This window comes from Thalassobaculum litoreum DSM 18839, assembly GCF_900102465.1.
Lineage (GTDB): Bacteria > Pseudomonadota > Alphaproteobacteria > Thalassobaculales > Thalassobaculaceae > Thalassobaculum > Thalassobaculum litoreum.
The window spans coordinates 110009-164526 of the sequence record NZ_FNBW01000006.1; the positions used below are offsets into that span (position 1 = coordinate 110009).

Sequence of the window (54518 nt, forward strand, 5' to 3'; positions counted from 1 at the left end):
AGCCGATCGAGGTTCTGGGCCTGCAGGGCACGCCGACCGCCGGCGACGATTTCGTCGTCGTAGAGAACGAAAGCCGGGCCCGCGAGATCGCCGACTATCGCCAGCGTCTGCTGCGCGAGAAGAGTGCGACGGCCGGTGCCCGCGGCACGGTCGAGCAGATGCTCTCGGCGATTCAGTCGGGCGAGGCGGACGAGCTGCCGCTGGTCATCAAGACCGACGTGCACGGGTCGCTGGAAGCGATCCGGGCGACCCTGGAGAAGCTGGAGACCAGCGTGGTAAAGCCGCGCATCCTGCACTCCGCGGTCGGCGGCATCAGCGAGTCCGACGTGTCCCTGGCCGGGGCCTCGGGCGGCATCATCGTCGGCTTCAACGTCCGCGCCAACCCGCAGGCCCGCGAGATGGCGCGCCGCGACGGAATGGAGATCCGCTACTACTCGATCATCTACGACCTGATCGACGATGTGAAAGCCCTGCTGACCGGCATGCTGGCGCCGGAACTCAAGGAAGAGTTCCTGGGCTACGCGCAGATCCGCCAGGTGTTCAACATCACCAAGGTCGGCAAGGTGGCGGGCTGCATGGTCACCGACGGCGTCATCAAGCGGGGCTGCAAGGTCCGTCTGCTGCGCGACAACGTGGTGATCCACGAGGGCTCCCTGAAGACGCTGAAGCGCTTCAAGGACGAGGTCCGCGAGGTCCGCGAGGGTTACGAGTGCGGTATGGCGTTCGAGAATTACGACGACATCCGCGAGGGCGATCAGATCGAGTGCTTCGAGCTGAAGGAAGTCGCCCGGACGCTCGAGCAGGTTCAGCAGGAGGCGTCCGCCGGCTAACGCGGCGGCGCCTCGCCGAACGGGATTACGACCATGGCGAAGCGTGACGAGGCCCGCGAGGGCCCGAGCCAGCGGCAATTGCGTGTCGGGGAAGAGATCCGCCGCGTGCTTGCCCGTGTCTTCGAGCGCGGCGAGCTGCACGAGCCGGCCCTGTCCGGCGTGCGCATCACCCTGTCGGAGGTCAGCGTCTCGCCGGACCTGCGCAATGCCACGGTCTGGGTGATCCCGCCGATCGACGGCGAGATCGCCGACATCCTGCCGATCCTGAGCCGCGTCGCCGGCCGGCTCTCCGGCCAGGTCGCCCGCGAGGTGCGGATGAAGTTCGCCCCCCGCCTGACCTTCAAGCGCGATACCGCCTTCGACGCCTCCCAGCGGATGAGCGCGATCCTGAACGATCCGGTGATCCGCCAGGACGTGGCGAACACCTCCGAAAACCCCACCGAAGACGGCGAGCCGGACGACAATGGCGCGTAGGAAGCGGGGCAATCCGGTCCATGGCTGGGTGATCCTCGACAAGCCCGTCGACATCACCTCCACCCAGGCGGTGGCGACCGTCCGCCGGGTGTTCGACGCCGCCAAGGCGGGCCATGCCGGCACTCTCGACCCGCTGGCCACCGGCGTGCTGCCGATCGCCCTGGGCGAGGCGACCAAGACCGTTCCCTATGTCATGGACGCCACCAAGGACTACGCCTTCACCGTGCGCTGGGGCGAGGCGACGTCGACGGACGACGCCGAGGGCGAGGTGGTGGCGAGCAGTGAGGGTCGGCCGGATGAGGCCGCAATCCTTGGCGTGCTCGACCGTTTCGTTGGCGAAATAGAGCAGGTTCCCCCGAAGTTCTCCGCCATCAAGGTCGACGGCGAGCGCGCCTATGACTTGGCCCGCTCCGGCGAGCAGGTCGAGCTCGACTCCCGGCGCATCGAGATCCTGGATCTGCGCCTGGTGGACATGCCGAGCCGGGACGAGGCGCGGTTCAGCGTGACCTCGGGCAAGGGCGCCTATATGCGCTCGCTGGCCCGCGATCTGGCGTTGGCGCTCGGCACGGTCGGCCATATCCGCGATCTGCGGCGGCTTCGGGTCGGACCGTTCTCGGCCGAGCGCGCGATTTCGCTGGATTCCCTGGCGGAGCTGATGCATAACCCCGCCTCTTTAGAGCACCTGCGGCCCGTTGAGACCGCGCTGGACGGCATCCCGGCGCTGGCCTTGAAGGGCCCCGAGGCGACGACGCTGCGCAACGGACAGGGTGTTCCGGTCTATCGCTCGATGGATCGGGACCGGTTCGGTGATCTGCAGGAAGGCGATCTGGTCTATGCCACCGACGGCACGGTCCCGGTCGCCATCGCGCGGATCGAAAGCGGCGCCATTCGTCCGGTCAGGGTGCTGAACCTCTAGATAAGGAGAGGACGATGTCGATTACTGCAGAGCGCAAGGCAGAGCTCATCAAACAATATGCCCAGAAGGAAGGCGACACCGGGTCGCCCGAGGTGCAGGTCTCGATCCTGAGCGAGCGCATCGTCAACCTGACCGAGCACATGAAGACCCACAAGCACGACTTCCACTCGCGCCGGGGTCTGCTGATGATGGTCGGCCAGCGCCGCCGTCTGCTGGACTATCTGAAGAAGAAGTCCAACGACCGCTATTCCGCGCTGATCGCCAGCCTGGGCCTGCGCCGCTAAGCGTGCGGGGATCGGTAAGCCGGTAGGCTCGCCGACGACACGACGAGACACGAACCCCGGATGGCCCCTGGCTTTCCGGGGTTTTGTCGTCTTCGGGTCTCGGGCACGTCCGCGTTGACCCACGGGGCGTTCCGTGTCAAAGAACGCGCGCGCAAAAAGAGACGAAATATGAGAACCGAAGGCCGCCATTGGGGCGCCATGACGCAAGGAGCGTCCATTTTTCCTTCATCGCACTTCTAGATCGCGAGTCACCATCGGCTGTGCGCTGCCGGTGGTTGGCCGTGTTGGTCCATCCGGTCGCGGGCATCCACCGCGGCACGGGCCGACCGGAGGGAAAAGGGGAACGCGGCGGGTCATGTTCGTCGGTTCGGAACTGAGGAATGACACGTAATGTTCGACGTCTACCGCAAGGAAATCGAATGGGGCGGGCGCACGCTCACCCTGGAGACCGGCAAGATGGCCCGCCAGGCCGACGGCGCGGTTCTCGCCCGCTACGGCGACACCGCCGTTCTCTGCACCGTGGTCGCCGCCAAGACGCCGCGCCCGGGCATCGACTTCTTCCCGCTCTCGGTCCACTACCAGGAGAAGACCTACGCCGCGGGCAAGATCCCCGGCGGCTTCTTCAAGCGTGAGGGCCGTCCGAGCGAGAAGGAGACCCTGACCTCGCGCCTGATCGACCGGCCGATCCGTCCGCTCTTCGTCAAGGGCTTCAAGAACGAGGTGCAGGTGATCTGCACGGTTCTCGCCCATGATCTGGAGAACGATCCCGACATCGTCGCCATGGTCGGCACCTCGGCCGCCCTGTGCCTGTCCGGCGCCCCGTTCCTGGGCCCGATCGGCGGTGCGCGCATCGGCTACAAGGACGGCGAGTACATCCTGAACCCGACCATGGACGTGACCCGCACCGAGAGCGAGCTCGACCTGGTCGTCGCCGGCACCGAAGAAGGTGTGCTGATGGTCGAGTCGATGGCCTCCGAGCTGTCGGAAGAGATCATGCTCGGCGCCGTCAACTTCGGTCACGACAGCTTCCAGCCGGTGATCAAGGCGATCATCGAGCTGGCCGAGGCCGCCGCGAAGGATCCGATGGATCTGCCGGAGAGCCCGCTGGACCTGGACGCCATCCGCGGCAAGCTCGAGGCGGCCTGCAAGGCCGACCTGGAAGCCGCCTATGACGAGCCGAACAAGTCCGAGCGCCAGAACAAGCTCGCGGCCGCCAAGGACAAGGCCCTCGCCGCGATCGAGGACGAGGCCGAGAAGGAAGCCGCCAAGGGTCTGATGAAGGGCCTGGAGGCCGACATCGTGCGCGGCCGCATCCTGGACACCGGCAAGCGCATCGACGAGCGCGACACCAAGACCGTGCGCCAGATCGTGGCCGAGGTCGGCCTGCTGCCCCGGACCCACGGCTCGGCGCTGTTCACCCGCGGCGAGACCCAGGCGATGGTCGTCGCCACCCTGGGCACCGGCCAGGACGAGCAGATCATCGACGCGCTCGAGGGCGAGTACCGCGAGCACTTCCTGCTGCACTACAACTTCCCGCCGTTCTCGGTGGGCGAGGCGGGCCGCGTCGGGTCCCCGGGCCGTCGCGAGATCGGCCATGGCAAGCTGGCCTGGCGGGCGGTGAAGCCGCTGCTGCCGAGCAAGGAAGCCTTCCCCTACACCCTGCGTGTGGTCTCCGAGATCACCGAGTCCAACGGCTCGTCGTCGATGGCGACGGTCTGCGGCACCTCGCTGTCGCTGATGGATGCCGGCGTGCCGCTGGCCCGTCCGGTGGCCGGCATCGCCATGGGCCTGATCAAGGAAGGCGACAAGTTCGCCGTCCTGTCCGACATCCTGGGCGACGAGGATCACCTGGGCGACATGGACTTCAAGGTCGCCGGCACCGACAAGGGTGTCACCGCCCTGCAGATGGACATCAAGATCACGTCCATCACCCGCGAGATCATGAAGGTCGCGCTGGAGCAGGCGAAGGACGGCCGGATGCACATCCTGGGCGAGATGGGCAAGGCGCTCACCTCGGCCCGCGACGGTGTGTCCGACACCGCGCCGAAGATGATCTCCATCAAGATCCCGGTCGACAAGATCCGCGACGTGATCGGCTCGGGCGGCAAGGTGATCCGCGAGATCTGCGAGGTCACCGGGGCGAAGATCGACATCGACGACGACGGCACCGTGAAGATCGCCGCCGTCGAGCAGGCCTCGCTCGACGCCGCGCATAACTGGGTCTACTCGCTGACCGCCGAGCCGGAAGTGGGCAAGATCTACGACGGCAAGGTCGTGAAGACCCTCGATTTCGGCGCCTTCGTGAACTTCCTCGGCCCGAAGGACGGTCTGGTGCATATCAGCCAGCTCACCTCGGCCAAGCGTCCGGAAGCGGTCACCGAGGTCGTCAAGGAAGGCGACAAGGTGAAGGTCAAGGTCATCGGCTTCGACGACCGCGGCAAGGTCAAGCTGTCGATGAAGGTCGTCGATCAGGAGACCGGCGAAGACCTGGAAGCCGCCGCCGAGTAACTCGGTCCGGCTTCGACGGAAATCAGCGGCGCGGCAGCCTCGGTTGCCGCGCCGTTTTTTTGCTTGCCGATCTTCTCCCTTCTCCGTCATCCGGAAACAAGTTCGGGATGACGGAGAAGGGAAGTGTGCGTAGTGGGCGGTGGGTACTGGGCAGCGTCTCAGCCTGTCATTTTCCCGCCACCCTCCCTGCGCTATTCTCCGCGGCCATCCCATCCGGAGACACCGATGCCCGCACGCCCCTTCACCCCGCCCCGCCTGATCGGCCATCGAGGGGCGAAAGCCCTGGCGCCGGAGAACACCCTGGGCTCGATCCGCGCGGCCAAGGCGGCCGGGGCGACCTGGGTCGAGATCGACGCCAAGCTCGCCGGCGACGGGGTGCCGGTGCTGATGCACGACGCCAGCCTGGACCGGACCACCGATGTGCAGGGACCCGTCGTCGCGCGCGGTTCCGCCGAGCTGGCGACGGTGGATGCCGGAAACGGCGAAGGCGTGCCGACCCTGGCCCAGTGCCTCGCCCTGTGCCGCGAGATCGGCCTCGGCCTGGATCTGGAGATCAAGCCGGATGCCGGCACCGGCTCGGCGACCGCCAGGGCGGTGCTCGCGGTGCTGGCGGCCGAGGGCTGGGGGCCGGAAGACCCGATCGTCATCACCTCGTTCAGCCGCAATGCGCTCCGTGTGGTGCGCGACGCGGCACCCGACTACATCCGCGGTCTGCTGCTGACCGGCCGGCCGGCCGACTGGCGCGAGGCGGCGCGCGACCTGGCCGTGGACGCGGTCATCCCCGGCACCAAGGACGTGCACGGCCCCGAGGACGTGACGGCGATCGTGGCGGGCGGCTGGATTCCGATGGTCTACACCGTTAACGATCCGCAACGGGCCAGGGAGCTCTACGACTGGGGCATGGTCTCCATCGTCACCGACGACCCGCCGGCGCTGCTCGGCCTTTAGAGCAAATTCACACGATCAGATGAAAACATCGGCTCGTGTGAATTTGCTCTATCTATAATGGGTTAGACCGCTCAGACGATCGGCCGGACCTCGGCGGGCGGCGCCGTGGTGATGGCGTCCAGGTTGGCGATCAGCACCAGGTCGACGGACTCGGCCGCCTTGGTCGCCGCGGTCGCCACCTCCAGCCCGGCCACGGTGCGGGCCAGCGCCGGGGCGGCGCTGCGATGCTCCAGCCAGTGCGACAGGAACAGCCCGGCGAACAGGTCGCCGGTGCCGAAGAACGGCCGGTCGTGCCAGGGCGAGCGGGCGACCCAGTTCTCGGTCGCCGTCACCGCCACCACGGCCAGACGGTCGCCGTCGGGCACGCCGGTGGCGACCACCACCTGCGGCCCCCATTCCAGGATCGTCACGGCCGCGTCATGGGCGTCGGCCACGCTTTCGACCCGATGGCCGGACAGCCGCGCCAGCTCGAAGGCGTTCGGCGTGATGATGGTGGCCCGCGGCACCAGCCGCTCGCGGAAGGCGTTCTCGATCCCGTCGCGCACGAAGACCCGGCCGTGGTCGCCGATCACCGGATCGCACAGATACACCGCTTCCGGGCTCGCCGCCTCGATCGCGTCCAGCACCCCGGCGAAGGCGCGGCCGGTCTCCGCCGTGCCGAGATAGCCGGAATAGATCCCCTCCACTCCATGCCAGCCGGTGTGGTTGGCGACGCCGCGCAGCAGCTCGGCGATCTCGTGTCCCTCGCGCACCGAGCCGGTGAACTTCTTGTGGCCGGGATGGTTGGAGAAGCTGACCGTGTCGACGCGCCAGACCTCGTGGCCCCGGCGTTCCAGGGCCGGAACCGCGGCGGCGTTGCCCACATGGCCGACGGCGACATGGGAGGAGAGGGCGAGGATCGGCATGACCCCGTCATAACCGGTTCGGCCGGCCTCGTCAGCGGGACAAATCCGGTGCGTTGTCGAGTGCCGCGCCGGCGGCTAGGCTCGCCGGCAGCAAATCGAACCCGAACCAGTGGAAACGCCCGCCCATGACCGCCGTCACCCGTCCCCGCCGCTCCGTCCTCTACATGCCGGGCTCCAACCCGCGCGCCCTCGACAAGGGCCGCAGCCTGCCCTGTGACGGCATCGTCATGGATCTGGAAGACGCGGTCGCCCCCGACGCCAAGCAGGCGGCGCGCGACGCCATCGCCGCGGCGCTGGCGGCCGGCGGTTACGGCAGCCGGGAGATCCTGATCCGGGTCAACGGGCTGGACACCCCCTGGGGCCATGACGATCTGGTCTTCGCCGCCGGCCAGCCGGCCCATGGCATCATCCTGTCCAAGGTCGAGAGCGGCGGCACGGTCCGCCAGGCGGAGTCGTTGCTGGAGCGAAACGGTGCGCCGGACGCGATGGGGGTCTGGTGCATGGTCGAGACCCCGCGCGGCGTGCTGGCGGCTCAGGAGATCGCCGCGTCGACGCCGCGCATGGCGGGGTTGATGCTCGGCACCAACGACCTGGCCAAGGACCTGCACTGCCTGCACACGCCGGACCGTATGCCGCTGATGACCTCCTTCGGGCTCTGCCTTCTGGCGGCCCGGGCCCATGGCATCGCGATCCTGGACGGGGTGCATGCGGATCTGAACGACGACGAGGGGTTTGCCGCGGTCTGCCGCCAGGGGCGGGAACTGGGTTTCGACGGCAAGACGCTGATCCATCCCAAGACCATCGCCGCCGCGAACGCCGCCTTCTCGCCGCGCGCGGAGGACATCGCCTGGGCCCGCAGGATCGCCGAGGCCCATGCCGCCGCCATGGCCGAGGGCAAGGGCGTGCTGCAGGTCGACGGCAAACTGGTGGAGGGCCTGCACGTTGCCGAGGCGCAACGGCTGGTCGCCATGGCGGACATGATCCGGGAACTGGAGGGCTCGACGACGTAGGCGCACCTCACACCGTCTCCTGACGCACGTCAGGATGACGGGTGGGGTGTGGGAAGCGGGCGCCGGCCGCCTAGACGGTCGTCTCCGCCATCTTCAGGATCAGCCGCCACTGGGCGTCGGTGACCGGCACCACGGACAGACGGGACTGGCGGACCAGGGCGAAGTCCTCCAGTTCCGGTGCGGCCTTGATGTCGGCCAGGGTCACCGGCTTCTCTACCGGCTGGATCGCCTTGATCGTTACCATGCCGAAACGCCCGGACTTGTCGGTCGGGTCCGGGTGGTATTCTTCGATCACCTCGACGATGCCGACGATCTGCTTCTCGTTGACCGAGTGGTAGAAGAAGCCGCGGTCGCCAACCTTCATTGCCTTCATGTTGTTGGCGGCCTGATAGTTCCGCACCCCGTCCCAGCCTTCGCCCACATCGCCCTTGCGAACCTGATCGTCCCAGGACCAGGTGCCCGGCTCGGATTTGAACAACCAGTACGCCATGGTGTCGGTGCCTCTCGCCTCGATGCTGCTCGGAGGATTTAGCCCGAGTTTGGGTGATCGATCCAACCCCTTCTCACTCCCCGGATTTATTCCGGGGCCTACCCGTCACCCCGCGCAGACTTCACCGATCGGGCGCTGGCCAGGGTGGGCTCTGGAATAAATCCGGGGAGTGGGAAGAGGGGTGGGTTCCTCTACGCCTTCACCCGCCCGGCGCCGATGGAGGGAGCCGCATCCGGGTCGAGCGGCCAGCGCGGGCGGGGGCGGAAGTCCATGCCGTCGATCAGACCGAGCGCCAGCCGCTCCTGCCCGGCCCAGGCGATCATCGCGCCGTTGTCGCCGCACAGCACCAGGGGCGGCGCGACGAACCGCATGCCCCGGTCCTGCGCCAAAGCGGCCAGGGCGGCGCGGATCGTCCCGTTCGCCGCCACGCCGCCGGCGACCACCAGCGGCCGGCCGGCCAGGCCCTCGGCCTCCAGCAGATCGACGGCGCGCCGGGTGCGGTCGACCAGGGACGCGGCGACCGCCTTCTGGAAGGCCGCGGCGATGTTCGCGATGCCGCCGGCGTCCAACCCGTCGCCGGCTTCCTCCACCCGCCGCCGCACGGCGGTCTTCAGGCCGGAGAAGGAGAAGTCGCAACCCGGCTTGCCGACCATGGGACGCGGCAGCTCCACCTTGGAGGCGTCGCCCGAGGCTGCTGCCCGCTCTACAGCCGGTCCGCCCGGATAGCCCAGGCCCAGCAGCTTCGCCGTCTTGTCGAAGGCCTCGCCCACCGCGTCGTCGATGGTGGTGCCGAGCCGCCGGTAGCGCCCCACCCCCTGGACCAGCAGCAACTGGCAGTGTCCGCCGGAGACCAGTAGCAGCAGATAGGGAAAATCGATCCCATCGGTCAGCCGCGCGGTCAGGGCGTGGCCTTCCAGGTGATTGACCGCCAGGAACGGCTTGCCATGGGCGCTGGCGATCGCCTTGGCCAGGGTGGCGCCGACCAGCACGCCGCCGATCAGGCCGGGTCCCGCCGTCGCCGCCACGCCGGCCAGATCGGCGAAACCGAGCCCGGCCTCCTGCATCGCCCGGGCGACGATGGCGTCGAGATGGTCGAGATGGGCGCGGGCGGCGATCTCCGGAACCACGCCGCCATAGACCCGGTGATCGTCGAGCTGACTCAGCACCACGTTCGACAGAATCCGCCGATCGCCGTCGACCACTGCCGCGGCGGTTTCGTCACAGCTGGTTTCTATGCCTAGAATAGCGTGCGGGCCGGAAGGCACGGCGCGGTCTCCCTTTCGATCGTGCCTCGGTCTACACGAAACCCGCGGTGATGACACTCCGCTAGACAGAGGCGAGACGAGACCTCCATGACCGCCAAGATCATCCTCGGCTCGCGCGGATCGGCGCTGGCCCTCGCCCAGACCCGAGAGACCCGCGAACGGCTGATGGCCGCCTGGCCGGAACTGCGGGGGGACGGCGCCATCGAGATCCGCACGGTGAAGACCACCGGCGACGTGGTCCGCGACCGGCCGCTGGCCGAGCTCGGCGGCAAGGGGCTGTTCATCAAGGAGGTGGAGGGCGAGCTGCTTTCCGGCGCCATCGACGCCGCCGTCCATTCCATGAAGGACATGGAGACCACCATCGCCGACGGCACGATCCTGGCGACGGTGCTGCCGCGCGAGGACCCGCGCGATGCCTTCATCTCGCCCCACGCGGACAGTTTCGAGGCCCTGCCCCAGGGCGCGCGGGTCGGCACCGCCTCGGTGCGGCGCGCGGCCCTGGTGCTGAACCGTCGTCCGGACCTGCAGGTAGTGATGTTCCGCGGCAACGTGGACACCCGCCTGCGCAAGCTGCACGACGGCGAGGCGGACGCCACCTTCCTGGCGGTCTGCGGCCTGAAGCGGCTGGAGATGGAGCACGCCATCACCCGGATCATGGAGCCGGACGCCTTTCCGCCGCCTGTCAGCCAGGGCGCCATCGGCGTGCAGTGCCGTGACGGCAACGCCTCGGCCCGCGACGCCGACATCGCCCGCTGGCTGAGCGCCCTGGACGATACGCCGAGCCGGGCGCGGGTGACGGCGGAACGGGCGATGCTCGCCGCCCTGGACGGGTCCTGCCGCACCCCGATCTCCGGCCATGCGGTGCTCGACGGCGACCGGCTGACCCTAAGCGGTCTGGTCCTGTCGCTGGACGGCACCCAGAGCCACGCCGGGATGGCAAGCGCCGCCGCCGGCGACGCCGAGGCGCTCGGGCGTGGGGTGGGCGAGGACATCCTGTCGCGCTGCGGGCGCGGTTTCCTCGCCTGACGTCGGATGGCGGCACGACGGGTCATCGTCACCCGGCCCGCGGAGGCCGCCGCCGATCTCCAGGCCGAGCTGGCCGCCCGGGGGATCGAGGCGCTGGCGGCGCCCATGCTGACGGTCGAGACGATAGAGCCGGAGGACGCGCTCCCCACGGCTCTCCAGGCGGTCCTGGTGACCAGCGGCAACGGGGCGCAGGGCGCGGCACGGCTGGGGCTGCGGCGGGATCTGCCGGTGTTGGCGGTCGGCGACGCCACTGCCCGGGCGGCGGCCGAGGCCGGCTTCACCGCGGTGACGAACGCGGCGGGGGACGCGGCCTCGCTGGTCGATCTGGTGGCACGCGCCTGCCGGCCCGAGGCCGGTCCGCTGGTCTGGGTCAGCGGCGAGGCGGTCAGCACCGATCTGGTGGCGGCGCTGGAGGCCGGGGGCTACACGGTGATCCGCCGGATCGCCTACCGCACGGCGATGGCCGCGACCCTGTCGTCCGAGGTTGTCGCCGGCCTGCGCGCGGGGGCGGTGGAGGGGGTCCTGTTTTTCTCTCCCCGCAGCGCGGAGGCCTTTGCTAGGCTCGCGCACGGGCTTGAGCTGGAGGCCGCCTGCGCGACCGTGTCGGCCTATTGTCTGAGCGACCCGATCGCGCGCATGGCCTCGAAACTGGCGTGGCGCACCATACATGTAGCTGAGACCCCGACGAAGGCGGCGCTGATCGCGGCGGTGGTTGAAGGCGGGTCCGATCGCAAGGTGGAGAAGGATTGATCCATGGCGGAGACGCCTAAGGCCGAGAACGAGACAGGCGGTACCGTGAGTGGCGCCGAGGGTGCCGACACGCTGAGCGCGACGTCGTCGACCGTGGCGCAGGATCGCGCCGCGGGTGCGGGCGACGATGCCCTGGCGGTCGGCCCCGACGGCGCGTCCGACAGCCTTTCCGGCATGGCGGCCTCCGGTACCGTGGATGGCGGCGCGGGCCAGGACTCGCTGGCCGGCATCCAGGGGACGGACACGGCAGGTACGACCCCCGCAGGCACGACCCCCGGCCCCTGGGCGGCGTCGAGCGATTCCATCTCCGGCGACGATACGCCCCTGTCCGATCCGGCGGAGACCCCGGAGCCGGCCCCGACACGCCCAAGCGCCGGTGGCGGCGGGAGTGGGGGCGGCGGGGCGACCCGCCTGGTCGTCTTCCTGCTCCTCATCGTTCTGATCGGCGGCGTCGGGTATGCCACCTATCCCGAGTGGCGCGACGAGGCGGTTCCCTATGCCGAGATGATCGGCGTGACCCTGCCCGAGGCACCGGCGGAGACCGACCCGGATGCGCCGACACCGGTTGCGTCGGGCGATACCGCCGCCCCTGCGGCGGACAGTACGCCTCCGGCTGCGTCCGACTCCGCCACATCCGCCCAGACCGACTCCGCCCAGACCGGGTCTGCCCAGACCGACTCCGCCCAGACCGAGCCCGCTGCCACGGAGTCTGGCCCGTCCACGTCTGACCCGGCCGCAGTCGCCACCGCGCCGCGGAGCGATCCGGCGGTATCGGCCGAGGCCTTCGAGGCGTTGAGCGACCGGGTGGCGACGCTGGAAGCCGAGATCGACCGGCTGTCCGAGGCTCCCTCCTCCGGAACCCCGACCGCCGGCACCGACGGCGCCGGCGAGGACCTGGGCGAGCGCATCGCCGCGCTGGAAAGCCGGTTCACCGCACTGGCCGACGAGATGGCGATCGTGCGCCAGGGACTGGGCATCGCGGACGAGACCGACGGCGTCTCCGCCGTTGCCTCGGACCTGTCGGGCCGCCTGTCCGAGCTGAACAGCCGGATTTCGACCCTGGAGACCCAGGACTCCGGCCCACCGCCGGTCACGTCCGAGGACCTCGCCGCCCTGCGCGAGCGGGTCAGCGGGCTGCAGACGGCGTCGGAAGGCGGCGATGAAGACTTGGTGTCGCGGATCGACGCCCTGGCGGCCACGCAGAAGGAACTGGCCGACAAGGTCGCCCAGGGCCGCAACCAGCAGGAGCAGGCCGGCGCCTTCCTGCTGGCCACCAATCTTCTGGCCGCCGCCAGCAACGACAGCGGTGCCTTTTCCGCCGAACTGGATGCGGTGGAGTCGGCCGCCCTCGATCAGCCGGAGATCGATACGGCGATCGGCACCCTGCGGACTCATGCCGGCGGCGTGCCGTCGGAGGCCGACCTGCGGTCGCGCTTCCCGAGGGTCGCGGCCTCGATCATCGACGCCTCCCTCGTCGGCGCCGGCGACGACGTGGTCGGCACCGCGCTCACCCGCATCGCCGCGCTGGTCACCCTGCGGCGCACCGAGACCGCGGACGGCGACGACATCGACGCCATCGTCAACCGGGCCGAGGCGGCCGCCAATGCCGGCGACCTGCCGGGGGCCGTCGCGGCCCTCGGTGCACTGGATGGCGACCCGGCCAAGGTGGCGCAACCCTGGATCGCGGAGGCGCAGGCGCGCATCGCCGTCGATCGGGCCGTGCGCAGCCTGCAGTCGCGGGCCCTGGCCACGCTGTCGGGGGGCTGATCCATGCGCCGTTCCCTGATCTACCTCGTTCAGCTCGCCGTCTTCGTCGCCGTCGCCGTCTGGCTGGTGCAGAACCCCGGCGGCGTCCGGGTCGACTGGCTCGGCTGGCGGCTGGAGACCCCGTTCGCCCTGTTCCTGCTGGTGATCGGCATCGCCCTGTGGATCGCCGCCGTCGGCTGGCGGGCGGCTCTGGCGACCATGCGCGCGCCGTTCTCCTTCTGGCGCCACCGCAGCGCCCACCGTCACGAGGAAGGCTACAAGGCCCTGGTCCAGGGCATGGCCGCGGTGGCCGTCGGGGATGGCGAGGAGGCCAAGCGGCTGGCGCGCGAGGCAGACCGGCTGTTGCGCGAGCCCAGCCTGACCCGGCTGCTGTCGGCCCAGGCCGCTGCGCTGAGCGGCGATGCCGCCGCCGCCGCCCGCTATTTCGCCGCCCTGCGCGACGATCAGGAGACCGCCTTCATCGGGCTGGTCGGGCTGATGCGGCTGGCCGATGCCCGGGGCGACGACGCCCATGTGCTGGAACTGGCGGAGGAGGCGCACAAGCTGCGGCCGACCTCCGTGCAGGTGGCCACGACCAGGATCTTCGGTCTGGCCCGCGCGGGCCGCTGGGCCGAGGCGCAGGCGGCCCTGTACGACGCGGTGAAGCGCGGCCTGATCCCGCGTCCCAAAGGCCGCCGGCATCGCGCGGCCCTGCTGATCGAGCGCTCGCGGCTGGCCGAGACCCAGACGGAATCCCTGGACCTCGCCGCCAAGGCCCGCGAGAGCCAGCCCGACTTCGTGCCGGCCATCGTCGCCGAAGCGACCCTGCTGGGTGCCACCGGGCGCAAGGACAAGGCCCGCAAGCTGGTCGGCGACCAGTGGAAGCAGGCGCCGCACCCGGACCTGGCCGAGACGATGCGGAACCTCTGGGACGGCGAATCCGTGTCGATGCTGCTGCGTAAGATCCAGTCCATGGTGGAGAAGCTTCCGGATCATCCCGAAAGCCGTCTGGCGGTTGCCGAGACGGCGCTCGACGGCGATTTCTGGGGCGAGGCCCGGGCCCAGCTCTCCGCGCTGGATCCCGAGGATGTCGGGCCCCGGGCCTGCGCGCTCTGGGCGCGGCTGGAGGAAGGCGAGCACGGCAACGTCACCGCGGCGCGCCAGTGGTTGGAGCGGGCGGCCTACGCGCCGAGCGATCCTGCCTGGACCTGCGATTCCTGCGGGGCGGTCGCCGCGCAATGGATGGCGACCTGCGGCAATTGCGGCGCCTTCGATACGGTCGGCTGGACCCGTCCGCCGCGCGTTGCGGTGGTGCCCCCGGCCCTGGTCACCCAGGACGGCGACGCGGTCGGCCCGATCGTGGACCTGACCGCCGACGTCGAGGAAACGCCGAGACCCTCGTCTTCCGGTGCCGCCAGCGCCGCCTAGATCCAATCACGATCCGATGGAAACATCCGCTCGTGGGAATGTGCTCCATGCTTAATGGGATAGAGGGCGATTCACGGTACAGATCTTTTCGATCTGAACCGATCGCGCTCTAGCGGAGACCAGGCCGAGCGGCTTGACCGCGGGGCCAGGCTGGAGGCCCTGGCTTGGGGGCGGGGCGCCGGCAAGGTGCGCGAATCGGCGAAATGCTTGACGTCAGGCTTAAGGGAATACTAATAGGGTGTTGGCAGTTTGCCGCGAATTGGGTAGAATTCGTTTTATCTGGCGAGAATGCCAGGTGGCTAAGACCGCGCAGGCGTTGATGGCAACACGTCTGAGCCGTCCAGAAAGGACACTGTCATGGTCGCGACGATCGATAGCGCGACCGGCGGCACCAACACTGTCGCCGTATCGTCATCATCCGGGTCGCTGACGGCAACCGCGCGTCAGCAACAGACCTCGAGTCGCTCCGCCGAGAAGAGCGAGCCGCCGAAGTTCCGCCCGTTCCTGCCCAATGATCCCGGCTATATCACCGTCGAGCCCGACGGCCGCGACGATGTGAGCTTCCGTGACCGCCTGCGTCAGGCGATCGAAGCCGTCGCCAGCGCCTTCGCGTCCGGCGAGGGGGTCACCGCGATCGTCGACCGGGTGTTCGGCGAGATTTCCAAGACCCTGGACGAGGCCGAGGCCAAGGGCGAAGAGGTCGCGGTGCAGCTGCGGATCGCGTCCCTCGACGTCTCCGTGGCGGATGGGGCCGGGGGCAGTACCTTCGCCTCGATCCGGCAATTCGCCCTGGAGGTCGGCGTGGCCCGCAACGGCAAGGTCGCCGCCGAGGACACGCGGGTGCTCGCCACCGACGGCAGCAGCCTGGGTCTCAGCCAGCAGCAGATCCGTACCGGTCTGACCAGCGGCAACTACGCCCGGGTCGATACCGGCAGTTCCGACGGCAAGCTCAGCGACGCCGCACGCGAGCGGCTGGCCGCGGCGCGCAGCGGGCTGGAGCGGGTCAAGGCCGTGCAGGATGCGCTCGCCGCCTTCCGCCTCGGCAACGAGGTGCCGCTGCGGGATCTGTTCGACGGCAAGGGGAGCGGCTCCTCGGAAAAGAGCGGTTCCCTGGGGCAGGTCTTTCCCGGGATCGGCGCCCTCTCCTTCCGCTGATCGCACGCCAGAAATCGGGCGGGCGGTGACGCGACGCTTGCATCGCCGCCACTTCCTCCGTATCTAGTGCGCCGAACTCGATTGGTGTCCCGGCACCTGCGGGGCCGCAATAGCTCAGATGGTAGAGCAACGCATTCGTAATGCGTGGGTCGGGGGTTCAAGTCCCTCTTGCGGCACCATCTCCTCCGAAAAACGATCGCCGGCCAAACCCAGTTCTTCCGGGTTGCAGCGGGCTGCGTTTACGATCCTCGCGCGCTTCAACCGCCGCGGGCCGGATCAGTATGATGAATGACGCCGCTGCCGAACCGGGGTCCCGTGCCCGTTCTCGCCGTCCCGATATGCCCGGGGCCCGTTCCGTCCGGACGCTTCTGCCGATCCTGGTGATCCTGCCGGCAGTGCTGGCGGTGATCTATCTGCGCGGCCCGGATGCTTTCCTTCATCCCAATTTCTGGGCGGAGGACGGCAACATCTTCTTTGCGGACTGGCAGTCACTCGGGCTCGCCAGCCTGCTGCATCCCTATAACGGCTATCTTCACCTGGCGCCCCGGCTGGTGGCGGCCCTGGCGGGTGCCTTCCCGTTGGAGCAGACTCCCTTGGTCTACCTGATCGCGAGCCAGGCGATCGCCTTGTGGTGCGCCGTCACGATCTACCTGGCGATGCCGGAGCGGGGCCTGTTGCCGCCGCTGTTCCTCGCCCCGTTCCTCGCCATCGGCGCCACCGAGGTGCTGTCGTCGCCGACCAACCTGCAATGGATTCTGGCGCTCGGCCTGATCGCCGTGCTGCTCGCCCCGGCGCCGCGCACGACCGTCGGACGGGCGAACCATCTGGCCTTCGCGGTGCTGGCCGGCCTGTCTGGACCCTTCTCGCTGTTCGCTGTCGTGGCGGCGGTGCTGGCCCGGGTCGGTCTGCGGCTGCCGACCGACCGCGGCCAGTATCTGCTCGTCGCCGTGGTCGCCGCCGCGACGGCGGCGCAGGCCCTGACCCTGTCCGGCACATACGGTTCCGAGGCCGGGTCCGTGACCGCCGCCAAGCTCTACGCGGCCTTCTTCGCCGTCCTGCGCAAGTCGATGGGCGGCAGCGTTCAGGCAATCGTCGTCTCTGCCGTGGTGCTGATCGGCGTGGCGGTGGGGCGCGACCGGGCGTGGCGGGCCGGCCTGGCGCTGTTCGCCCTGATCCTCACCCTGTCGATCTCCCTGCGCTTCGGCTCGGAGCCGGAGGTGTTTCCCCACGGGGTGAGCCAGCGGTACTTCTATGTCCAGTCGGCGGTCTGGCTGGCGGTCCTGATGTCGATGCTCTGGGATCCCGGCCTGCGGGTGGTGCGTCTGCTGGCGGCGGTCGGTCTCGTCCTGTACGGCATTTCCCTGTTCGACGGGAAGCTCGTGCGGCACCCCCGGAATCCCATCGACGACTGGCAAGCCGTCGTCGACCGGGCCGTCGAGGCGCCGATGCAGTACCGCTATCCGCCCGGTTGGAGCGTGATCGTCAAGCCGCGCTGAAGAGCGGCCTGGCGCGCTCAGCTTCCGGCGTTGCCGGGCAGCGGCAGGATCATGGCGTAGTCGCCGCCGTCGCGCAGGGCCTCGCGGATCCGCAGGAGTCCCTGCTGGTCGCGGCCGACGCCGGCGAACAGCCGCACATACTCGCCGGCCACCGTGCGGACTTCCACGAGGGTCGGGGTCTCGTCGCCCAGGATGTCGCGGTAGCGGCTCAGCAGCACTTCCCAACCCGCCAGGGCGGCCTCGTGGGAGCGGTAGCTGGCGAGATGCACCGCCCGCACCGCGCTGCTGGGCGGCGGCCAGGCGATGCGGCTGGTCCGCAGTTCCAGCCGTTCCAGCCGGGCCCGCAGGACGGCCTCGCCGTCGGTGTCGCCCCCGGAGATCCGGGAGACCGCCGCCGCCAGGGCCGTCACGTCATGCTGCAGGGAATCGACCTCCGCCTGCCGGGCGGGCTCGTCGGCATCGGGATACGCCGATGCACCGGGGCCGGACCGCTCAAGGGCCTGGAGCCGGTCGGCGATGGCAGCGGTCATCCGCTCCAGGCCGTCCAGCCGCTCGTCCCGGGTCCGCTGGGAGTCGAGCACCGGTTCGATGCGACGGTCGACGAGATGCGTCTGCCGGCCGCGTTCGCGCTCAAGCGCCTGCTGGACCGCGGCCTCGATCCGGGCCTGGCGCTGCTGCTCCGTCTCGAACACGGCAAACGAGCCGCATCCGGTCAGGGCGACCAGACAGCCGATCACGATTGCATGCCGCATGAGGTCCATCGGCGCCCTCCCGTTTCCGGCAGTGTATCAAAGGCCGGACATTGCGGCGACGATCCGTCTGAAAATCCTCTTTTTATATAGGGCCTTGTCCTATTTCGACCCGCTCCCGACACCGGCACGGAACGCCTCCACATCGGCCTGCATGCCGGCGCGGATCAGGTAGGCGTCGGCCAGGCCGGCGACGAAGGAGTACCCCTCCGCCACCAGGTCGGTCAGGCTGTGGCCGGGGCGCGGGATCGTGCCCATCGGCTTGCCCGCCTTGCGGATGGCGGCCTCTGCGGCATTGATCTGCGCCGTCACCTTCGCCTCGCCCGGCTGTTCCAGCAGGCCGAGGGAGCCGGACAGGTCGGCGACGCCGATGAAGACCAGATCGACACCGTCCACCGCGGCGATCGCTTCGGCCTCCGCCACGGCGGTGTGGGATTCGAGCTGGAGGCAGATCAGCAGGTTCTCGTTCGCCCGCTTGGCGTAGTCCGGGGCGGCACCGTAGCCGGAGGCGCGCACGGTCGGCGCCGAATAGCCGCGACGGCCCTGGGGCGGGTAGCGGCAGGCGTCGACGATCGCCCGGGCCTCTTCCGCGCTCTCGACCATCGGGATCATCAGCGCCTCGGCGCCGGCGTCGAGCACCCGCTTCATGTAGTCGCCGTCGGAGCCCGGGCAGCGCACCATGCAGGTGGCGTTGCCGGCCTGGGCGGCGCGCATCATGTGCACCGTCGTATCGAGCGAGGCGAAGCCGTGCTCGTTGTCCAGGATCAGGCAGTCGTAGCCGACCAGGCTGGCGATCTCGGCGATCGACGGCTCCGACATCTGCAGCCACACGCCCAGGGTCGGCTCACCACGGGCAATCTTCGCCTTCAAGGCATTGTCACGGAACATGCGGTCTCTTCCTCCCATGGATCCTTGTTCGCGGGGATCCTGGGCGCAGCGAAGCACGCGCGCGACCGCCCCGCAACGCAGAGAATGGCGAATTCCGCTATTCGGTCGCGGGGCGGAAACCGTCACAGGATCCGGCTATACAGGGGCCATGCGCATCCTGACCTGGAACACCTGGAAGAACAGCCCGCCCTATCGTGCCCGTCTCGCGGTTCTGGCCCGGGCGGCGGCCGAGGTCCGTCCGGACATCGTCCTGCTGCAGGAGGCGTTCATCGGCGGCGGGCAGGACACCGCCGCCGTTCTCGCGGAGGCGTTGGGCCTGCGATGCCTCGCCGCTCCGGCGCGGGCCAAGCCGAGGCCGCAGGAGGACGGCTCCATGGCGGACAGCACCAACGGGCTGGCGATCCTGACGCGGCGAGAGGCGTCGGAGCATCGGGTGATCGCCCTGCCACCCCATCCCGAGGACCCGGACCGCATCGCCCAGGTGGCGCGGATCGACGGCATGACGGTCGTCAACCTGCACCTGACCCATCTGGCCGACGGAGACGCACTGCGCCGGAACCAGGTCCTTCACCTGCTGCGCCATCTGGACCCGGAGGCGCCGACGGTTCTGGGCGGCGACCTGAACGCCGGGCCGGGCGATCCCGCGCCGGAGGCGCTGGACGAGGCCGGTTTCCGGGATCTGGCGGCGGATCGGCCGGAGCCTACCGTGCCGGGTCGTCGCATCGATTTCCTGATGACCCGGGCCCTGCCCCTCGCGGGCGTGGAGACGCGGCTGGTCGGCGCGCTGCCGATCGGCGGCGTCGCCGGCAGCGACCATGCCGGGGTCCTGGCGGTGGTGGAGCCGGGCCGGGAATCGACCGTCACGGTTGCATGAGATCCGGGGATTGCGCTTGACCCGGCGGTCGCCCGCTTCTAGAGGCGGGGTCCGGTGCGCCGCCCGCGCGCCCATGGAGCAGTGCATGGTCTCCCCCGACCCCATCCTGTCAGCAAGCCGGGCGCCCAGCGCCTATGCGACGGAAGTCCGCGCCACACTGGCCCTGGGCATCCCGATCGCCGCGACCCAGCTCGCCCAGATGATGCTGCAGACGACCGACGTGCTGATGACGGGCCATCTCGGGCCCGAGGCATTGGCCGCCGCGCAACTCGGCCACAATCTCTACTTTCCGGTCTTCGTCACGATCCTGGGGACGCTGTTCGCCAGTTCGGCCATGTTCGCCCAGGAACTCGGCGGCCGGCGCTACAAGGGCGTGCGCCGGACCTTCCGGCAGGCGATGTGGCTGATCCTGGCGGTGACGCCGCTCGCCTGGCTGTATTTCGGCCATGCGGAGCAGATGCTGCTGGCCATGGGCCAGGACCCGGTGCTGGCGGCGCGCGCCCAGACCTATTGCGACGGGGTGATGTGGGGCCTGCCGTTCATGGCCGGCTTCGCCCTGCTGCGGAACTTCATCGCCGCCCATGGCCGCCCGCGCCCGGCCATGTGGCTGCTCGCCGTCGGCATTCCGGTGAACGCGGCCGCCGATTACGCGCTGATGTTCGGCGGATTCGGCCTGCCGCGTCTGGAACTCTACGGCCTCGGCATCGCCACCTCGCTGGTCCAGGGGGCGATGTTCTTCGTGCTGCTGGCCTATATCCTGCGCGACCGGCGGTACCGCCGGTACATGCTGCTGGTGCGGTTCTGGCGGTCGGACTGGCCGCGGTTCCGCGAGCTGTGGGTTCTCGGCCTGCCGATCGGCCTGACCAAGCTGGCCGAGGCCGGGCTGTTCGCCGCCACCGGGTTCCTGATCGGGCTGATCGGCGTGGCCGAGCTTGCGGGCCATGCCGTCGCCCTGCAGTTCGCCGCCATCGCCTTCATGATCCCCTTCGGCGTCGCCCAGGCGGCCACGGTGCGGGTCGGGCTGGCGGTCGGCCGCCGCGATCCCGACGGCGCGGTGCTGGCCGGCCGGGTGGCGACCCTGGTCGGCGTGCTGGTGATGGTGCCCTCGGCCCTGATCTACGTGTTCTGCGGCGAGCCGCTGGTGTCGCTGTTCCTCGACACCGGCGATCCGGCGGAATACGCCGCGGTCGGCCATGCGGTGACCTATCTGGCGATCGCCGGGCTGTTCCAGTTCGCCGATGGTGGCCAGTCGGTGGCGGCGGGCGCGCTGCGCGGCTTCAAGGACACCCGGGTGCCGATGATCATCGCCCTGATCGGCTACTGGCCGGTCGGGATCGGCGCGGCCGTGCTGTTCGCCTTTCCCATGGGATTTGGCGGCGAGGGCGTGTGGGCCGGACTGGCGCTCGGCCTGTTCGTGGTCTGGGTGATGCTGGCGCTGCGGCTGCGCCGGGTGGCGGGACGGCAGAGTCCCACGGCCGTCCCGGCCGCCGTCAGTGGCTGATCTTCTCGATCCGCCAGCGGGAATGGGCGTCGTCGACGCTCTCCCAGGCCTTCTGCGACCAGACCGACTTGGCCTCCTCGTAGTCGTCGAACGGGCCGAACTTCTGCTCCGGCGAGCCGTCGGCGGTTTCGGTGAAGTCGGTCGATTTGTAGACCCCGCCGACCACCCAGAACTCGGTCGCCTCCTCGTTCAGGATGCGGTAGCGCACATGGGCGTCGTCCACATGCTGCCAGGCGAGCTTGCCCCAGACCGACTTGGCGGTCTCGTAGTCGTCGAACGGGCCGATCTTCTTCTCGGCGTCGCCGCCGACGATGTTGGTGAAGCTGGTGTCGGTGTATTCGCCGCCGATAACCCAATAGACCATGGCACCCTCCGCCGTGAGTTCCGCCCCCTATACCGAAGCCGGCGGCGGGCTTCAATCGTGCGGTCCGTCGCGGGTCGCGGTCCTGCGGCGCCCGCGGCCATCGCAGCATCGGACGACGCCCCCATCTATGCAGTGGGATAAACCGGCCGACCTGAGTAGATTGCGCCCGCGATGACCGAGCCACTTGTCACAGATCCCGCTCCTTCCGACGCCGCGCCCGTCGCGTTCGGACGCCTGCGCCGCGGGCTGATCCTGGCGACGACGGTGCTCGGCTCCAGCCTCGCCTTCATCGACGGCTCGGTGGTGAATGTGGCGCTGGCCGACATGCAGCGCGATCTGGGGGCGACGGTCGGCGACCTGCAATGGATCGCCAACAGCTACATGCTGACCCTGGCCGCCCTGCTGCTGCTCGGCGGCGCCTTCGGCGACCGGATCGGCCGGCGGCGGATCTTCATCCTGGGCCTGGTGATCTTCGCCGCCACCAGCATCGCCTGCGCGATGGCGGAGAACGCGCCGGTCCTGATCGTCGCCCGGGCGTTCCAGGGGGTGGGGGCGGCCCTGCTGGTGCCCAACAGCCTGGCGATCCTGTCGGCCTCCTACCCGAGGGACAAGCGCGGTCGGGCGATCGGCGCCTGGTCGGCCTTCGCCGCGGTCACCTCCGCCGGTGGGCCGGTGCTGGGCGGCTGGCTGGTGGACAGCTTCGGCTGGGCCTCGGTGTTCTGGATCAACCCGCCGATCTGCGCCCTGGCCCTGGTGCTCGCGCTGGTGTCGGTGGAGGAGAACCGCAATCCGCAGGCCCGCGGCGACCCGGACTGGCTCGGCGGCCTGCTGGTGATGGCCGGACTGGGGCTGGTGTCCTACGCGTTGATCCAGGCGGGGGAGGCGACCTTCGACTCCCGGATCGGCACCGCCGCCGGCTTGCTCGGCATCCTGGCCCTGGTCCTGTTCGTGCGGGTCGAGTCGCGCTGCGCAATGCCGCTGATGCCGCTGCACCTGTTCGCCGACCGGGAGTTCGCCGCCGCCAACGTGCTGACCCTCCTGCTCTACGGCGCGTTGGGTGCGGCGGTGTTCCTGTTCCCCTTCGGCCTGATCCGGCTCTACGGCTATACCGCGACCCAGTCCGGGGCGGCGTTCCTGCCGTTCGCGCTGGTGCTGTTCCTGCTGGCCCGCTGGGGCGGGACGCTAATCGACCGTTACGGCGCGCGGCTGCCGCTGGTCGGCGGCACGCTGATCACGGCGGTCGGCCTCGGCATGCTGGCGATCCCGACCACGGGCACGCCCTACTGGTCCACCTTCCTGCCGGGGGTGATCGTGCTGGGGATCGGCATGGCGGTGTCGATCCCGCCGCTGACCACCGGCGTGATGAACGCGGTGGACGACCGGCATGCAGGCATCGCGTCGGCGGTCAACAACGCCGCCAGCCGGGTCGCCTTTCTCATCGCGGTGGCGGCGATCGGGCCGTTGCTGCTGATCGCCTTCAACTGGCTGCAGGCGCCGCTGATGGCCGAGATCGAAATGCCGGAGCCGGTGCGCGAGGCGATCCGCCGCGATCCGGGCAGCCTGGCCAGTCTGACCGCGCCGGAGGGGTCGGGCGCGGCGGGGCCGCTGATCGTCGCCGCCGCCCGCAACGCGCTGATCGACGCCTTCCGCATCGCCATCGTCGGCCTGGCGATCCTGGCGACGGTGTCGGGGTTGGTGGCGGCGGTGATGTATCCCAAGAGACCCCGTCGCAAGGGGTAAGCGACCCTCGCGCTTCCTGCCTCTCGTCCTTCCCGGCCTCGTGCCGGGGGGTGGGAGAGGCGTCAGCGGAGCGGCGCCGTCACCCCACCACGTTGTTCTCCGGCCCCACCGGGAAGCCGGTGATGTTCTCCGCCCCGTCCTCGGTGATGATCAGGATGTCGTGCTCGCGGTAGCCGCCGGCCCCGGGCTGGCCCTCGGGGATGGTGATCATCGGCTCCATCGACACCACCATGCCCGGCTCCAGCACCGTCTCCACGTCCTCGCGCAGCTCCAGCCCGGCCTCGCGACCGTAATAGTGCGACAGCACGCCGAAGGAATGGCCGTAGCCGAAGGTCCGGTTCTTCAGCACCCCGTGGCGGCTGTAGATCCCGTTCAGCGCCTCGGCGATTTCGCAGCAGCGGTTGCCCGGACGCATCAGGTCCAGCCCGGCGTGATAGACCTCCAGATTGATGTCCCAGTAGCGCCGGTGGGCGTCGGACACGCTCTTGCAGAACAGCGTGCGCTCCAGCGCGGTGTAGTAGCCGGCGATCATCGGGAAGCAGTTCAGCGACAGGATGTCCCCGGCCTCGATCCGCCGGGAGGTGACCGGGTTGTGGGCGCCGTCGGTGTTGATGCCGGACTGGAACCAGGTCCAGGTGTCCATCAGCTCCGCGTGGGGCATGGACCGGGCGATCTCGCGCACCATCGCCTGGGTGGAATGCAGGGCGACCTCGTGCTCCGGCACGCCGATGCCGACGGCCTCCGCGCAGGCGGCGCCGCCGATATCGGCGATCCGAGCCCCCTCGCGGATCAGGGCGATCTCCTCGGCCGACTTGGTCATGCGCTGGCGCATCGAGGCGGCGGCGATATCGGCGAACTCGGCCTGCGGAAACGCCTCCCCCAGCAGGCGACGGGTGTCGAGATCGACATGGTCGTACTCGATGCCGATGCGCTTGGCGCCCGGCAGCAGGGTCTGCAGCGCGTGGAACCAGTTGTCCCGGCGCCAGTCGGTATAGACCAGGTTCTGCCCCGCCGTGCGCCGCCAGGGCTGGCCGGCGTCGATATTGGCGCTGACCGTGGTCACCGCGTCCGGCGTGACGACGCAGGCGTAGCGCCGCCCGAACCGGGTGTAGAGGAAGTCGGTGTAGTAGTTGATCCCGTGATAGGAGGTCAGGATCGCTGCATCGAGCCCCAGCGCGTCCAGGATGGCCCGCAGACCGGCCTGCCGGCGCTCCATTTCCGCCGGTGAGAAGGTGCCCTGAACCTGTCGCCCATTCTCAATCCGCTTCAGGCGCTCCATATCCAAGCCCATCGACCCCTCCTCGGGTAAAAGCCGTCGGATGGTTGCGCCATCCCTCTCAGCCCTCTAATTGGTCGGACGACAAGACGCCAGTCCGAATAGGAAGCCTCCATGACCGATCTTTCGCCGCATGATCTGCTCGCCGATCTCCTGGCCCGGGCGAAGCGGGCCGGCGCGGACGCCGCCGACGCCATCCTGGCCCAGGGCGTGTCGCAGTCGGTGTCCCAGCGCCTCGGCAAGCCGGAGGCGGTGGAGCGTTCGGAGGGCAAGGATCTCGGCCTTCGGGTCTTCGTCGGTCGGCGTCAGGCGGTGGTCTCCACCACCGACTTCAAGGGCGACGCCCTGGACGACATGATCGAGCGTGCCATCGCCATGGCCAAGGTGGCGCCGGAGGATCCCTATGCCGGGCTCGCCGAGCCGTCCCAGATCGCCCGGGACTGGCCGCGGATCGAGATGTTCGACCCGACCGAGCCGAGTGCCGAGACCCTGGTGGAGCGCGCCCGGGCGGCCGAGGACGCCGCCCGTGCCGTCGCCGGCGTCACCAATTCCGAAGGGGCCGAGGCCGGCTACGGGATGACCGACGTCACCTTGGCCGCCACGAACGGCTTCACCGGCGCCTACAAGCGCTCCAGCTATTCTCTGGGGGTCTCGGTGATCGCCGGCACCGGCCAGAAGATGGAGCGCGACCACGACTACAGCGCCAAGGTCTTCGATGCCGATCTGGAGGATCCGGCGGAGGTCGGCCGCCGGGCCGGCGAGCGCGCCGTGCGCCGGCTGAACCCGCGCCGGCCGAAGACCTGCCGCGTGCCGGTGGTGATGGAGCCGCGGGCGGCCCGCTCGATGCTGGGCTACCTCGCCTCGGCGATCAGCGGGTCGGCGATCGCCCGGGGCACCAGCTTCCTGAAGGACTCCATGGACGCCCAGCTGTTCCGCCCGGAGATCCAGATCCATGACGATCCGCACCGGCCGCGCGGCTTCCGGTCCAAGCCGTTCGACGCCGAGGGACTGGCCACCCGGCCGCGCGCGGTGATCGACGGCGGCCGCCTGACGAGTTGGACGCTCGATCTCGCCACCGCCCGTCAGCTCGGCCTGGAGAGCACGGCCAGCGCGGCGCGCGGCACCGGCGGCACGCCCGGGCCGAGCGTCAGCAACTTCTACATGGCCGCCGGCTCGGTCTCGCCCCAGGAGCTGATCAAGGACATCGAGAGCGGGTTCTTCGTAACCGAGATGATGGGCACCAGCGTCAACCTGGTCACCGGCGACTACAGCCGGGGGGCCGCCGGCTACTGGATCGAGAACGGCGAGATCACCTTCCCGGTCTCCGAGATGACCATCGGCGGGCATCTTAAGGAGATGTTCGCCTCCCTCGTGGCCGCCGACGACCTGGAGCTCAAATACGGCATGGATAGCCCGACCCTGCGGATCGAGGGCCTGCTGGTAGGCGGCGAGGGCTGATCGGCCGCTCTCAATGCGGCTCTCATCGGCGCTCTCGTTAATGTGACACTTTATCTCTGGCAACCGCCCGACCCGCTTCCCATATGCGGCTTCGGGCGGAGGGACCGGCCGAGTGCCGGAGCCTAGAGGAAGTCACATGAGCTATCTGCCCGCCTTTCTGCGTGTTTCCGTCATCACCGGCGTTGCCGCCATCGGCGCGGTCGTCGTCGCCTGCGGCGCGGGCGTGCCCGCCAGCGGCGCCGCCTCCCACGGACCGGCACCGGTGTTCGAGCGCGACGGCATCGCCCTCGGCGGCTACGATCCCGTGTCCTATTTCTTCGAGCCCGAGCCCGTACCGGGATCCGCCGCCCATCAGGTGACCTGGCGCGGCACGGTCTGGCACTTCACCTCGGCGGAGAACGCCCAGCGCTTCCGCGTCGACCCGGAGCAGTTCGCACCGCAATACGGGGGCTACAGCCTCTACGGCATGTCCCGGGGCAAGGCCTATTCCGCCGACCCGACGGTCTTCGACATCATCGACGGCAAGCTCTACCTGTCGCGCAACGACGCGGTGCGCGAGATCTGGCAGCGCAACCCGTCGGGCTATATCGCGACCGCCGACCGGAAGTGGCGGCAGGCCGACTGGTCGGAGGCCCCAAACCGGCTTACCCACTGACCGGCGGGATCGGTCAGACGGGCGTGCGCGGCATCAGGATCCGCACCGTTTCGTCGGCGACGCCGATGGTGAGCGGGAGCTGGGTGATGATGTCGCCGTCGCCCTGAACCGGACCGTCCCGGTCGTCGGCGATGTGGATCTCGCGCCCCGGGATCACCCGATAGGTGTTCAGCCGGTCCAGGAACCCGCCGAACAGCGCCAGCATGTAGTAGACCGCCTGCCACCGGCCCGGCTTCTGGAACAGGCAGACATGCAGTCCGGGCTCGGTGATGCGGGCGTTCTCGGCGCAGACGAAGCGGCCACCGTAATAATGCCCGTTGGCGACGACCACGCCGGCCGCGCGATGCTCGACGCCGTCGACCGTGACCCGAAAATGGTGATCCCGGTAAGCGGTCCAGCGCTTCAGGGTGGCGAGCGCATAGGCCAGCTTGCCGGTTCGGCGTTTGAGCTTCCTGTCGACGCTGGCCACCACCTCCGCGTCCAGCCCGACGCCGGTCATCAGGGTGAAGTAGCGTCCGTTCGCCGTGCCCAGGTGGATCGGCGTCGGCACGCCGGTGAAGATGGTGTCGACGACCGTCGCCGTATCGGTCGCCAGGCCGATCTCCGCCGCGAGCACGTTGGCGGTGCCGATCGGCAGCAGCGCCAGGGGCGTGTCGCCGCCGGCCAGGCCGTTCACCACCTCGTTGATGGTGCCGTCACCGCCGGCGCAGATGATCACGTCGGGCCCGCTGCCCAGGAACCGGGCGGCGTGCGCGGTCTGCTCGGCGTCGCCGGCGAAGGAGGTGCGGTGGATCTCCACCTCGACCCCGGCGCCGGTCAGCTGCGCCACCGTCTCCTCCAGCCGCGCCACCTTGCGGCCGCCGCCGGCATTCCGGTTGAAGATGATCAGCGCCCGCCGCACCTGCCGCACCGCGGGATCGCCCGACGGCCCGGGCTCGGCCGTCGCCGTGGTGACCGCCGTGGCTGCCGGAGCGGTCGCGGAATCGGTGCGCTTGTCCATGTATCCTCTCGACCGGGTCCGGTCAGGCGAATGAAAACTCAACGGAACTTGGTGTTGTTAAGGTTTTGTGACGAACGAACGCAAGCGTTGATCTGCAACGGCGAAGAAGAAACGGTGGGAAAATTGTAATCGATATTTCACTTTACTACATATTGAGTGTCACTTAACCGCGTTATCAACTTGTAGGAATTTAGGTCTTCGGCGTGGCAGTGGCGGGGGTACGGTATGAACGCGGAACGGGGCGTCACCCGATACCGGGCGATCTGGATCTCCGATATCCACCTGGGCACGCGAGGCTGTCAGGCAGAATACCTGCTCGACTTCCTGAAGCATACCGATTCCGAGTACCTGTACCTGGTCGGCGACATCCTCGACATCTGGCGGATGAAGCGGAGCTGGGGCTGGCGGCAGGCCCATAACGACGTGGTGCAGAAGCTGCTGCGCAAGGCGCGCAAGGGCACCAAAGTGATCTTCATTCCCGGCAACCACGACGACCTGTTCCGGGAATACCTGAACGCCGATTTCGGCCAGATCGAGATCCGGCCCGAGCACATCCACGTCACCAAGACCGGCAAGCGTTTCCTGGTGATCCACGGCGACGAGTTCGACGTGGTGGTGACCTATGCGAAGTGGTTGGCGGTGCTGGGGGACTGGTCCTACGCCACCCTGCTGTCGCTCAACGTCGCCTTCAACGAGATCCGCCGGCGCTTCGGCTATCCCTACTGGTCGCTCTCCGCCTATCTGAAGCAGAAGGCCAAGCGGGCGGTGGAGTTCATCGGGGCGTTCGAGGACGCCCTGGCCGACGAGGCCCGCAAGCGCGGCGTCGACGGCGTGGTCTGCGGCCACATCCACAAGGCCGAGATGCGGATGATCGGCGACATCCTGTACTGCAACGACGGGGATTGGGTGGAGAGCTGCACCGCCCTGGTCGAGCATATGGACGGCCAGATGGAGATCCTGCACTGGGCGGAGATCCGCCAGCTCTCCATGGCGGCCTGAGGCGCCCGGCATGAGCCCGGCCCGCGCGCTCACGGCGTCCCTGCCCGCGGGGTCCCTGCCTGCAGCGTCCCTGCCGGCAGCCTCCCTATCCACGGCCTCCCCCGGGTCCGGCGAGGCGCTGCATGTGGCGGTGGTGTCGGACGCCTGGTATCCGCAGGTCAACGGCGTGGTCCGCACCCTGGCGACCACGGCCGAGCAGCTCAACCGCATGGGCCACCGGGTGACCTTCGTGACCCCGGACCGGTTCCGCACCGTGCCCTGTCCCACCTATCCGGAGATCCGGCTGGCGCTGTTCCCCGACCGCCGGGTCACCGAACTGCTGGACGCGGCCCATCCCTGCGCCATCCACATCGCCACCGAAGGGCCGCTCGGCTATGCCGCCCGGCGTTACTGCCTGGCGCGCGGCCTGCCCTTCACCACGGCCTATCACACCAAGTTCCCGGAATACCTGCAGGCCCGGGCGGGCATCCCGCTGTCCTGGACCTACCGGATGATGCGCCGCTTCCACGCGCCGTCCAGCGGCGTGATGGTGGCGACCGCGTCGCTGCGCCGGGAGCTGGAGGCCCAGGGCTTTCCCAACCTGCGCGACTGGACGCGGGGGGTGGATGTTGGCCTGTTCCATCCCCGCCCGTCGATCCTCGACCTACCGCGGCCGATCCTGATGTATGTGGGCCGGGTGGCGGTGGAGAAGAATATCGGCGCCTTCCTGGCACTCGACCATCCCGGGACCAAGGTCGTCGTCGGCGACGGCCCGCAGCGCACGGAGCTCATGCGCCAGCACGGCGACGTGGTCTTCGTCGGCGCGAAATCCGGTGAGGAGCTGGCCGCCCATTATGCCTCGGCCGACGTCTTCGTCTTCCCGAGCCGCACCGACACCTTCGGCCTGGTGCTGATCGAGGCGCTGGCGAGCGGCGTACCGGTGGCGGCCTATCCGGTGCCGGGCCCGCTCGACGTGATCGCCGACAGCGGCGCGGGCGTGCTGGACGAGGATCTGGGTCGTGCCGTGGCCGGCGCGCTGAGGATCGACCGGGAGGTGGCGCGGGCGCGGGGTCTGCACTTCACCTGGGCGCGCTGTGCCGAGATGTTCGTCGACAACCTGCAGCCGTTCGACGGGGCAGTCGGGCAGCGTCAGGCGGCGTAACTCTCAGGCGGCGCTCAATCCCGCAGGAAGAAGTCGATCGTCGAGACCACGCGCACCCGCTTCTCGATGGCGCCGTCGGCGTTGTAGTCGCTCCAGCCTTCCAGCGGACCGATGGTGAAGACGCCCTGATTCGCCTGGCGGATGACGCCGACGGTGCTGCCGCTGTCCTCGGCGAAGCGCTGGGCGCCCTCGCGGGCCGCCCTGGTGGCCTCGGCGATCATGTCCGGCTTGATCTCGTTCAGGCCGGTGAAGACGTAGCTCGGACCGCCGGTCTCGGCGAAGACCACGCCCATCTTGACCAGCTCGCCGATCCGCGAGGAGGCGGTGTCGACCAGCGCCACGTTGCCGGTTCGCACGGTGACGGTCTGGGCGAGGATGTAGCGGCCCTTCTCGATGCCCTCGGGCCGGTAGGCCTGGGCCAGCAGGTCCTGCACCTCCACCCGGCCGCGCAGGATGCTCTCCTGCGGCACGCCCTCGCCCACCAGGAAGACCACCAGGGCGTCGACATCCTGCTCCAGCCGCGACTGGGTGGCGCCCAGGTCGTCGCCGGTCTCGGTGATGCGCACGGGCCAGACCGCGAGGTCCGCGACGACCTCGCGCTCGGCCACGCCCTTGACCGTCACGTAGCGGTCGGTGGCGCGGCCGTCGCGGAACCCGTCGCCGACGAACTTGCCGGCCACGGCGACGCCCACGGCGACGACGACGGAGCACAGGAGAAGGGCGGCGATACGCAACTGATCCGGCATGGTCTCACTTCCTCGCAGGCTGCCGTTTGGTCCGTGCCGATATCATGGGCCCGCAATCGTGACAGGTGTTGGACGTGACTGCGGCAGAACCGGACGGCGCCCGGCATGGTGCCCGATTCCGGTTCGTCCTGTCCCGCTCTACATTGTCTCGAAGTGTGTCACCGGCGACCCTCGCCGTCTCAGATCGCTGCCCGGCGGCCGCGTCGCCGGTGCGACGGGGCTCAGTGCTTGGCCTGGGCGTCGAAGGCGGCCTTCTGCTCCGCGCTGGCTTCGGCCTGGTGCTTCGCCTTCCACTCCGGGTAGGGCATGCCGTAGACGATCTCGCGGGCCTGCTCGTAGTCCAGGTCGAGACCCTTGTCCTCGGCCGCGGCCCGGTACCACTTGGACAGGCAGTTGCGGCAGAAGCCCGCCAGGTTCATCAGGTCGATATTCTGAACGTCGGTGCGCTCGCGCAGATGCTCCACCAGGGTGCGGAAGGCGGCGGCCTCCAGCTCGGTGCGGGTGGCGGCGTCGATCTTCGGTTGGTCGGCCATGGTCGATCCTCCGGGCTGCGGTTGTCGGTTGTTGCACAGAATATCGGTCCCGCAGCCGGGCGATGCTACCCCTTGCCGCCGGTGCGCAGAAGTTCCGCCAGCGCATCGCCGAATCGGTCGGCCCAGAGCGCGCCGCCCGCCGGCTCGGCGATCAGGTCCTGGCGGAATTCCAGGCAGAGATTCTTCAAGCCGCGCCGTTCGGCATGGACCGGGATCGAATAGCCCTCGGGCGTGGCCCCGGAATAGGGCTGGTTGTCGCCGACGCAGGCATCCGGAAACAGGCTGCGGAAGATCCGCATCGCCAGGGCGGAGGTGGCTGCGTCCTCGTCCCACAGGAAGCCGATCTCCCAGGGCCGGTCCGCCGGCGCGCTGACCAGGGTCGGGGTGAAGCTGTGCAGGGCGACGAAGAGCGGCCGATCGCCCGCCGCCATCCGCCGGTCGAGCAGGTCGGCGACGGCGCCGTGATAGGGATGGAACAGGGCGTCGTAGCGGGCCTGCTTGTCCGCGTCCTGCAGGTTCTGGTTCGCCGGGATGGGTGTGCCGTCGGAGATCTCGGGAATGGAGGCCGGGGAATACGGCACCCGGTTCACGTCGCAGACCAGCCGCGAATAGCCGCTGACCACCAGGGGGGCCGCGAACCGCTCGGCCAGGCGGCGGGCGACCCGGTCGATGCCGATGTCGTAGCCGATATGCCGCCCCAGTTCCCCCTCGGGCAGGCCCAGCTCCTCCAGCGCGGCCGGGACCGCGTTGGCGTTGTGGTCGGAGACGAAGACCACCGGCGCGGCGGCATCGGGATTCACGACCTCGAAGGGCGACGGATCGGACTCGGTGAGCAGGGTCATGCGCGGTGTCATAGAGCCCGGCACCGCGGCGCTCAAGAGCGGGCGGCGATCAGCGCCGCGTGGCGACGCACCATCTCGGCATTGTTCGGCACGGTTTCCGGGGCCACCGCGGTCTGCCGGATACCGTCCGCGGCCGGGGCATAGGCCATCGCCAAGGCCCGCAGGTCCTCCAGGGGGGCCTGCGAGCGGTCGATGCGCAGGTCCATCCACGGGAACGGGTCGTCGCGCACGATCAGCAGGGCGGCGGTCTGCAGCGTGCCGAGCTCCCCGCCGGCCGCCAGCCCGGCCTCCAGCGCCGTCACCAGGCGCAGCTCGAGCGGATCCGCCATCGTGCCGAAGAACCCGTCCAGCATCGCGCCGGGCACCGCCTCGTCGGCCAGGATATTGCCCAGCGCGATCGCGCCTTCGCGGGTCGCGTTGCCGTGCAGGGAGTAGATCTCGCTGCCGTGGAAGGCGGCGGTCCGGCCGGCATTGTCCACCACGGCGATCTCCCGCCAGGCGGCGTCCGCGCGACCGGCGACAAGGGCGGCGAGCGTCTCCTCGGCGCTCAGTCCGCGCGCGAGCAGGTCGAGGCCGAGCATGCCGAGGCGCGGGTCGGTGCGGTGCTGGCTCATCACTGCGCCCACGCCGGCGCGCGCATGCGGACAGCGGCTGCCGACGGCGAGGCCGGAGGTGGTGACGGCCAGGCCGAAGGCACCGGTTTCGGGATCGCGCGCCGCGATGGAGAAGGTCATCGGCTAACTCCGGTTCATGCGTCTTACGGCGCGGGCCGGAGTGGCCTTGGCCGTCCGGGCGCGCTATGAGGTGGGGTCTGCCTATCGAAGCACGGGATCTGGCGAAGTGCGCGTACTTTTTGGTTGGGAATTCGGGGCCGGCCTCGGTCACGTCACGCGGTTCCGTCCGATCGCCGAGCGTCTGTCGGCCGAAGGCTGGGAGATCGTCTGCGCGCTGCAGGAGATCGAGCGCGGCGACGCCCTGATCGACCGGGCCACCGGCCGGCGGCTGCCGGGGGTGCGGGTCATCCAGGCGCCGCGCTGGAACATCCCCAGCGATCCCAAGATCCGGCAGATCCCGACCCATATCTTCGCCGACGTGCTGCGGATCATCGGCTACGGCAACGTGGAGGCGCTGCGCCAGCGCATCTCCGCCTGGCGCGATCTGATCGATGTGGTGAAGCCGGACGTGGTGGTGGGCGACTTCTCGCCGACCCTGAACCTGGCGGCGCGGGGCCGGGTGCCGCATATCGGCGTCGGCAACGGCTACACCACGCCGCCGGCCGGCCGGCCGATGCCGCCGATCCGGCCCTGGCAGGAGAAACTGGAGCCGTTCAGCGTCGAGAACGAGCGGGCGCTGCACCGTTCGATCAACGCGGCGCTGGCCGCCCTGGGCGATCCGCCGGTCGACTACGTGGCCGACGCCCTGCACGGCGACGAGACCTTCGTGTTCTCCCTGCCCCTGGTCGACCCCTACGCCGCCTACCGGACCGAGACGACCCTGCCGCCGTTCAACATGCCGCGCAACATCACGCCGAAGCCCCTGGCGGAGCGCGAGGAGCGTGGCGTGTTCCTGTACCTGCCGCGCAGCCACAAGCTGACTCCGGTGGCGGTGGCGGCGACCAAGGCGGCCAAGGTGCGGGGAAGCGGCTATATCTCCGATCTGGCGCCGGACGGGGCGCGCGCGGAAAGCGGGCCCGGGCTGACGATCCATCCGGAGCCGCAGGATTTCGCCACGGTGCTTCCGTCGGTGCGGCTGATCGTCCACCATGGCGGCCTGTCGACGGCGGTGGCCGCCCTGCTGGCCGGCACGCCGCAGTTCATCCTGCCCTGGAATCTGGAGCATTCGGTGACGGCGCGTGGTCTGGCGGCTACCGGCGGCACCGTCGTCCTTTCCGGCGGCCATGAGGACGAGACCAGCCTGCGCAACGCGATTTCCAACCTGGCGTCGGATCAGGGCATCGCCGAGCGAGCCCTGGCAGCGGCCGGCACGGTCGATCTCGGGGATCCGGAGGCGGCGATCGCGACGATGCTCGGCCGGGTCAAGGCGTTGGCGGGGGCGTGAGGGGCGTTCCCTTAAACCTGCACGCTCATGCCGCCGTCGATCCCGAGGATCTGGCCGCTGACGAAGCTGCCGGCATCGGCCATGAGATACACCGCCGCCCCGCCCAGCTCCGCCGGATCGGCCCAGCGGCCGAGCGGCGTCTTGCCGACGACCCAGGCATTGAACTCCGTGTTCTCGATCAACGCGGTGTTCATCTCGGTGGCGACATAGCCCGGGGCGACCGCGTTCACGGTGATGCCCTTCGATCCCAGTTCCACGGCCATCGCCCGGGTCAGGGCGCGCAGGCCCTCCTTGGCGGCGATATAGGCCGGGACGGTCGGCCGCGCCTGGGGGCCGAGCATGGAGACGGTGTTGACGATCCGGCCGCCGCCGGCCTCCACCATGTACCGGGCGGCGTCGCGGCCCAGGGTGAAGCAGGCGGTCAGGTTGGTGTCGACCACCCGGCGGAAATCCTCGGTCGGGAAGTCGAGCACCGGCACCCGATGCTGCACCCCGGCATTGGCGATCAGGCCCCAGAGCCGGCCATGGCGACCGACGATTCGCTCCAGGGCGGCGCGGCCGGCCGCCTCGTCGGTCACGTCGAAGGCTTCGGCCTCCGCCCTGATGCCCTCGGCCGTCAACTCGTCGACCCGGCTCTGCAGGGCCTCGGCGTTGCGGCCGTTCAGCACCACGGTGGCGCCATGGGCACCGCAGGCCCGGGCCATGGCGAGGCCGATGCCGCGCGAGGCGCCGGTGATCAGGATCGCCCGGTCGGTGAGGTCGAAGAGTTGGGTCGCCACGGTCATCGGTCGGTCTCTCCCTGGGAGTTTCTTGCTCTCGACGGTTAGCGTTCCGCCTTGCGGACCTGTTCACGGTGGAAGACGTAGAGCCCGCTGGCAATCACGATCGCGGCGCCGACAACGGTCCACTGGTCCGGCAGGTCGCCGAAGACGAGATAGCCGGAGATCGTCATCCACAGGATGGCGCTGTAGGTGAAGGGAGCCAGCACCGAGGCGCCGGCGTAGCGGTGGGCGATGATCACCAGCCAGTGGCCGACCCCGCCGAACACGCCGAGCCCCAGCAGCAGCGCCCAATTGGTGAGCGTCTCCGGCGCACTCCAGACGTATGGCAGGATCGGCAGCAGGATGACCGCACCGACCAGCGGGGAATACAGCGAGGTGGTGTCGGAATGGTCGCGGGCCGCCAGCTTGCGGGTGGCGATGCTGTACAGGGCGGCGACCAGGGCGTTGCCCAGGCAAAGCCCCACGGCCCAATGCACCTCCGCCGCACCGGGCCGGATGATCACCAGCACGCCGATGAAGCCGACCGCGATCGCCGACCAGCGCCGCCAGCCGACGGTCTCGCCCAGCAGCGGCACCGACAGGGCGGCGACCAGCAGCGGGGCGGTGAAGAAGATCGAGGCGGTGGTGGTCAGCGGCAGGTAGCTGACGGCGGTGAAGTTCAGCACGGTCGACATCACCAGCAGGACCGAGCGGGCGATCTGCAGGCGCAGGTTGCTGGTGGCGAAGACCCGCGGCCCCTTGCGCGGCAGCAGGACCAGCAGCACCAGGACCGCATGGCCGACGAAGCGGGCCCAGACGATCTGCAGGGTGTCGAGGTCGCGGGACAGCACCTTGGCCGAGGTATCGAGGAAGGCGAACAGCAGAAAGCCGCCGCAGATCAGCAGGATGCCGCGGCCCACATGCCCGTCGTCCAGATAGTTCGGCGTGTTCGGCGCGACCACGATACCCTCGGGAGTGAGATCCTCCCGTCTTACGCGCTCCGCCGCGGGACGTCGAGACCGCCGTCGGGGCCTTGTCCCAACTTGGCCGCCGCCTGTTTGGCCGCCACTTTGCCGGCCAGCCGCTCCAGCCCCGCATCCGGCATGCCGAGGTCGCGCAAATGGGACACCGTGTTGAACAGATACTCGCAGCACGGCCCCAGGAAGCCGCAGGCCCGGGCAATGGTCTCCGCCGCCTCGTCCTCCGGAAGCTGGCCGCAATAGCGTTCGCCGGATCGGTTGATCACGAAGCCCAGCACGTCGATCGGGCCCTGGTCGGTCTGCGCCTTCAGCCAGCGCGGCCGGTAGGCGTGGGTGACCATCTCCCGGCGCCAGACGATCTCCAGCTCCGTCTCGGCATGCTCCCTGGGAATACGGAACGCAACGCCCCGGCAGACACCGCCGCGGTCGAGGCCGAGCACCAGGCCCGGCTGATCCGGCGTGCCGCGGCCGAGCTCGGTGCGCAGGCAGAACCGCCGGTGCAGGCCGCGCACGGTGGCGCAGCGCTGCTCGGCGAACTCGATGGCCGGGTTCCAGATCAGCGAGCCGTAGCCGAACAGCCAGACATCGCCCTCGGGCTTGCCGGAGCCCGGGAACATGGCCGCCTGCGAGGCCGCCAGCTCCTCGTCGCTGAGGGTCTTGATGGTCGGCTCGTGCTTATGCAGCAGCGCGCGGATCTCGCCGGAGCGCAGCCGCTCGCGGGTCAGCGCGACCGGTGCCGGTTCTTCGGACGGGCTCGGGGCGTCTGGAGTCGGTGAGTTGGCCATGGACCTCCCATATAACCGACGCGGCGCCGGATCCCAGGGGTCGGTCTGGAACGGGATTGGTTCCGTTCCGGCATCGCGTCATGCCGGGTCGTGGTCGACACCGCCTATTCCGCGCCGCGCATCCAGCTGTCCCAGAGCTTCTCGCCGATCTGGCAGTCGGTCCTGGCGAAGCCCTGGACCGGCGTGCCCTGGAGCTGCGTGCCCTGGAGCTGCGAGCCCTGGCCCGGCGTGCCCTGCATCGGCGACCATCGGGCCGGGACGGCGCGGGGCGCCGGCGCACGACCGGCGATCTCCAGGATCAGCTTGCGGCGGATGGCACCGGCGAACTCGCCGACATCCTGCACGGTCACCAGGAAGGCGCCGAACCCGCCGATCACGCAGTCCTCGTAGTAGAGGTCGAGGTTCTGCACGTCGAAGAACCCGCTCGGATAGCCGGTCTTCAGCATGATCGGCAGGCCGTTGATGGTGATGCCCTGGTCGATCACCGCGTCGCGCGCCTCGGTCACCTCGAAACCCTGGTTGTTCGGACCGTCGCCGGAGATGTCGATCACCCGCCGGGGGCTGGTGAAGCCGGAGGTCTCGAAATGGCTGGCGGAGAAGGTCAGCGCGTTGCTGATCGAGGTGCGGCGCAGGCGCTGAAGCGGCTGCACGGCGAGCGCATCGGCGACCAGACCGGCGGAGTCCGCCCCGTCGATCAGGGTCCAGGGCACCAGTACCGTCTGCAGCCCCTGGCCGGCCCATTCCACATAGGTGAGAGCGATCCGCCCCAGGGGGCCGCCCTGGATCGCCGCGATCACCTGCGGGTCGCGCAGGGCGGCGACATATCCGGCACGCTGGAGGCTCTGCTCGTCCTGATCCATGGAGCGGGAGATGTCGACCGCCAGCACGAGCTGGAGATCGACGGGCGTCTGGGCCCTGGCCGGTCCGGCAAGAAGGACCAGCAGGAGCGCGGCGGGCAGCAGGCGGAGCATGCGGACACCTCCGGTTTGTCGGGCGCCCGCGCTCAGGATCCGTCCTGAAGCCGGCGTCCGAGATTGTCGAACACGAGACCCAACGTCCCAGGGATATAGCGCGGATATGGCGCGCCGCATCGTCCGACGGGATGCGCGGCATGATACTCAAGGTAGGCCCATCGGACCCTCCCCGGTTGGCCTGGCGCGGCGGTGCCGATATCGTAGGACGCCCTACCGCCCGCGCCCATCCCTCCCGAGCCCGTCCATCCATGGGCTTCTCCACGCAGGTCCCTCCAGATCCCGCAGGCCGTCCATGACCGAACCCACCGCCGTGCCCGTCACCGATCCGACGCCTCCGCAAGCGCCGCCACCGCCGGCCGACAGGGTGCTTTTCGGGATCGGGCTGATGCTGCTGTCGGTCTCTCTGCTGCCGATCATGGAAGGTCTGGCGAAGTCCATGAGCGACCGCTACGTGGTGGTCCAGCTCGTCTTCGCCCGGTTCGCCTTCCAGTCGCTGTTCATCGTGCCGATCGCCGCCCTGCGCCACGGACGCGAGCTGCGCCGGGCCAACCGTCTGGCGCTGCAGATCACCCGCGGCCTGTCGATCCTGGCCGGGACCGGGTTCTTCTACTGGTCGCTGCGCACCCTGCCGCTGGCCGACGGGCTGGCCCTGATGTTCGTGGCACCCCTGATCGTCACCGCGATCTCGGCGCTGTTCCTGGGCGAGCAGGTCGGTGCGCGCCGCTGGGGCGCGGTGCTGGTCGGCTTTCTCGGGGTGCTGGTGATCCTGCGGCCCGGTCTCGGCGTGTTCCAGCCGGGGGCGGTCCTGGCCCTGGCGGCCGGCTGCTGCATCGCCGCCTATGCCCTGCTGACCCGGCATCTCAGCACCGCAGCCCCGCCGCTGGTGACGCTGGCCTATACCTCGCTCGTCGGGGTGGTCGGCACGGCGATCCTGCTGCCCTTCGTGTGGCAGACGCCGGATGCGGCCGACTGGATCCGCATGGCGGTGATGGGCTCGGTCGGGGCGTTCGGCCACTACTTCATGATCCGCGCCTTCGAGCAGGCCCCGGCCTCGGTGATCTCGCCCTTCATCTATGCGGAGATCGTGATGGCGACGACCATCGGCTATCTCTGGTTCGGCGACTTCCCCGACGCCTTCACCTGGACCGGCATCGCCATCCTGATCGCCAGCGGCATCTATCTGTCCTGGCGCGAGCATGTGGCGCAGCGGCAGGGCAGGGGGTGATCGCCGGGCCATGATCGCCGAACGGTGATCGTCTCCGGCGGCTTGGCGCGGCGCCGACCCGGCCCATCTTATGAGGTCAGGGAGGCCGTGTGATGGCGATACGCAATTCTCCGGAGCGATACGGCTGGGCGGCCAGGGGGCTGCACTGGCTGACGGCGTTGGCGGTGGCGGCGATGTTCGCGATCGCCTGGCGCATGGACGCCCTGCCGGTTGGGCTGGCCAAGCTGCAGGCCTATGGCTGGCACAAGTCGCTCGGCCTCACCATCCTGACGGTCACGGTCCTGCGGCTGCTCTGGCGCCTGGCGAATCCGCAGCCGCCGTTTCTCGGCGACAGCGCCTGGCAGCGCCGGGCCTCCACGGGGGCGCATTGGCTGCTCTACGCCTGCCTGATCGCGATGCCGGTGCTCGGCTGGCTGATGTCGGCGGCGGCGAACACGCCTGTAAACCTGTTCGGGCTCGTCGTCCTGCCCAATCCGATCGCGCCCGACCGCGACCTCGCGCAGCTGTTCGAACGGGCGCACGGCACCCTGGCCTACGGGCTGCTGGCCCTGGTGGCGCTGCATGTCGCCGCCGCGCTCAAGCACCACTTCCGCGACCGGGACGCCACCCTGCGCCGGATGCTCGCCGGTGCCTTCGTCCTGGTTCTGGTCGGCGCCGGCGCTGTGCGGGCGGCCCCGGCCGAGGAACTGGCCCCCTGGCACGCCGATCCGACCAGAAGCAGGATCGCCTTCACCTTCACCCAGCTCGGAACGCCCATCGAGGGCGTGTTTCGCGACTACACCGTCGACATCCTCTTCGATCCGGAAGGCCCGGCGGGCGAGGTCCGGGTGGTGATCGAGACGGCGTCGCTCGATACCGGCGACGACGACCGCGACGCCCAGGCCCGGGGCACGGAATTCTTCGCCGTGGACGCCTTTCCCGAGGCGGTGTTCGAAGCCCGCGAGATCCATGGCTGGTCGGAGGGCTACCGGGCCGTCGGCAGCCTGACGCTGAAGGGTCGGAGCGAGCCGCTCACCCTGCCTTTCACGCTGCGGATCGACGGCGAGACGGCCCATGCGGAGGGATCACTGGTGGTCAGCCGCCACGACTTCGCCATCGGCACCGGCGAATGGGCGACCAACATGGCGGTGGGCGACGAGGTGACGATCTCCATCTCGGTGACCGCCACCCGCGCCGAGTAGGGTCAGAAGCCGTAGAGCCTGGCCGGGTTGTCCATCAGGATGGCATTGCGCTGTTTCTCGTCGGGGACCCACACCGCCAGTTCGTCCATCAGGTCGCCGTCGTTCGGCATTGGGATCTGGGCGAAGGGATGCGGCCAGTCCGTCCCCCATACGCAGCGCTCCGGCGCGGTCCGCGCCAGGGCCCGGGCGATCGGCACGACGTCCGTGTAGGGCGTCTGCTGCAGGTTGGTGCTGCGATAGGCGCCGGACAGCTTCACCCAGGTGCGGCCGCCCCGCAGCAGGTCGAGCAGGGTGGCGAAGCCCGGCTCCTCCAGCCCCTTGGTCGGGTCCATATGGCCCATATGGTCGACCACGATCTCCACCGGCAGGTCGGCATAGGTCGCCAGGTCGAAGCTGGAGACGTCGACCAGGAACTGGATGTGCCAGCCCATCTCGGCAATGCGCCCGGCCATGGCGCGGATCTCCTCCGCGGGCGGGCCGCCCTTGTACAGCAGGTTGTAGCGCACCCCGCGCACGCCGAGCTTGTCCAGGCGGCGCAGCGCGGCGTCGTCGATCCCGGCGTCGAGCACCGCGATGCCGCGCATCTCGATCCCGGACCAGCCGGCGGCCTCCTTCAGCAGCCACTCGGTGATGGCATTGTCGGTGCCGTAGACGCTGGGGTGGATGGTGACGCAGCGGGTCACGCCCAGGGTGTCGATCAGATGGCGATACGCCTCCGCCGGTTGGTCCGGCGGAGTGTAGGTTCGGTTCGGGGTATAGGGGAAGCGGTCGGCCGGGCCGAACACATGGAAATGGCAATCGGTCGCCCCATCCGGCACGGCGAAGCCTGGTGACCGGGGAGCGGGGTCCGCCGCCTGGCAGACCGGAATTGACGCATCGTTCATGGCGGCGATCCTGGCGTCGTGGTTAACGGAAGTAAACACGCGGAAATGCCGCTTTGAGGCGGGCTGAAGATTTACATGGCCGCTTACCCCGCTTATGTTTTGCCCGACTTGCTGGGTTCCACCGGAGAGGCCGAGAAACGGCGCGCTCATGCCCGAAAAAATCGACTTCTCCAAGGTGAGCTTTCTCATCGTCGACCAGAACAAGCTGTCGACCCAGCTCATCCGGGACATCCTTGCCATGCTGGAGGTGACGCGCGTCCGCAGCGTCACGTCGGTGGCGCGTGCCCGCAACGTCCTGCGCGGCGAGCCGGTGGATATCATCATCACCGAGTATCACATGGAGCCGGAGACCGGGATCGACCTGATCGACTGGATCCGCACCGGCATGGATTCGCCGGACCGCATGATTCCGATCATCATGCTGACGGCCAATTCCGAAGAGGAATACGTGATGCGCGCCCGCGACCGCGGCGTGACCGAGTTCCTCGCCAAGCCGTTCAACGTGGAGGGCCTGTACCGCCGGCTGGTCTCGGTGATCGCCAGACCCCGCGCTTTCGTCAATATCGACGACTATTTCGGCCCGGACCGCCGTCGGCGGCAGGTCGACTACGGCGGACCGGACCGGCGGCGCGCCGACTGATGGCGCGCAGGGCCCAGATCATCCCGCCGCGGCCGGACCTCCGGCGCAAGGCGGTGAACCATACGAGGGGATTCGACTTCAAGCTCTCGCCGGCCATGGTGCAGAAGCTGGAGCAGGTGGTCCACAAGGCCCGGGACAGCTTCACCGCCGACATCGCCGCCCGTCTGGTCGCCATGCGCACCGCCCTGCGCGAGGCGTCGGACGGCGAGGCGGATGCCGGCCAGGCGTTGCACGCGATCTATCGGGACTCACTGGAGATCAAGGGCGCCGGCGGCACCATCGGCTTCGACCTGCTGACCGCCATCGGCAAGTCGCTGAACGACTTCGTCTCCGGACTGCAGGAACTCGACCCGCGCCGGGTCGATATCATCGACCTGCATATCGACGCACTGTACGTGGTGCTGGCGGACAACATCACCGGCCGGGGCGGGCCGACCGAAGCGGCGGTGCTCAAGGCGTTCTCGGCGGTTCGCGAGAAGTTCAAGGACGACTGACCCGGGCGTTGACAGCTGACAATGCGCACGGGTTGGAATATTCTGGCGATCCGAGCGAATCGGACCGCAAACCGCTGGGTGGGGGAAACGGATGGCTGATATCGACCCGCTGGATCGCCGTGCTCTCGGCGTGCTGTCGGAAACCGTCAATGCCGAGCTCGGTGCCGGCAGCATCGTGGCGCGCGAGGTGAACCGGGCCTACCGCTCCGGCCGCAGCGCCGATCTGCGCACCGCGTCGGCCGCCTTCGACGCCCTTCCCTCCTGGCAACGCTCCAGCATCGGCGATGACGCCTCCCGCCGGGCCCGGCGGATGCGGGCCAAGCCGGCGGAGCCGCGCCGCACGCCGGTGCGCGAGTCGGCCCGAGACAGCGCGCGGGACTGGCAGGATCTCCGCGAGGCGCAGGACCGGGTGGTCATTCCGTCGCCCCCGAGATTTCTGAAGCCGCGGGTCACCCGATAGCCGTCTGCGCCGAAATGCGCCTTGTAGTAGAGTGCTTTGCGACATTGTCGGATAGATCACACTTCAAAAATAATTCGTCAGGTCTATAGTCGCCGCCACAGGCAGGGCAGTCCGGCTTAAGAAACGTGCCAAACCGGTGCCATCTGTGGGATACTAGTCGGGATCTTCATTGCCAGTATTGCGGCGTGACACAGATCAAGGGTCACACCGCCACGGTGGTGAGGGCGCAAGAGATTTGAAGTGCGGTGCGGCGGTTGCGGCCAAGTCTGGCTGAATTCGTCCGCACCGGAACGTTAGGATGATAGCGATGCGTGGCAGGAACGCGGCACCGGTCAGTCAACAGCCCTCCGTTGTGGAGTATTTCGCGAAAGAATTCGCGCGGTTCCTCAACAATGTCCAGAATAACGAAGTGGATTTCCTTGGGTCGTTCCTCATCGAGAACGAGTGGGAGAACTACCGCAAGGACGCCGAGGAGGTGGTCGAGTCGCTGACGCTGGCGGGATTCGTCATCGTGCCGCGGATGCCGACCGACGCGATGGTTCAGGCCGCCGACCAGACCCTGTCGAAGGGCATGATGGCTTCGGCCTCGCGGACCTATGTGAGCGCGGTCTGGGGCGCGATGATCACCGAGTGGATCGAGACCCGGAATGCCAACCTGATCCTCGACATCTTCTCCATGGCGCTGTCCCGGGCCTCCAGTCCGGGCAAGAAGGATTCCGGCAAGTTCGACTCGTCGTTCCAGCGCTTCCGCAAGCAGAGCCAGGACATCATGGCCAGCCTGGAGAAGACCGGCCTGGCGATCTGCCCGGACGAGGCGGCGCCGAACATGATCAATGCCGGCGTGGCGGAGACGGCCGAGCACCGCTCGCGCACCAACCAGCAGATCGGTGCCGATCCGACCTATATCGCCAAGCTCTACGAGAACATGGTGAAGGCGCGCCCGGCCTGACCGGACCTAATCTGGCACGCTCGAACCCGGCACACCGGGTTTGGGCACCAGATCTTTGCGCGCCAATCTCCTTTGCGCACCTGGCCCGCCTGCCCGACGCTCAGCTCGATGGCTTGCGCCGATAGGCGGAGGCCAGCAGCGTGACCGCCTGCTTGTGGCGCGCGCTGCCCTGGCCCGGCGGGGCGGCGGACTGCCGGTAGCTCGACATGGTCTGGCCGCTGCGCGATCCGATGGCGGCCAGCAGGTCGGCCTCGGCGATCGGCTGCTTGCGGCCCTTCGCCCCCTTCTTGCGACCGCCGGTGCCGCCGATCGCATGGCCGTCGGAGGCGCCGGTGGCCCGCTGCACGGCCAGAGCGGTCAGGTTGCCCATCAGCGGGGCGGTCAGGGCGCGGTAGAGCTTGTCGTCGGCATCCGCCCAGACCCGGAGCAGCAGCGCCGCTTCGTGCCGGTTGCCGCCGGCCGCCTCGACCGCTTCCAGCGCCTTGGCCTTCACGTAGTCCTGTCCGCGTGCCATCGCCGTCTCCCGCGCACGTGCCGGCCGACCCGACGGACCGGCCTTGACCTTGGAAGATAACAAGGTTTCTCGGATTCGACACGTTCTGACTGGTCGGCGCGCGTAACCGAGCTACCCTTCTTTCCTCAGTACCTGAGGAGGTGCGGCATGCGCAGACTCGCCTTCCTGATCGTTCTAGTCGCGTTGACCGTGCCCGCCGGATCCCCGCGGGCCGACGGCAACCCCTTGAATGCCGTCGTGGAAATCCGAACCACTGTCCCGGCCGATGCGCGGACCGCCGACTCGCTGGGCACCGAACGGATCGGCGGCGGCGTCCTCATCGACAGCGGTGGCCTGATTCTCACGATCGGGTACCTGATGATGGAATCCGATGCGGTCTGGGTGACCGACGCGGCGGCGAATCGGGTACCGGCGGAGACCGTCGGATACGACCACGAGACCGGCTTCGGTCTGGTCCGGGCGCTGGGCCCCCTGGAGGCGACGCCGGCCAGGCTCGGGAGCTTCGCCGACCTTACCGTGGGCGACACGCTGCTCGCCGCCGGGCCGGGCGGCGCCCGTCCCACGGTGCTGATCGACCTGCGCTCATTCGCCGGAGGCTGGGAGTACCTGCTGGACACCGCCCTTTACACATCGCCGCCGATCCCGAATTTCGGCGGGGCGGCCCTGTTCGCGAAGGACGGACGCCTGGTCGGGATCGGGTCGCTGATGCTGCGCGATGTCATCGGCAAGCTGCCGGGCAATCTCTACGTGCCGATCGACCTGCTGCCGCCGATCCTCGGAGATCTGCTGGCTTTCGGCCATGCCACGAGCCCGGCCCAGCCCTGGATCGGGCTGTATCCCAATGAGGTCGACGGCGGTCTGGTGGTCGGTCGGGTGGCCCCCGGCGGCCCGGCGCAGACCGCCGGCATCGGGCCGGGGGACGTGATCCTCGGCGTCGGCGAGGAGCCGGTGGCCGACATGGAGCAGCTCTGGCGCAAGGTGCGCGCGCTCGGGTCGGCCGGGGTGGCGGTGCCGCTCAAGGTGCTGGGCGGCTCCGGGGTGCGCGACGTGGTGGTCACCTCTCGCGACCGCCGCGGCTGGCTGAAGCTCGAACGCAGCTATTGAGGGGTCGGACGGAAGGCTGGTCTCCCGTGACGGTGAAGTTATGGTCGCGGGTGGGAGTCTTCCGCCCCATCGGACCCTATCGGATCGCGCTGCTGCGCGACCCGATCTCGGTGGCCTGACGGAGGACGCGGCTCAGGCGGGCGGCGTGTCCGTCTTCATGTGCAGGACGCGCTGCGGGAACGGGATCTCGATGCCGGCCGCGTCGAGCGCTTCCTTGACCGCCTTGTTCATCGCCCATTTGCACGGCCACAGGTCGGCGGCGTTCACCCAGAAGCGCAGATTCAACGTGATCGCGCTGTCTCCGAGCTCCATCACCATGACCTGCGGGGCCGGATCGGCCAGGGCGCGGCCGTCGGCCTCCAGGGTGGCGGTCAGCACCGCCATCGCCTTGGTCAGGTCGACGTCGTAGGCCACGCCCACCGGGATATCCAGGCGGCGGGTGGCGTAACGCGAATAGTTGGAGATGTCCTGGCTGAAGATCGCCGAGTTCGGCACCACGATGTAGACGTTGTCCGGGGTGGCGAGCTCGGTGTTGAACAGCCCGACCTCCTTCACCGTGCCGCTGGCGCCGCCGGCGTCGACGTAGTCGCCGACCTTGAACGGCCGCAGGAACAGCAGCATCACGCCGGCCGCGACGTTCGACAGGGTACCCTGCAGCGCCAGGCCGACCGCCAGGCCGGCGGCGCCGAGGACGGCGATGATCGAGGCGGTCTGCACCCCGAACTGGTTCAGCACCGCGATCAGGGTGATCGCCAGGACCAGATAGCCGACCACGGCGGCGAAGATCGGCCGCACGGTGTCGTCCATCCAACGGACCCGGTTCAGCGCCCGGCGGGTTCCGGCCCGCGCCCAGCCCGCCAGGATCCAGCCGACCACCAGGATGGCGATGGCGCCGAGCACCTCCAGGCCATAGGTGGTCAGGATCTCCGTCACCTGGTCGCGAAGTTCAATCAGGTCTACGTTCACGCATCGCTCCTAACACTCGTGACTGCCGGTCCCGAGTTCAGTCCCACCTGAAGATCAGCCCGTTATACGTCGGCCCGCGCCTTCAAGTCATCCGCGAGGGCGTCCGGGATGGTGATGCCGTCGGGCGCCGCCGCCCGTTTCGCCAGGCGGCTGTCGCCGGGCAGGCGGGTGCCCTGCTGCTTCAGGATCTCGGCGAACATCTCCTCCGAGCGCGCCGCGAAACCGGTACCCCCGCCGAAGGCCTCGGGGTCCATCAGCAGGATCAGGTGGCCGATCGACGGCGGCGCGCCGGTCGGCTCGAAGAAGGAGGAGCCCTGATAACCGAAATTGGAGCCGGTCAGCGCGCCGCAGAGCAGCTCGATCATCAGGCCGAGCGCGGCACCCTTCGCACCGGCGCTGCGTCCGCCCAGCGGCGCCATGGAGCCGACCAGGGCGGCCTCGGCGTCGGTGGTGATGGCACCCTCGGCATCCAGCGCCCAGTCGTCGGGGATCGCCTCGCCCTTCTTCGCCGCCAGCACCACCTTGCCGCGGGCGACGGTGGACACCGACAGGTCGATCACCAGCGGCGGCCGGCCGTCGGTGCGCGGCGCGGCGAAGGCGATCGGGTTGGTGCCGTAGAGCGCGGTCTTCCCACCCCAGGGGGCGATCGCCGCCGGGGTGTTGGAGAAGGCGAGCGCCACCAGGCCGCGGTCGGCCGCGTCCTCAACGTGGTGGCCGGCGACGCCGAAATGGTGGCTGTGCTTGATCGAGACGGCGGCGATACCGGTCTCGCCGACGAACTCGGCTGCGGCGTCCAGGCCCGCGCGGATCGCCGGGAAGGCGAAGCCGATATGGCTGTCGACGTCGAGCACCGCCTGGGCGCTGCGGGTCACGGTCGGCCGGGCATGGCCGTCGACCTTGCCGTTCATCGCCTGTTCGGCATAGGGCGGGACCCGGGCGACGCCGTGGCTGGAGATCCCGTCGGCCTCGGCGCGCAGCAGGGCATCGGCGACCACGCCGGCGATATCGGGCGCCACATTGGACTTGATGAAGACGTCGGCCATGAGGGCGCGCAGATCGGCGGGAGCGAAGGTCGCCACGGGGTTACTCTCCTGTTCGGACATCGGGGAAACACGGCGGAAACGCCCTGAAACCGGCTTGAAACGAAGCTAACATTTATCACCTAGCCGTGATACGTCAGGGCCAATTAAGCAAGACTCGGGCGGGGCCTCTGAGGGTACCGTCCGCGCGCGTTCCGTCCGGTTTGGGGGGCGGGACATGCCTGGAGGAGGACGCCGACCGGTCGGCAAGCACCGGCAGCGACGCCTCGGCGACGACGATCGCTTTGACGAGACACGCCCGGATCGACCGGTGCCGTGATGCTGAAAACGATGGAGTGACCCATATGACTCTCAAGATCGGCCAGACCGCCCCGAATTTCACCGCGAACACCACCGAGGGTGAGATCTCCTTCCACGACTGGATCGGCGACAGCTGGTGCGTGCTGTTCTCGCACCCGAAGGACTTCACCCCGGTCTGCACCACCGAGCTCGGCTACATGGCCCGGATGAAGCCGGAATTCGACAAGCGCGGCGTCAAGATCATCGGCCTCAGCGTCGACAACGTCGACAACCACGCCAAGTGGGCGATGGATATCGAGGAGACCCAGGGCGCGAAGCCGAACTATCCGATGATCGGCGACACCGACCTCAACGTCTCCAAGCTCTACGGCATGCTGCCGGAGGGGGCGGGCGAGACCTCCGAGGGCCGCACCGCGGTCGACAACGCGACGGTCCGCAACGTCTTTGTCATCGGCCCGGACAAGCAGGTGAAGCTGATCCTGGTCTACCCGATGAGCACCGGCCGGAACTTCGACGAGGTGCTGCGGGTGATCGACTCCATGCAGCTCACCGCCAAGCATCAGGTGGCGACGCCGGTCAACTGGAAGCATGGCGACGAGGTCATCATCGTGCCGGCGCTGAAGGACGAGGATGCCAAGGCGAAGTTCCCGGGCGGCTGGCGCGCCGAGAAGCCCTACCTGCGCTACGTCCCGCAGCCGAAGTGAGCTGACGCTCACTTCGCCCCGGAGACGATCCGAGGCCATGAAAGAACGAACAGGGCCGGTGCGGACGACGCGCCGGCCCTTTTTCTTATAGACGTGTTCCCGTCCCGGATCTGGTCCGGGACGGGAACACGGGGAGGGTACGGTCGGGTGAGATTTCTCGAGCTCTCCACCCACGCTTCACTCCCCGGATTTATTCCGGGGCCCACAGGTCCGCTTGTTCGCGCATTACCGCGTCATCTCGAACGCCCGTGCGGTCGATGGGTGGGCCCCGGAATAAATCCGGGGAGTGATAGAAGGAAAGGGAAAACGCCCTTCCCTCAGATCGCCCCCAGCCCCTTCAGCGCCGCCTCGATCGCTTTCTTCTGCTCGGCGCTCGCCGGCGCCATCGGCTGGCGGGGCAGGCCCGAGGGCACGCCCTGGAGCGCCTGGGCGTATTTCGTCGCCGCCGGCAGGTTGTCGTGTGGCAGCAGCGCGTTCCAGGTGCGCAGCAGCTTCCAGTGCAGGTCCAGCGCCGCCGCATGGTCGCCCGCCTTCACCAGGTCCCAGAGCTTCACTGACGCGCCAGGTGCCGCGGCCAGGATCGCGGCGATCGAGCCGTGGGCGCCCATGGCATAGGACGGGTACATCAGCGCATCCACCGCGCTGAAGATCGACTTGCCCGGCTTCACGTCCATCATCAGGTCGGCGAACAGCTTCAGGTCGCCGGCCGACTGCTTGACCCCGATCACCTGCGGCACTTCGTCGAAGATCCGCAGCAGCAGGGCCGGTGAGAGATAGGTCCAGGGCACCACGTTGTAGATGATGATCTTCTGTCCGGTCTCGCCGGCCATGGTGCGGAAATGCTCCACCATGTCGTCGTCGGAGGGCCGGAACAGGTAGTGCACCGGCGTCACCTGCAGGGCGGCGGGGTTCAGGTCGGCCACCAGCCTGCCCCGGCGCACCGCCTCCCGCGTGCTGTCGCAGATGATCCCGGCGACCACGGGTACGCGTCCGGCGGCCGCCTCGGTGGCGGCGGCGAGCAGGTCGCGGGTCTCCTCGGCATCGAGGGTGTGGCCCTCGCCGGTGGAGCCGCCGACCGCGACGCCGGCCGCGCCCTGCTTGATCAGCCAGTCGATCTGCTTAGCCGCGGCGCCGAAATCGATGGCGCCGGCGGCGTCGAAGGGGGTGGTGGATGGCGGAATGACGCCGGCGAGCTCGGCCATGGGATCTCCTCCTGAACGGGGTCCGGCGCGTTCTTCATTGCGGAATAGGGCGGCCGGTACCGGAAACGATGTCCGGAATACTCGGCGCATCTTGCGCGGCGGAGAACGATGGCGTTCCATCAATTCCGATATCCGGAACAGCTCCCGATGGCGTTTGCCCGATGAAGTCCCTGCGCAAGACCTCCGCCGTGCTCGACTGCTTCACCCGGGAGGACCGCCGGCTGACCCTGGCGGAGATCGCCGCGCGCACCGGCCTGCCGAAGACCAGCGTGCATCGCCAGCTCGCCGCCCTGCGCGAGATCGGCTTCCTGGTTCAGGACGGACGGCGCGACGCCTACCGGCTCGGCTTCCGGCTGCTCGCCCTGGGCGGCGTGGTGCTCGCCGATATCGACCTGATGAGGCATGCCCGCGCCCCGGCGGAGACCCTGGCCAACCAGAGCGGCGAGGCCGTCCATATCTGCGTGTTCGACGGCCGCAACGTGGTGTCGATCGAGCGTCGGGAGATGGAGGCGGCGAGCAACGAGATCGTCCGCATCGAGCGCGAGCCGCCGCACTGCACCGGGACCGGCAAGGCGATCCTGTCCACCCTGAGCGACGCCGATGCCGACCGGTTGCTGGACGATCTGCCGAGCGACGGGGCGCTGCCCCGCTTCGGGCCGAACACGATCACCGACCGGGTCCGGCTGAGGCGCGATCTGACGGTCTGCCGGGCGCGCGGCTACGCGGTCGACGACGAGGAGCGCAATCCGGGCGTGCGCTGTGTCGGTGCGCCGATCCGCCGACACGGCCAGGTGGTCGGTGCGATCAGCGTGACCGGCCCGGCCGCCCGCTTCCCCGACGCAAGGCTGCCGGTGCTGGCGGAGATGGTGATGGCCACGGCGGCGAAGATCGGGCTCAATCTGGAGCGGTGAGGCCCAAGGACGGTCGGGCCCCGGGCTGATATGCTGAGCGGTCTCGCAGGGAAAAACTGGAGCAGCCCCATGCCCGGCACCGTCATCGTCGCGAACCATTACCAGAACGAAAACTGCCATCCGGACGGGAAGGTGAAGGTCGGCATCGCCGCCGATGCCGACTGGCGCTGGCAGCGGCTTGACAGCGCCAAGCGTCTGTTCGCGGGAGCCCGCGCGGCGGGCGTGCCCATCGTCCATGTGCGGCTCGCCGTCGATCCGGAGTATCGCGACGTCATCGTGAACACGGCGCTGATCCGCGAATGGCTGGAATTGGGTGCGTGGAAGGAGGGGACCTGGGGCACGGAGTTCGTCGACGGTCTCGGTCCGATGGCGGGCGAGCATGTTGTCACCCATACCCGCAACAGCGGGTTCCAGGATTCGACGCTCGCCCAGGTGCTGTTCAAGCTCGGGGCCCGGCACCTGATCTGCTGCGGCGTGTCGACGGCCTATACGGTGGAGGGCACGGTGCGCCACGCGGCCGATATCGGATATGAGGTGACCGTGGCGTCCGACGCCTGCTCGACCGCAACGGAGGCGCAGCACGATGCGGCCCTGGCGGCGATGAGCGTGCTGGCGGAGATCAAGTCGGTGGACGCGATCCTGGCCGCGCTCTAGACCATTCGCCTACGAACGAACACCGGGAGACGGTCGCCATGCGGACACAGGTTGCGATCATCGGCGGCGGGCCGGCGGGGCTGCTGCTCGGACAGCTGCTGCATCTGGCGGGGATCGAGACCGTCATCCTGGAGCGGCAGTCGCGCGACCATGTGGAGGGGCGGATCCGCGCCGGCGTGCTGGAGCAGGGGACGGTGGATCTGCTGGTGGAGGCCGGCGTCGGCAGCCGGCTGAAGGCCGAGGGTCTGGTCCATACCGGATTCGACATCTGCATCGACGGCGCCCGCCACCGCATCGACCTGGAACACCTGACCGGCGGCAAGACCGTCACGGTCTACGGCCAGACCGAGGTGACCAAGGACCTGATCGCCGCCCGCCTCGCCCAGGACGCGCCGCTCGTCTTCGAGGCGGCGAACGTCGCTCTGCACGATATCGATACCGACCGGCCGAGGGTCACTTACGAGAAGGACGGCGTCACCCACACCGTCGAGTGCGCGGCCATCGCCGGCTGCGACGGCTTCCACGGGGTGTCGCGCAAGAGCATCCCCGAGGGCGTGCTGCGGACCTACGAGCGGGTCTATCCCTTCGGCTGGCTCGGCATCCTGGCCGACGTACCGCCGGTCAGCCACGAGCTGATCTACGCAACCCACCCGGTGGGCTTCGCGCTGGCCTCCATGCGCAGCGAGACCCGCAGCCGGTATTACATCCAGTGTCCGCTGGAGACCGACGTGGCCGACTGGCCGGACGAGCGGCTCTGGGAGGCCCTGAAGACCCGGTTCGGCGAGGCGGCCGGGCAGGCGATGCGGACCGGCCCGTCGATCGAGAAGAGCGTGGCGCCCCTGCGCAGCTTCGTCGCCGAGCCGATGCGCCACGGCCGGCTGTTCCTGGCCGGCGACGCCGCGCATATCGTGCCGCCGACCGGCGCCAAGGGTCTGAACCTCGCCGCGGCCGATGTGCGCATCCTGTCCTGGGCGCTGATCGACCTGTTCAAGGGCGGCTCGACCGCCGGGATCGACGGTTACAGCGCGGCCTGCCTGGCGCGGGTGTGGAAGGTGCAGCGCTTCTCCTGGTGGTTCTCCACCCAGCTCCACCGGTTCGACAACGAGCCGGAATTCGAGCGCCGGGTGCACCGGGCGGAGCTCGAATACCTGATGGAGTCGGAAAGCGCGCAGAAGACCCTGGCGGAGAACTATGTCGGCCTGCCCTTCGTCGATCCCAGGACCGCCGCCTGACGATTCCGGCGGTTGCCATTCCGGGACGGGCGATGTCCGATAGCGGCCCACCGAACCGGAGCCTCTGCCATGTCCGTCGCCGACCTGATCCCGAAGACCGCCACCGAGATCGTCTCCCTGCTGAAGAACGGCGAGGTCACCACCGGCGACCTTCTGGACGCGCTGGAGCAGCGCATCGAGGCGGTCGACGGCACGATCAACGCCCTGCCGACCCTGTGCTTCGACCGGGCCCGCGACCGCGCCTCGGCCGCGTCGAAGGACAGCGTGCTGGCCGGGCTGCCGGTGGCGATCAAGGATCTGACCGCGACGCAGGGCGTGCTCACCACCTACGGCTCGCCGATCTACAAGGACAACGTGCCCGACAGCTCCGACATCCTGGTGCAGATGCTGGAGGCCGAGGGCGGGGTGGTCTACGCCAAGGCCAACACCCCGGAATTCGGCGCCGGGGCGAACACCTTCAACGAGGTGTTCGGCCGTACGGTGAACCCCTGGAACACGTCGCGCAGCGTGGCCGGGTCGTCCGGCGGCTCGGCCGCGGCCCTGGCCTCGGGCACGGCATGGTTGGCCTCGGGCTCGGATCTCGGCGGCAGCCTGCGCAACCCGGCCAGCTTCTGCGGCATCGTCGGCTTCCGCCCGACCCCCGGCCGGGTCGCCCACGGCCCCTCCGATCTGCCCTTCGGCTCCATGTCGGTGGACGGACCGATGGCGCGCAACGTACCGGATGTGGCCCTGATGCTGGACGCCATGGCCGGCGAACACCCGGTGGATCCGATGTCGCTGGCCCGGCCGGCGGAATCCTTCACCGACGCGGTCAAGGCCAAGCGGATGCCCAAACGGGTGGCGCTGAGCACCGATCTCGGCGGCATCACGCCGGTGGACAAGGAGGTCGCCGCCATCGTCGAGAAGGCGGCCAAGGTGTTCGAGGACATGGGCTGCATCGTCGAGGAGGCGAGCCCCGACTTCACCGACGTCCAGCTCGTGTTCCAGACCCTGCGTGCCATGCAGTTCGCCGCCGGCAAGAAGGCGCTGCTGGAGAAGCACCGCGATCTGCTCAAGCCCGAGGTGATCTGGAACATCGAGAAGGGTCTGGAGCTCACGATGGACGAGATCGCCCAGGCGGAACTCGCCCGCGGCCGGCTGTACCACCGGGTGGAGCAGTTCTATCGGACCTACGACCTGGTGCTGTCGCCGGCGACCATCGTGCCGCCCTATCCGGTCGAGCACCGCTATGTGGAGGCATGCAACGGCCACACCTTCTCGAACTATATCGAGTGGTGCACGGTGGCCTATGCCTTCACCTGTGCGAGCTGTCCGGCGCTGTCGGTGCCGGCGGGCTTCACCGCCGACGGGCTGCCGGTCGGCCTGCAGATCGCCGGCAGGCCGCGCGGCGAGGCCGACCTGCTGAGTGCCGCGGCGCTGTACGAGACTGCGGCGGGGATCAAGTCGGGCATCCCGATCGACCCGCGCGCGGGAAGCTGAAACCCCGCTTCTGTTCCGTCTCCAAGGCCGCGCGCCGGGGCCGAGGGTGACGGCGTGCTGGAGCGTCGGGCGAAAGCCTTGGGCGGTCCAACACGCTGAGGCCTGGATCCCGGGTCAAGCCCGGGAAGACGCGAAGGGAAAGTGTGGGGCTCGGCGTCCGCTCCACCACTCCCCCTCGCACTCCCCGGAACAGGTCCGCGGAGTAACGGAAGAGGGAAGCGCCCCCTCGGATCAGGTGAAATCCACCGTCACCGTGCCCAGCGGGCCGTAATCCGCCACGATCTTCTCGTTCGGCTGGGCCGGGTACGGCGGGGTGGTCGAGCCCGTGGTCACGTATTCACCGGCCGCGATCGACTTGCCGTGCTTGGCGAGCTCGTTCACCAGCCAGGCGGTCACCGCGTAGGGGCCGTTCTCGACATTGCCGCCCTTGCCCTCGCGCACGGTCTGGCCGTCGGCGGTGAGCGTGACGGCGAGGTCGAGCAGGTTCATGTCCGTCGCCCCGTCGACCGGCGCGCCCATGATCCAGAAGCCGTGGGCGCCGTCATCTGCGATCAGCGAGGCGCCGCCCGCCTTGGTCCAGCCGGCGCCGAACGGGGTGTCGACGATCTCGATCGCCGGCAGCACCGCGTCCACCGCGTCGATCACGTCCTCCTCGGTGACGGTCCGCTTCAGCCCGTCCAGCGGCTTGCCGAAGCGCAGGGCGATCTCCGGTTCGATCACCCGGATATACATGTCCTTGCTCGGGAAGGCGGCCGGGCTCTCGGTGGTCATGGTGGAGAGCAGCACGCCCCAGAACATGTCCGGCAGACCCAGCAGCTCGCGCGCGCCGGCATTGGTGGCGCCGATCTTGTAGCCGATGGACACGGCACCGTCGGCGGCCCGCATCTCGATCACTTCGGCCTGGATGGCGTAGCCGTCCTCGAGCTCCTCCGGCTTCTGGCCGTCGGGCAGGGCGTCCAGGGTTGCCTTGCGGGCCCGGTGGTCCTGGAGCGTGGCGGCGGCGGCTTTCACCATGTCTTCGGGC

Annotated in this window: 55 protein-coding genes and 1 tRNA gene (2 of these 56 running past the window's edge); 34 read left to right on the plus strand and 22 right to left on the minus strand. The window is 69.1% G+C overall.

Annotation, left to right across the window (positions count from 1 at the left end):
- The 6 genes from infB to BLS34_RS10945 all read left to right on the plus strand — a co-directional run.
- A protein-coding gene (infB, locus tag BLS34_RS10920) for a translation initiation factor IF-2 (protein WP_028796200.1) crosses the window boundary here: on the plus strand, positions 1 to 830 show its 3' portion. It extends 1801 nt beyond the left edge of the window; only the last 830 of its 2631 coding nucleotides appear in the window; its start codon lies beyond the left edge, outside the window; its stop codon occupies positions 828 to 830.
- 33 nt (positions 831 to 863) lie between these two features.
- Positions 864 to 1304, plus strand: a complete 441-nt coding sequence (rbfA, locus tag BLS34_RS10925) for a 30S ribosome-binding factor RbfA (RefSeq protein WP_093150233.1) — start codon at positions 864 to 866, stop codon at positions 1302 to 1304.
- Positions 1294 to 2220: a tRNA pseudouridine(55) synthase TruB gene (gene truB, locus BLS34_RS10930; protein ID WP_028796202.1), complete on the plus strand. Its 927-nt coding sequence runs from the start codon at positions 1294 to 1296 to the stop codon at positions 2218 to 2220. The genes rbfA and truB overlap by 11 nt, the downstream gene beginning before the upstream one ends.
- 14 nt (positions 2221 to 2234) lie before the next feature.
- On the plus strand, positions 2235 to 2504 hold the full coding sequence (rpsO, locus tag BLS34_RS10935) for a 30S ribosomal protein S15 (protein ID WP_093150234.1): 270 nt from the start codon (positions 2235 to 2237) through the stop codon (positions 2502 to 2504).
- A 390-nt stretch (positions 2505 to 2894) separates the two neighbouring features.
- Positions 2895 to 5012, plus strand: coding sequence for a polyribonucleotide nucleotidyltransferase (gene pnp, locus BLS34_RS10940; RefSeq protein ID WP_093150236.1), 2118 nt, complete (start codon positions 2895 to 2897; stop codon positions 5010 to 5012).
- Between the two features lie 225 nt (positions 5013 to 5237).
- A complete protein-coding gene (locus BLS34_RS10945) occupies positions 5238 to 5960 on the plus strand; it encodes a glycerophosphodiester phosphodiesterase family protein (protein ID WP_093150239.1) in 723 nt (240 codons plus the stop codon).
- Positions 5961 to 6031: 71 nt separating this feature from the next.
- Here BLS34_RS10945 and pdxY read toward each other — a convergent pair whose 3' ends face one another.
- Positions 6032 to 6865 (minus strand): pyridoxal kinase, encoded by an 834-nt coding sequence (pdxY, locus tag BLS34_RS10950; protein WP_093150241.1) that lies wholly within the window; start codon positions 6863 to 6865, stop codon positions 6032 to 6034.
- Between the two features lie 125 nt (positions 6866 to 6990).
- Between pdxY and BLS34_RS10955 the strand changes: the two genes are divergently transcribed.
- Positions 6991 to 7875 carry an HpcH/HpaI aldolase/citrate lyase family protein gene (locus BLS34_RS10955; RefSeq protein ID WP_093150244.1) on the plus strand — a complete coding sequence of 295 codons (885 nt, stop codon included), beginning with the start codon at positions 6991 to 6993 and terminating at the stop codon, positions 7873 to 7875.
- Between the two features lie 70 nt (positions 7876 to 7945).
- Here BLS34_RS10955 and BLS34_RS10960 read toward each other — a convergent pair whose 3' ends face one another.
- Complete coding sequence (locus BLS34_RS10960; protein ID WP_093150247.1) at positions 7946 to 8365, minus strand: EVE domain-containing protein; 420 nt, start codon at positions 8363 to 8365, stop codon at positions 7946 to 7948.
- 191 nt (positions 8366 to 8556) lie between these two features.
- Positions 8557 to 9609 (minus strand): tRNA (adenosine(37)-N6)-threonylcarbamoyltransferase complex transferase subunit TsaD, encoded by a 1053-nt coding sequence (tsaD, locus tag BLS34_RS10965; protein WP_093150515.1) that lies wholly within the window; start codon positions 9607 to 9609, stop codon positions 8557 to 8559.
- A gap of 108 nt (positions 9610 to 9717) precedes the next feature.
- Between tsaD and hemC the strand changes: the two genes are divergently transcribed.
- From hemC to BLS34_RS11000, 7 genes are all read left to right on the plus strand, one after another.
- Positions 9718 to 10656, plus strand: coding sequence for a hydroxymethylbilane synthase (gene hemC / locus BLS34_RS10970; protein ID WP_093150249.1), 939 nt, complete (start codon positions 9718 to 9720; stop codon positions 10654 to 10656).
- A gap of 6 nt (positions 10657 to 10662) precedes the next feature.
- On the plus strand, positions 10663 to 11406 hold the full coding sequence (locus tag BLS34_RS10975) for a uroporphyrinogen-III synthase (RefSeq protein WP_093150251.1): 744 nt from the start codon (positions 10663 to 10665) through the stop codon (positions 11404 to 11406).
- Positions 11407 to 11409: 3 nt separating this feature from the next.
- Positions 11410 to 13173 carry a mitofilin family membrane protein gene (locus BLS34_RS10980; RefSeq protein WP_093150253.1) on the plus strand — a complete coding sequence of 588 codons (1764 nt, stop codon included), beginning with the start codon at positions 11410 to 11412 and terminating at the stop codon, positions 13171 to 13173.
- Positions 13174 to 13176: 3 nt separating this feature from the next.
- Entirely contained in the window at positions 13177 to 14580 is a 1404-nt protein-coding gene (locus tag BLS34_RS10985; RefSeq protein ID WP_093150255.1) for a heme biosynthesis protein HemY, read from the plus strand.
- Positions 14581 to 14937: 357 nt separating this feature from the next.
- Positions 14938 to 15735 (plus strand): hypothetical protein, encoded by a 798-nt coding sequence (locus BLS34_RS25855; protein ID WP_093150257.1) that lies wholly within the window; start codon positions 14938 to 14940, stop codon positions 15733 to 15735.
- A gap of 103 nt (positions 15736 to 15838) precedes the next feature.
- Positions 15839 to 15914 (plus strand) — tRNA-Thr (locus BLS34_RS10995).
- A gap of 159 nt (positions 15915 to 16073) precedes the next feature.
- On the plus strand, positions 16074 to 17231 hold the full coding sequence (locus BLS34_RS11000) for a hypothetical protein (protein WP_093150259.1): 1158 nt from the start codon (positions 16074 to 16076) through the stop codon (positions 17229 to 17231).
- 17 nt (positions 17232 to 17248) lie between these two features.
- Here BLS34_RS11000 and BLS34_RS11005 read toward each other — a convergent pair whose 3' ends face one another.
- Both BLS34_RS11005 and BLS34_RS11010 read right to left on the minus strand, forming a co-directional pair.
- Positions 17249 to 17992, minus strand: coding sequence for a hypothetical protein (locus BLS34_RS11005; protein WP_093150261.1), 744 nt, complete (start codon positions 17990 to 17992; stop codon positions 17249 to 17251).
- 90 nt (positions 17993 to 18082) lie between these two features.
- Complete coding sequence (locus BLS34_RS11010) at positions 18083 to 18868, minus strand: HpcH/HpaI aldolase family protein (RefSeq protein WP_175474184.1); 786 nt, start codon at positions 18866 to 18868, stop codon at positions 18083 to 18085.
- A gap of 148 nt (positions 18869 to 19016) precedes the next feature.
- Between BLS34_RS11010 and BLS34_RS11015 the strand changes: the two genes are divergently transcribed.
- Entirely contained in the window at positions 19017 to 19742 is a 726-nt protein-coding gene (locus tag BLS34_RS11015) for an endonuclease/exonuclease/phosphatase family protein (protein WP_175474185.1), read from the plus strand.
- Between the two features lie 85 nt (positions 19743 to 19827).
- A complete protein-coding gene (locus BLS34_RS11020; RefSeq protein ID WP_051245189.1) occupies positions 19828 to 21243 on the plus strand; it encodes an MATE family efflux transporter in 1416 nt (471 codons plus the stop codon).
- On the opposite strand, the gene BLS34_RS11025 is transcribed toward BLS34_RS11020, so the two are convergent.
- Complete coding sequence (locus BLS34_RS11025) at positions 21233 to 21607, minus strand: DUF4170 domain-containing protein (protein WP_028796218.1); 375 nt, start codon at positions 21605 to 21607, stop codon at positions 21233 to 21235. The two genes, BLS34_RS11020 and BLS34_RS11025, sit on opposite strands and share 11 nt — an antisense overlap.
- Positions 21608 to 21778: 171 nt before the next feature.
- On the opposite strand from BLS34_RS11025, the gene BLS34_RS11030 reads away from it, so the two are divergent.
- Positions 21779 to 23347, plus strand: a complete 1569-nt coding sequence (locus BLS34_RS11030) for an MFS transporter (RefSeq protein ID WP_093150271.1) — start codon at positions 21779 to 21781, stop codon at positions 23345 to 23347.
- A 79-nt stretch (positions 23348 to 23426) separates the two neighbouring features.
- Here the strand turns inward: BLS34_RS11030 and BLS34_RS11035 are convergent, their stop codons facing one another.
- On the minus strand, positions 23427 to 24638 hold the full coding sequence (locus BLS34_RS11035) for an aminopeptidase P family protein (protein WP_093150272.1): 1212 nt from the start codon (positions 24636 to 24638) through the stop codon (positions 23427 to 23429).
- A 99-nt stretch (positions 24639 to 24737) separates the two neighbouring features.
- On the opposite strand from BLS34_RS11035, the gene BLS34_RS11040 reads away from it, so the two are divergent.
- Both BLS34_RS11040 and BLS34_RS11045 read left to right on the plus strand, forming a co-directional pair.
- Positions 24738 to 26081, plus strand: a complete 1344-nt coding sequence (locus BLS34_RS11040; protein WP_093150275.1) for a TldD/PmbA family protein — start codon at positions 24738 to 24740, stop codon at positions 26079 to 26081.
- A gap of 136 nt (positions 26082 to 26217) precedes the next feature.
- Positions 26218 to 26736: a YHS domain-containing (seleno)protein gene (locus BLS34_RS11045; RefSeq protein WP_051245190.1), complete on the plus strand. Its 519-nt coding sequence runs from the start codon at positions 26218 to 26220 to the stop codon at positions 26734 to 26736.
- Between the two features lie 13 nt (positions 26737 to 26749).
- Here the strand turns inward: BLS34_RS11045 and BLS34_RS11050 are convergent, their stop codons facing one another.
- Entirely contained in the window at positions 26750 to 27736 is a 987-nt protein-coding gene (locus BLS34_RS11050) for a diacylglycerol/lipid kinase family protein (protein WP_051245191.1), read from the minus strand.
- 225 nt (positions 27737 to 27961) lie between these two features.
- Here BLS34_RS11050 and BLS34_RS11055 point away from each other — a divergent pair, with 225 nt between their 5' ends.
- Together BLS34_RS11055 and BLS34_RS11060 are read left to right on the plus strand one after the other, a co-directional pair.
- Positions 27962 to 28735 carry a UDP-2,3-diacylglucosamine diphosphatase gene (locus tag BLS34_RS11055; RefSeq protein ID WP_028796221.1) on the plus strand — a complete coding sequence of 258 codons (774 nt, stop codon included), beginning with the start codon at positions 27962 to 27964 and terminating at the stop codon, positions 28733 to 28735.
- Between the two features lie 118 nt (positions 28736 to 28853).
- Positions 28854 to 29876: a glycosyltransferase family 4 protein gene (locus tag BLS34_RS11060; RefSeq protein WP_028796222.1), complete on the plus strand. Its 1023-nt coding sequence runs from the start codon at positions 28854 to 28856 to the stop codon at positions 29874 to 29876.
- Between the two features lie 14 nt (positions 29877 to 29890).
- On the opposite strand, the gene BLS34_RS11065 is transcribed toward BLS34_RS11060, so the two are convergent.
- The 4 genes from BLS34_RS11065 to BLS34_RS11080 all read right to left on the minus strand — a co-directional run bounded on the left by BLS34_RS11065 (position 29891) and on the right by BLS34_RS11080 (position 32731).
- Positions 29891 to 30622 carry an SIMPL domain-containing protein gene (locus tag BLS34_RS11065; RefSeq protein WP_051245192.1) on the minus strand — a complete coding sequence of 244 codons (732 nt, stop codon included), beginning with the start codon at positions 30620 to 30622 and terminating at the stop codon, positions 29891 to 29893.
- A 221-nt stretch (positions 30623 to 30843) separates the two neighbouring features.
- Complete coding sequence (locus BLS34_RS11070) at positions 30844 to 31155, minus strand: DUF1244 domain-containing protein (RefSeq protein WP_175474186.1); 312 nt, start codon at positions 31153 to 31155, stop codon at positions 30844 to 30846.
- A 65-nt stretch (positions 31156 to 31220) separates the two neighbouring features.
- Positions 31221 to 31997: an N-formylglutamate amidohydrolase gene (locus tag BLS34_RS11075; protein WP_215906091.1), complete on the minus strand. Its 777-nt coding sequence runs from the start codon at positions 31995 to 31997 to the stop codon at positions 31221 to 31223.
- A gap of 32 nt (positions 31998 to 32029) precedes the next feature.
- On the minus strand, positions 32030 to 32731 hold the full coding sequence (locus BLS34_RS11080; RefSeq protein ID WP_093150279.1) for a DUF1028 domain-containing protein: 702 nt from the start codon (positions 32729 to 32731) through the stop codon (positions 32030 to 32032).
- Between the two features lie 106 nt (positions 32732 to 32837).
- Here BLS34_RS11080 and BLS34_RS11085 point away from each other — a divergent pair, with 106 nt between their 5' ends.
- Complete coding sequence (locus tag BLS34_RS11085; RefSeq protein WP_093150281.1) at positions 32838 to 34055, plus strand: glycosyltransferase; 1218 nt, start codon at positions 32838 to 32840, stop codon at positions 34053 to 34055.
- Positions 34056 to 34066: 11 nt separating this feature from the next.
- On the opposite strand, the gene BLS34_RS11090 is transcribed toward BLS34_RS11085, so the two are convergent.
- From BLS34_RS11090 to BLS34_RS11105, 4 genes are all read right to left on the minus strand, one after another.
- A complete protein-coding gene (locus BLS34_RS11090; RefSeq protein ID WP_093150283.1) occupies positions 34067 to 34840 on the minus strand; it encodes an SDR family NAD(P)-dependent oxidoreductase in 774 nt (257 codons plus the stop codon).
- Between the two features lie 38 nt (positions 34841 to 34878).
- Positions 34879 to 35778, minus strand: a complete 900-nt coding sequence (locus tag BLS34_RS11095; RefSeq protein ID WP_211228997.1) for a DMT family transporter — start codon at positions 35776 to 35778, stop codon at positions 34879 to 34881.
- Positions 35779 to 35807: 29 nt separating this feature from the next.
- Entirely contained in the window at positions 35808 to 36581 is a 774-nt protein-coding gene (locus BLS34_RS11100) for a gamma-glutamylcyclotransferase (protein ID WP_093150285.1), read from the minus strand.
- A gap of 104 nt (positions 36582 to 36685) precedes the next feature.
- The gene (locus BLS34_RS11105) at positions 36686 to 37552 is read right to left on the minus strand and encodes a DUF1194 domain-containing protein (protein WP_093150287.1); all 867 of its coding nucleotides are present in this window, start codon (positions 37550 to 37552) and stop codon (positions 36686 to 36688) included.
- Between the two features lie 295 nt (positions 37553 to 37847).
- On the opposite strand from BLS34_RS11105, the gene BLS34_RS25385 reads away from it, so the two are divergent.
- Positions 37848 to 38780, plus strand: coding sequence for a DMT family transporter (locus tag BLS34_RS25385; protein WP_175474187.1), 933 nt, complete (start codon positions 37848 to 37850; stop codon positions 38778 to 38780).
- Positions 38781 to 38872: 92 nt separating this feature from the next.
- Entirely contained in the window at positions 38873 to 39961 is a 1089-nt protein-coding gene (locus BLS34_RS11120; RefSeq protein WP_093150291.1) for a cytochrome b/b6 domain-containing protein, read from the plus strand.
- A 2-nt stretch (positions 39962 to 39963) separates the two neighbouring features.
- Here BLS34_RS11120 and BLS34_RS11125 read toward each other — a convergent pair whose 3' ends face one another.
- Positions 39964 to 40845, minus strand: coding sequence for an amidohydrolase family protein (locus BLS34_RS11125; protein ID WP_093150293.1), 882 nt, complete (start codon positions 40843 to 40845; stop codon positions 39964 to 39966).
- Between the two features lie 148 nt (positions 40846 to 40993).
- Between BLS34_RS11125 and BLS34_RS11130 the strand changes: the two genes are divergently transcribed.
- The 4 genes from BLS34_RS11130 (at position 40994) to BLS34_RS11145 (ending at position 43388) form a co-directional block, all read left to right on the plus strand.
- Positions 40994 to 41485, plus strand: coding sequence for a response regulator (locus BLS34_RS11130; RefSeq protein WP_028796231.1), 492 nt, complete (start codon positions 40994 to 40996; stop codon positions 41483 to 41485).
- The gene (locus BLS34_RS11135; protein WP_093150295.1) at positions 41485 to 41979 is read left to right on the plus strand and encodes an Hpt domain-containing protein; all 495 of its coding nucleotides are present in this window, start codon (positions 41485 to 41487) and stop codon (positions 41977 to 41979) included. The genes BLS34_RS11130 and BLS34_RS11135 overlap by 1 nt, the downstream gene beginning before the upstream one ends.
- Before the next feature lie 91 nt (positions 41980 to 42070).
- Positions 42071 to 42439, plus strand: a complete 369-nt coding sequence (locus BLS34_RS11140) for a hypothetical protein (protein WP_028796233.1) — start codon at positions 42071 to 42073, stop codon at positions 42437 to 42439.
- A 307-nt stretch (positions 42440 to 42746) separates the two neighbouring features.
- The gene (locus tag BLS34_RS11145; protein WP_028796234.1) at positions 42747 to 43388 is read left to right on the plus strand and encodes a hypothetical protein; all 642 of its coding nucleotides are present in this window, start codon (positions 42747 to 42749) and stop codon (positions 43386 to 43388) included.
- Positions 43389 to 43488: 100 nt separating this feature from the next.
- On the opposite strand, the gene BLS34_RS11150 is transcribed toward BLS34_RS11145, so the two are convergent.
- Positions 43489 to 43902, minus strand: coding sequence for a hypothetical protein (locus tag BLS34_RS11150; RefSeq protein WP_028796235.1), 414 nt, complete (start codon positions 43900 to 43902; stop codon positions 43489 to 43491).
- Positions 43903 to 44049: 147 nt separating this feature from the next.
- On the opposite strand from BLS34_RS11150, the gene BLS34_RS11155 reads away from it, so the two are divergent.
- The gene (locus BLS34_RS11155) at positions 44050 to 45006 is read left to right on the plus strand and encodes a S1C family serine protease (protein WP_093150296.1); all 957 of its coding nucleotides are present in this window, start codon (positions 44050 to 44052) and stop codon (positions 45004 to 45006) included.
- Positions 45007 to 45138: 132 nt separating this feature from the next.
- Here BLS34_RS11155 and BLS34_RS11160 read toward each other — a convergent pair whose 3' ends face one another.
- Together BLS34_RS11160 and BLS34_RS11165 are read right to left on the minus strand one after the other, a co-directional pair.
- Positions 45139 to 45972, minus strand: coding sequence for a mechanosensitive ion channel family protein (locus BLS34_RS11160; RefSeq protein ID WP_028796237.1), 834 nt, complete (start codon positions 45970 to 45972; stop codon positions 45139 to 45141).
- A gap of 62 nt (positions 45973 to 46034) precedes the next feature.
- A complete protein-coding gene (locus BLS34_RS11165; protein ID WP_093150299.1) occupies positions 46035 to 47051 on the minus strand; it encodes an Ldh family oxidoreductase in 1017 nt (338 codons plus the stop codon).
- 305 nt (positions 47052 to 47356) lie between these two features.
- On the opposite strand from BLS34_RS11165, the gene BLS34_RS11170 reads away from it, so the two are divergent.
- Complete coding sequence (locus BLS34_RS11170; protein ID WP_093150520.1) at positions 47357 to 48016, plus strand: peroxiredoxin; 660 nt, start codon at positions 47357 to 47359, stop codon at positions 48014 to 48016.
- Between the two features lie 317 nt (positions 48017 to 48333).
- Here the strand turns inward: BLS34_RS11170 and BLS34_RS11175 are convergent, their stop codons facing one another.
- Positions 48334 to 49218: a dihydrodipicolinate synthase family protein gene (locus tag BLS34_RS11175; protein WP_093150301.1), complete on the minus strand. Its 885-nt coding sequence runs from the start codon at positions 49216 to 49218 to the stop codon at positions 48334 to 48336.
- Between the two features lie 161 nt (positions 49219 to 49379).
- Here BLS34_RS11175 and BLS34_RS11180 point away from each other — a divergent pair, with 161 nt between their 5' ends.
- The 4 genes from BLS34_RS11180 (at position 49380) to BLS34_RS11195 (ending at position 53494) form a co-directional block, all read left to right on the plus strand.
- Positions 49380 to 50129: an IclR family transcriptional regulator gene (locus BLS34_RS11180; RefSeq protein WP_175474188.1), complete on the plus strand. Its 750-nt coding sequence runs from the start codon at positions 49380 to 49382 to the stop codon at positions 50127 to 50129.
- 69 nt (positions 50130 to 50198) lie between these two features.
- Positions 50199 to 50783 carry a cysteine hydrolase family protein gene (locus BLS34_RS11185; RefSeq protein ID WP_093150304.1) on the plus strand — a complete coding sequence of 195 codons (585 nt, stop codon included), beginning with the start codon at positions 50199 to 50201 and terminating at the stop codon, positions 50781 to 50783.
- 38 nt (positions 50784 to 50821) lie between these two features.
- Positions 50822 to 52015 carry a 4-hydroxybenzoate 3-monooxygenase gene (pobA, locus tag BLS34_RS11190; RefSeq protein WP_093150306.1) on the plus strand — a complete coding sequence of 398 codons (1194 nt, stop codon included), beginning with the start codon at positions 50822 to 50824 and terminating at the stop codon, positions 52013 to 52015.
- 69 nt (positions 52016 to 52084) lie between these two features.
- Positions 52085 to 53494 (plus strand): amidase, encoded by a 1410-nt coding sequence (locus tag BLS34_RS11195; RefSeq protein WP_093150308.1) that lies wholly within the window; start codon positions 52085 to 52087, stop codon positions 53492 to 53494.
- 231 nt (positions 53495 to 53725) lie between these two features.
- Here the strand turns inward: BLS34_RS11195 and BLS34_RS11200 are convergent, their stop codons facing one another.
- Positions 53726 to 54518 carry the 3' portion of a 2-keto-4-pentenoate hydratase gene (locus BLS34_RS11200; RefSeq protein WP_028796245.1) on the minus strand. Its footprint extends 8 nt past the window's final position, so the window shows 793 of its 801 coding nt (coding positions 9-801); its start codon lies beyond the right edge, outside the window — the gene reads right to left on this strand; it ends in the stop codon at positions 53726 to 53728.

What these genes read in the sequence shown, in the direction of transcription:
- rbfA (WP_093150233.1), top strand. Translation starts at nt 864, where the DNA reads ATGGCGAAGCGTGACGAGGCCCGCGAGGGCCCGAGCCAGCGGCAATTG.
- truB (WP_028796202.1), top strand. Translation starts at nt 1,294, where the DNA reads ATGGCGCGTAGGAAGCGGGGCAATCCGGTCCATGGCTGGGTGATCCTC.
- rpsO (WP_093150234.1), top strand. Translation starts at nt 2,235, where the DNA reads ATGTCGATTACTGCAGAGCGCAAGGCAGAGCTCATCAAACAATATGCC.
- pnp (WP_093150236.1), top strand. Translation starts at nt 2,895, where the DNA reads ATGTTCGACGTCTACCGCAAGGAAATCGAATGGGGCGGGCGCACGCTC.
- BLS34_RS10945 (WP_093150239.1), top strand. Translation starts at nt 5,238, where the DNA reads ATGCCCGCACGCCCCTTCACCCCGCCCCGCCTGATCGGCCATCGAGGG.
- pdxY (WP_093150241.1), bottom strand. Translation starts at nt 6,865, where the DNA reads ATGCCGATCCTCGCCCTCTCCTCCCATGTCGCCGTCGGCCATGTGGGC.
- BLS34_RS10955 (WP_093150244.1), top strand. Translation starts at nt 6,991, where the DNA reads ATGACCGCCGTCACCCGTCCCCGCCGCTCCGTCCTCTACATGCCGGGC.
- BLS34_RS10960 (WP_093150247.1), bottom strand. Translation starts at nt 8,365, where the DNA reads ATGGCGTACTGGTTGTTCAAATCCGAGCCGGGCACCTGGTCCTGGGAC.
- hemC (WP_093150249.1), top strand. Translation starts at nt 9,718, where the DNA reads ATGACCGCCAAGATCATCCTCGGCTCGCGCGGATCGGCGCTGGCCCTC.
- BLS34_RS10975 (WP_093150251.1), top strand. Translation starts at nt 10,663, where the DNA reads ATGGCGGCACGACGGGTCATCGTCACCCGGCCCGCGGAGGCCGCCGCC.
- BLS34_RS10980 (WP_093150253.1), top strand. Translation starts at nt 11,410, where the DNA reads ATGGCGGAGACGCCTAAGGCCGAGAACGAGACAGGCGGTACCGTGAGT.
- BLS34_RS10985 (WP_093150255.1), top strand. Translation starts at nt 13,177, where the DNA reads ATGCGCCGTTCCCTGATCTACCTCGTTCAGCTCGCCGTCTTCGTCGCC.
- BLS34_RS25855 (WP_093150257.1), top strand. Translation starts at nt 14,938, where the DNA reads ATGGTCGCGACGATCGATAGCGCGACCGGCGGCACCAACACTGTCGCC.
- BLS34_RS11000 (WP_093150259.1), top strand. Translation starts at nt 16,074, where the DNA reads ATGCCCGGGGCCCGTTCCGTCCGGACGCTTCTGCCGATCCTGGTGATC.
- BLS34_RS11005 (WP_093150261.1), bottom strand. Translation starts at nt 17,992, where the DNA reads ATGGACCTCATGCGGCATGCAATCGTGATCGGCTGTCTGGTCGCCCTG.
- BLS34_RS11010 (WP_175474184.1), bottom strand. Translation starts at nt 18,868, where the DNA reads ATGTTCCGTGACAATGCCTTGAAGGCGAAGATTGCCCGTGGTGAGCCG.
- BLS34_RS11015 (WP_175474185.1), top strand. Translation starts at nt 19,017, where the DNA reads ATGCGCATCCTGACCTGGAACACCTGGAAGAACAGCCCGCCCTATCGT.
- BLS34_RS11020 (WP_051245189.1), top strand. Translation starts at nt 19,828, where the DNA reads ATGGTCTCCCCCGACCCCATCCTGTCAGCAAGCCGGGCGCCCAGCGCC.
- BLS34_RS11025 (WP_028796218.1), bottom strand. Translation starts at nt 21,607, where the DNA reads ATGGTCTATTGGGTTATCGGCGGCGAATACACCGACACCAGCTTCACC.
- BLS34_RS11030 (WP_093150271.1), top strand. Translation starts at nt 21,779, where the DNA reads ATGACCGAGCCACTTGTCACAGATCCCGCTCCTTCCGACGCCGCGCCC.
- BLS34_RS11035 (WP_093150272.1), bottom strand. Translation starts at nt 24,638, where the DNA reads ATGGGCTTGGATATGGAGCGCCTGAAGCGGATTGAGAATGGGCGACAG.
- BLS34_RS11040 (WP_093150275.1), top strand. Translation starts at nt 24,738, where the DNA reads ATGACCGATCTTTCGCCGCATGATCTGCTCGCCGATCTCCTGGCCCGG.
- BLS34_RS11045 (WP_051245190.1), top strand. Translation starts at nt 26,218, where the DNA reads ATGAGCTATCTGCCCGCCTTTCTGCGTGTTTCCGTCATCACCGGCGTT.
- BLS34_RS11050 (WP_051245191.1), bottom strand. Translation starts at nt 27,736, where the DNA reads ATGGACAAGCGCACCGATTCCGCGACCGCTCCGGCAGCCACGGCGGTC.
- BLS34_RS11055 (WP_028796221.1), top strand. Translation starts at nt 27,962, where the DNA reads ATGAACGCGGAACGGGGCGTCACCCGATACCGGGCGATCTGGATCTCC.
- BLS34_RS11065 (WP_051245192.1), bottom strand. Translation starts at nt 30,622, where the DNA reads ATGCCGGATCAGTTGCGTATCGCCGCCCTTCTCCTGTGCTCCGTCGTC.
- BLS34_RS11070 (WP_175474186.1), bottom strand. Translation starts at nt 31,155, where the DNA reads ATGGCCGACCAACCGAAGATCGACGCCGCCACCCGCACCGAGCTGGAG.
- BLS34_RS11075 (WP_215906091.1), bottom strand. Translation starts at nt 31,997, where the DNA reads ATGACCCTGCTCACCGAGTCCGATCCGTCGCCCTTCGAGGTCGTGAAT.
- BLS34_RS11080 (WP_093150279.1), bottom strand. Translation starts at nt 32,731, where the DNA reads ATGACCTTCTCCATCGCGGCGCGCGATCCCGAAACCGGTGCCTTCGGC.
- BLS34_RS11090 (WP_093150283.1), bottom strand. Translation starts at nt 34,840, where the DNA reads ATGACCGTGGCGACCCAACTCTTCGACCTCACCGACCGGGCGATCCTG.
- BLS34_RS11100 (WP_093150285.1), bottom strand. Translation starts at nt 36,581, where the DNA reads ATGGCCAACTCACCGACTCCAGACGCCCCGAGCCCGTCCGAAGAACCG.
- BLS34_RS11105 (WP_093150287.1), bottom strand. Translation starts at nt 37,552, where the DNA reads ATGCTCCGCCTGCTGCCCGCCGCGCTCCTGCTGGTCCTTCTTGCCGGA.
- BLS34_RS25385 (WP_175474187.1), top strand. Translation starts at nt 37,848, where the DNA reads ATGACCGAACCCACCGCCGTGCCCGTCACCGATCCGACGCCTCCGCAA.
- BLS34_RS11120 (WP_093150291.1), top strand. Translation starts at nt 38,873, where the DNA reads ATGGCGATACGCAATTCTCCGGAGCGATACGGCTGGGCGGCCAGGGGG.
- BLS34_RS11125 (WP_093150293.1), bottom strand. Translation starts at nt 40,845, where the DNA reads ATGAACGATGCGTCAATTCCGGTCTGCCAGGCGGCGGACCCCGCTCCC.
- BLS34_RS11130 (WP_028796231.1), top strand. Translation starts at nt 40,994, where the DNA reads ATGCCCGAAAAAATCGACTTCTCCAAGGTGAGCTTTCTCATCGTCGAC.
- BLS34_RS11135 (WP_093150295.1), top strand. Translation starts at nt 41,485, where the DNA reads ATGGCGCGCAGGGCCCAGATCATCCCGCCGCGGCCGGACCTCCGGCGC.
- BLS34_RS11140 (WP_028796233.1), top strand. Translation starts at nt 42,071, where the DNA reads ATGGCTGATATCGACCCGCTGGATCGCCGTGCTCTCGGCGTGCTGTCG.
- BLS34_RS11145 (WP_028796234.1), top strand. Translation starts at nt 42,747, where the DNA reads ATGCGTGGCAGGAACGCGGCACCGGTCAGTCAACAGCCCTCCGTTGTG.
- BLS34_RS11150 (WP_028796235.1), bottom strand. Translation starts at nt 43,902, where the DNA reads ATGGCACGCGGACAGGACTACGTGAAGGCCAAGGCGCTGGAAGCGGTC.
- BLS34_RS11155 (WP_093150296.1), top strand. Translation starts at nt 44,050, where the DNA reads ATGCGCAGACTCGCCTTCCTGATCGTTCTAGTCGCGTTGACCGTGCCC.
- BLS34_RS11170 (WP_093150520.1), top strand. Translation starts at nt 47,357, where the DNA reads ATGACTCTCAAGATCGGCCAGACCGCCCCGAATTTCACCGCGAACACC.
- BLS34_RS11175 (WP_093150301.1), bottom strand. Translation starts at nt 49,218, where the DNA reads ATGGCCGAGCTCGCCGGCGTCATTCCGCCATCCACCACCCCCTTCGAC.
- BLS34_RS11180 (WP_175474188.1), top strand. Translation starts at nt 49,380, where the DNA reads ATGAAGTCCCTGCGCAAGACCTCCGCCGTGCTCGACTGCTTCACCCGG.
- BLS34_RS11185 (WP_093150304.1), top strand. Translation starts at nt 50,199, where the DNA reads ATGCCCGGCACCGTCATCGTCGCGAACCATTACCAGAACGAAAACTGC.
- pobA (WP_093150306.1), top strand. Translation starts at nt 50,822, where the DNA reads ATGCGGACACAGGTTGCGATCATCGGCGGCGGGCCGGCGGGGCTGCTG.
- BLS34_RS11195 (WP_093150308.1), top strand. Translation starts at nt 52,085, where the DNA reads ATGTCCGTCGCCGACCTGATCCCGAAGACCGCCACCGAGATCGTCTCC.